This window comes from Halomonas marinisediminis (assembly GCF_004347715.1).
In the GTDB taxonomy this organism is placed as follows: domain Bacteria; phylum Pseudomonadota; class Gammaproteobacteria; order Pseudomonadales; family Halomonadaceae; genus Halomonas; species Halomonas icarae.
On sequence record NZ_SLTR01000020.1, the window covers coordinates 1 to 57,671 of the forward strand.

The window sequence follows — 57,671 nt, forward strand, 5'->3', positions numbered from 1 at the left end:
ACCTGACTGTCTATGGAGTGATCATACACTCAAAATCAGGTGGCCAGATTCACTATGCCACTACAAGCCATGGCCGGTGATGGTGGGCCTGGTACTTTGGGTCTTTCTGGGATCACCACAGCTAAGGTGAAGTGGCCTCCTTGGCTGCGGTACTGCCCCAACTGCCTGGCCGAGATGCATGCCCAGCATGGGGAATACTATTGGCGCCGCGTGTGGCAAGTCATAGGGGCAAATGCCTGTCTCGAGCATTTGTGCCGCTTGCTGGATTCCTGCGTGCCCTTCCGCCGCAGGTCGCGGTATGACTTCCAGGCCGCATCTCCCTGGAACTGCCCGCACAGGGAGCCACCGGCTCCGGCGGACGCAAGCGATCTGCTGATTGCCAGAGGCGTTCACCAGTTGCTGTCGTCAGCCGATGCCCCGTCGCCAACTTTTCGTCAATGGAGTCGCTTCTATCACAGACTGGCTATAGAACAAGGAGCGACAACGGGGCACCACGTCCGGGTAGACATGCTTTGGCAACGGGTGCTGTTCAGCCATTCCAGTCACTGGTTGGCTTCTAATGGGTTGTTGGTCTCGGAAGCGCCCTGCTGGTTCGTTGCCATGTTCCGCCAGCATCGCAAGTCCTTCAGTTTCCTCCAGCATCTCACCGTCTGGACCTGCTTCAGGCAGGGGCAGGATGCCGAATCTCTTTTGGTGGAAGCGGGCCGATTGCCTGATGAAGAAAAGGTGAACGATGGGGCGGCTCCGGTCACTGGTCACACTGATTGGCAGCTTTTTCAGCAGAGGGAAAAGTGGCTCAAGGCGCTGGGCAAGGCTGGGGGAACGAAACGGGCGAGAGAACAAGGTGGTCAAGCCCTCTATTTCTGGCTTTACCGCCATGATCGTCAGTGGCTGATGGTTACGAATGCCGGCAGGAAAGTCGAGCATGGCAACCATCGTCAGATCGACTGGGCCAGGCGAGACCGACAGTTGGCCAAGCGTTTGATCCGTATCGAGGGAGAGAGTAGAGAGAACCTGTCTGACCCCCGGCAAAGCCAGGCTTGGTTCCTTAGTCAGCTCCCCCATTCCGCATCGGTGGAGAAGAACCTCCACCGGCTGCCACTCTGCAGGGCCTTCCTGGTTAAGTATGCGGAGAGTTTAGGTGAGTACCAGGTGAGAAGACTGACCAAGGTACTCATCAACGACGCCTTGGCAGGCAGGGCACGGAAGAAATGGGAATTGGAGCGCCTGTGCGGCTTGCAGACGTCGCGCACGACCGAACTGGCTAGGCGCTTTCTACAGAGTCTGGATAAAACATTGTGAAGAAGATTCTTTTCAAGGACATACCGACCGATGCGAAGCTACTGGCCATGGGTAACCACTTTCGGCGCAGCGGTGACCGACAGCAGTGGCGGGTGGCGGCCTATTTCAGGGACCATCAAGGCAAGGAACTGACTCGCAACCTTGCCGTCGAGGCACTGTGTGTAATGGGACTGGGTCGCCAGTTCGTGCAGCTTGAGGGCGAACCTTACAGAAGTGGCGGGTTTAAGCAGGAATTCTCCCTGCCACCAGTGGCTTCTTGGCAGGAACGCTGCTTGGGAGATTGCTCTCGTCTCTCGAAGCGATTGGCCGTAAGGCGGGAAGTGGCCGAACAGAAATGTTTCGTCTTCGATACCGGGGGTATCACCGTCTGGCTTCCCAAGTTCGAGCTAGCCCGGAAGTTATTCTTCCATGCTGGATTCCTTGTCAGGGCAGCGTACCACCCCAGTGGCTTGGATATCATCTTCAACGTCAAACAGGATGACGAAGAGGCTGTCCACATACATACGCCTGCAAAGACCGGTGCTCCGGTCAGCACCTTGAAGAAGAAGGCTTACCGCGACCTGTTGGCTTGGCTCCTGCTCAATGAAGACGTGCGCCAATCTTTCGATTCCATCTGGACGCTTCTTAACCGTGACCTACGAGAACGTAATGGCTACCAACGCTGGCAGTTCGATTTTAGGCCCCCCAATACTCTGGATGGTGTGAAGGTTATCGCTAGGGGCCCCTATGACAGTGATGACAGGGAAATGCTTATCTGGGAGATATCTGGCTTACAGGGTTTGGGTGCAGGCACCAACGAGCATGACATTTACTTCCACCACCCGAGCCTGAAGTTGCCGGTCAGGGGGACTGGTGAAGGTCGAGGAGGCTCTGGAGCACAAGGTGCCGACGACATAGAGGTGGATACGGAGCAGGAACCGGATGAGGCCAAGGATAGGCAAACGATAGAACTACCGATGGAGGATATCGTCTTCTCTAACTCCGCTACTACGAAGCTTGCTTACAATGGCAAAAAGGCTGGCATTCTAGGGCAGGAAGATCAGGGTGAACTAGAAGGCTCCAATAACCCCAAGGTTTTGGGCATCGGCGATGACGTCATCGGTGGTAGCATCGCTCCGGGGGAATATCAGCAACTCGAAGCGGAAGAGAGGCAGTACTCAAACCGTTTTGTGATGCTCAAACAGATCATAAGACAGATAGCCGGGGAATCAGATGGAAAGCTGAGTCTTCTGGAGCTAAAAGTACAGCCGTTACCCCAGATTCCGCGTTGTAGCTACCATAAAATGGAAGATGAGAAGCTACGGTGTTATTTGACAGCGAGATTCAGGTTGGAAGATGGGCGAGAGCGCTATATTCTGGAAGTTGATACCTCGGATAATAAGAAAAAGATGTCCACGCGAATAGTGGGTTTTAAGAGTGGGGTAGAAATAAATAATCGTATCGAGAAAATTATCAAAGGAGTTGTAAAAAGTTCGTTGAGATGGCCAAGTAGTATGAATAGAAGCTGTGAGGTGTTGTACTCAGTGCATCATCCAAAAGAAAGCGATGATAATGTCCATGAGGCTAGAATGGTTGGGTGGAAATTGAGGGTTAAGTCTTATTTAATATGAAATATTTTTGTAACTATTCAGCTTACGCTGCCTGAGCCGAGGCTTCTTGCTGCATAAAGGATGGCACATCACCGGCAAACAGTTGCTCCAGTGCGGTATGCGCCGCCACCCCTTGCTTGACGGCGGTCGAGAGGAAGCTACGCATCCGGCAGAAGATCTCGGCCCCCTCCCAGGCGCGGAAACAGCCCGAGATCTTCTGCTGGACCTTGGTCATCCGCAGGTCACGCTCTCCCTGATTGTTGGTGAAGGGAGCAGCGGGATCGTCGAGGAAGCGCAACACGTCGTCTTCATATGCCTGGAGGCGCTCCAGCAGGTTGCGTGACTTGGTGCGCTTGGCCCGACCTCGCGTCCCGGGCGGAGGCTTGGCCGGTGGCGGGCATTCGGCCTCTCCCTCCGCCAGGCAATCTCGATAACGCTGTCGCCAGGCTCGGGCCTCATCGGCTGAGAGGCAGCCGTCGGCCGCCTCCACGGCGCGACGCATCTCCAACAGCAGGTCATGCAGGGCCTTGGCCCATGCCTGGCCCTCGTTCTCCCAGGCCGCCGTCAGCTCCCGAAGGTGGTGCGCATTACACAACGCGTGCCGGCAATCCGGGTAGCGGTAGTAGGGCTTCCAGTGATCATGCACCAGCACGCCGTGCACGAAGGGCAGCACCCCGATGGCGTCCATCGCCTCCTGGCCGCGCTTGGGATGCGGGGCCCCCGAGTTCGACAGATAGAAGCGTAAACCACTGATTAGCCTAGAAACGCCTTTTCAAAATTGGCACTACAAGCGTGATGCGGTAGGCGCCGGCAGGCCAATCGCTTCGAAAAGGTCGCGTTGTTCAGGCTTCAATTTGGTCAGGCCGCTCGCCGTCTCGCGACGGTGAAGCAGGACCTGGTGGAACTGAATCTTGCGGGCAATTTCCCCCGAGTTCGACAGATAGAAGCGTAAACCACTGATTAGCCTAGAAACGCCTTTTCAAAATTGGCACTACAAGCGTGATGCGGTAGGCGCCGGCAGGCCAATCGCTTCGAAAAGGTCGCGTTGTTCAGGCTTCAATTTGGTCAGGCCGCTCGCCGTCTCGCGACGGTGAAGCAGGACCTGGTGGAACTGAATCTTGCGGGCAATTTCCAGTGCCCGCGTCGGCGAAAGCTTGTGATCACTGGCTTTCAGTCGCATACGCAGCACGCGGTAAAGCACCAAGGCAAGGAAGCAGATCAGCGCATGCGCACGGATGCGATCCGGCAACCGGTGGTAAACCGGCGCGATCTCGATATCGCTCTTCAGCACTCGGAAGCCGCGTTCGATGTCAGCCAGGGCCCGGTAGCGCTCGACGATTTGCTCTGGCTCATGATCAGCCATATTGGTGACCAGCAGCAGCTTGCCATCCAGCATCCTGGCGCGATCGAGCGCTCGCTGATCCAGCACGTAGTTAAACGTCTCGGCCGTCAGGTCGACCTTCAGGATATGCCCGAGGTGAGCATCAGTGACTGCCTTGTAGAACCTGGCCGTCACGCCGGCATCAGAGAGCTTTCTGCCGCGATAGCGACGCCCGGCATCCTGGTTATCCAGCTTCTCGAACCACTGGCGAGCATCAGCTTGCAGTGCCTCGAGCTTTTGATCGCGCGCCGCCGTCTGCACCTTGGCGACCTCCGGCCGGTGCGCCACGATCAACCGGTGACCCTGCCATGCCATCTCGCCATAGGCTTCGGTGTCGGCGTCCTGGCAGTGGGTCTGATGAAACACCTTCAGCAGATCATCAAACTCGCTGTAGCGGCGACCAGGAACCGCCAGGATGAACTCGAGGGGGCGTCCCTCGACACGCACGGCTGACAAGGCCTCCAGGTTATCGAGGGAGAGCAGCCCACGGTCGGCCACCAGCACGACACGGCGGACGTTGAAGCGCTTGACCACGGTCTCGATGGTCGGCAGCAGCGTCTTGGTTTCCGCGACGTTGCCATCGAATACCTCATGGTGGAGGGGCAGGCCTTCCGCCGTCTGCACGACGCCCAGCATGAACCCGGCTTATTCATGAGGTCGGTCTGAAAACGAAGATAGCGGATGGTATTCTCTTGAAAATTCAGTGTGTTCCGCCAAGAACCTGAACCAAGAGAGCCATCCGCTATGGGTGAAAGCCTATCCACCTGGACGCCCTCGTGCAACGGCGCTGTGCGTGTCGAGCTGAGCGGCCAGCGCACCACCAGCGACAGCGGCGCTTTGCTGCTGCGTGAAGCCCTCGACAACAGCGGCGTGGTCGAGGCGCTGGAAGACAATCTGGTCGACCTCCGCAACCCGCTACGCATCCACCACTCGCTGGCCAGTCAGTTGCGGACCTTGGTGCTGCAACGGGCGATGGGCTGGATCGATCTTAGCGATACCGACACGCTGCGCCGCGACCCGCTCTGGCAGTTGGCCTGCAGTGATGCGCGTGGGATGACGCCCCTGGCCCAGGACCGGCCGTCTCAAGCCACGCTGTCGCGGCTGCTGACCTGCCTCGGGCGCAACGACAATATCGATACCTTGCATGAAGGCCTGTTGCGGCTGGTGGTCTGGCGCCTGACCTCGCTGCAGAACGGTGAATGGCCCAAGCAGCTGACGCTGGACATCGACGGCCTGCCGATCGAGGTCCATGGCCACCAGGGCGGCTCGGCATTTCATGGGCTTTACGGTGCCCGCATCTACTCGCCGCTGGTTGCCTCGCTGGCTGAAACCGGCGACATGGTGGGCGGCCTGCTGCGCGAGGGCAACGCTGGCCCGGCCGAGAACGCTGATACCTGGATCCCGCATCTGGTGCGGCGACTCAACGAGAGCACCGGCGCTCAGGTACGGGTGCGCATCGACGCCGGTTTCACCGACAACGATACGCTGGAGGCGCTGGAAGAGCGCGATATCGAGTATCTGGGCCGGCTGCGCAGTCACAAGGGCTTGCAGAAGCTGGCGGCACCGCTCCTGAAGCGGCCACCTGGCCGGCCACCCGAGCAGCCTCGGGAGTGGTGCCACGACCTGGAGTACCAAGCGGGTACCTGGCCGGCACCGCGTCGCGTGGTGTTGGTGGTTCAAGAGCGCCCCGATGACCTGCTGCTGCATGCCTTCTTCCTGGTCACCAACCTCGGCAAGTTCGACTGGCCGCCGGAGAAGGTCCTGGCGCTCTATCGCAAGCGCGGCAGCGCCGAGGCCCACATGGGCGAGGTGAAGTCGGCGCTCGACGTGCACCTCTCGTCGACGGATCGTGGTGCCTCCACCGTTCAGGACGTGATGGCCCGCAACGAGGTGAGCCTGCTGCTGAGCCTCTACGCCTACCAGATTCTGCATGGCCTGCGCTGCCTGCTGGAGCGGCAGACTCGGCACGCCTGGAGCCTGAGCCGGATGCGCGAGCAGGTGCTCAAGGTGGCCGCCACACTGAGGCTGCACGCTCGGCGAATCACCGTTCATCTCGGTGCCGCGGCCGACAAGTGGTGGCCGACGCTGCTGAAGGGGCTGCCGAAGCTGACCGCACTGAGCTGACGCTCCTGCGAGACCACCACAGCATCAGTAAGCGAGCGACCGGAGCGGCGGTCGGCGATCACGGCTGCTTGGACGGCCGCAATTGATTCCAAAGAGCTATAAGAAAGCGGGAAAGGGGCCGCACTCTGGCATTACTCAACGACCATTCGCGCTGAAGAAGCCAATCTTGATGAGCGATGCCGCCAGCCAGCACTTTCAGAACGCCCGATCAGCTCCCTCGTGAATGAGGCGGGTTGAGCTGCTGCCGAACCCGCTCCAGGGCCGCGTCGACGTTGATATCGCTGATGGTCATGTCACCGCATGGATGTGCCGAAGGGTCAGGCCCACTATGCCAGAAAAATCAGCTGGTTGGCGATAGGCTATTCGCAGCCACCTGAATAGTTACATATTTTTAAGCAATAGCTAATTAATAGGTTGATGTGATTTATATTTATTAGAGTGCCAGTTTCAGCAGTCGATCATGAACCGGTCTGCTTCAGTTGTTCGAAGTGAGGAAGTCAAGTGCATTCCGTTTTCAGGAAAAAGAGGGAAATAGCCGTCACGACTGTCTTTCTCCCATGTGTATGGCGTCGTGGACTCCTGCGTCAATTCATAGGTGTTCACTGTTCCCATGTAATGCTAGCTTCTGCAGATGCACCCATAGTACCGACAAAGGCTTAGTCTGGGAAAACATCGTGGCTTAAGAGTACCTTGCGTAACCCTCTCCATCATGAGAAGAGCATCAATGAATGCCCATTAAGTTTACATTAGATACTCTCAGGGTAGCGCTGAGGATCTATGCGAGCTCGGGTTAGGGATAAATATTGTCACCTTACTTTATATTCACATACGGCGGATACTTAATTCTTAGATTCATAGCGCTCTTAATAGCGAGACACCATCAAGTACACAAATGGCCAATATGTGAGTACTTCCCTTAAGGTACAGGTTTCTGGCAGATCACGATATCGAGATACAGCAGTTCTCGAGAAGTTGAATGATCGCCCGGGACCCGACAGATACCGATGGTGCTGCACGTATTGGTTGAATTCAGTAAACTGTACCTCATCGCAGGCAAAGCGAAAATGCAGCAGCGGCAAGTCAAGCAACCGGCATAATAAATAGATGAAGGAAAATGGCTAAAAGAGATAGATATTGGTTGCCACATTAATGGGTTAACATAAAAGATTTTTTTTCTATCCAAGGTGCAACATTGGTAATCTGAGGGTAGACTTCTGCATAGAACATAGTTTGGATCATTTCAGATATTGATTCAGGTAAACTGCCCATCTCACCTTGGCGTGCGATCAGATGGATACTGCGAAAATGGCGGCTATTGTCCAAGGGAAGCAAGACAATTCCCTCTAGGCGATGCAGAACTTGTAGTAGGCACAAGGCACTAAGTATACCCCACCCATGCCCCCCCTGGACAAAGCGCATCAAAGTGTGGGTATCGTCTGTCTCAAACTTGACCTTAGTTTCTAAGTTTGCGCGGCGGAGAATAACCTCAGTGTAGATACCAATATCGCTGGAACGTCCGTATTTTATCAATGGACTTGAGGCCGCTAATACACTGGGCTCAGGTAATGTCGACATCTCCAGTTCCTTGGGGATAGCTATTAGCATCGGGTCGCGCAGTAAAGGATAGCGTTCGAGGTGTTCAATGCCATCAAAGGGATCATTGGAGATCACGATATCCGTCTCGCGATTTAGGAAGTCATGGCGCAGCTGGTTCGCTAGGCCGCTGCGCATGGTTAGGCTCTCTACTCGTTGCTGCAATTTAGCAAACAGTTGACTGCCAAATACCTCGGACAGCGAAGTCACCATTCCCAAACGACAGCGACCGAGTCCTTTCTCAGCGGCGTCCCGTACCATCGCGTTTAGGCGGCGCAGCTCGCCGAGGATGGCATCGGCATTCTGGCGTAGAACGGTGCCAGCTACCGTAAGCTTAACGGGGCGTGTTCTGCGTACCACCAGCTGGGTGCCAAGGCGGTCCTCCAACTGGCGTAGCCCCTGAGAAATAGCTGGCTGCGTGATGCCGAGGCGTGCAGCAGCGTCATTGAGAGAGTTTGACTCTGCAATAGTGACGAAGAGGCGCAATAGACTGGTGTCGAGAAGCTGGTCTTGGTTCATAGATAGTAAAAGATCATGCAGTGCAACAGTGTCGGCCAGATGGATGTGTTGAGACAATCTACGCCTTGAATTATGCACCTTAGTCAATCGAAAGAACAGTAGGGCGGCGCGCCATGAGGTCTTAGCCCTGCATTTTCCATGATGCTGCAAAATATCCATTAGACTTTAGTTGTAAAAATAAGAATATAAATAAGTACTACTTATTAATATTTATAAAAATTGCTTATTTAGCGAATCTGTGTAGAAAAAATTATATCAAGGGTTAGTCTTAGGGTGGTTGCAGGGCCCGCCCAGCGTTTCCCCAACCGCTAGGCGAGGCGGCTTATGACTTACAAGGGTGTCAGATGATTTTTCCTGAATATGACAATCGCTGTGGTTGGTATGAATTGCTTGGGTCGGTTACTGACTATCCTGCACTAGAAGGCAACCATAATTTCGAAACGATCGTCATCGGTGGTGGGTTAACCGGAGCTGCAGCGGCCAGGCGTATGGCTGAAAATTGTCCTCAGGAAAGAGTTTTGTTATTGGAGGCTCTGAAAGTAGGCCAGGGGGCCTCAGGCCGCAATTCCGGTTTCGCTATTTACCAGCCACACAAGCATGAGCTTGAGATGGCGTCTCAGGCCCATGTTCAAAAACTCATTGGGCTTAACCAAGCGGCGATTGATTATCTAGAGACACAGGTCCGTACTTATGGCATCGACTGTCAGTGGTCGCAGGTGGGAAAGTATCAAGCAGCTGTGAGTGCACGTGGACTAAAGTTTCTCAAACATTTCGAGTCATTGCTAAAGCGATCAGGTGAAAATTATCAGCGCCTCGAGAACGTTGAGCTACGCGACATTATTGGCACTGATTTCTATAAAGCTGCCATTTACACACCACGTGGAATTTTACTGCAACCGGCTGCATTGATGCGTGGGCTCGCAGACCACATGCCAGACAATGTAACCATCTCAGAGCACTCACCGGTGACAAGCCTCGAACGCCAAGCGAAAGGATTCCGCGTGGAAACATCGACTGCCTCGATAACCTGTGACCGAATTCTTCTGGCAACCAACGCTTTTACTGCAGAGTTCGGCTTCATGCGAAATCAGATCTTACCAGTTATGACCTTTGCCAGTATGAGCGAACCATTAGATGAAAACCAGGCAGGCCGTTTCGGTGGAAAATTCGACTGGGGTATCACGCCGGCAGACCATGCCGGTACAACAGTTCGAATGACACAGGATCGTCGACTAATTATTCGCAACTCTCATCGTTACGCCCATGATTATAACACGCCAACCCGTATGCTTCCTAAGATCAAGGAAAATCACCTTAAGGCTCATCTAGAACGTTATCCCCAATTGGATGACCTTGAGTATCCATATACATGGGGGGGCACTAGTAGCCTCTCTGGCAATTTTGAGACATTCTTCGGCCAGTTAGAGGAAGGTATCTACAGCGCTGGATGCGATCAATGTGTAGGTATCTGTCGTGGAACAATTTCCGGGATGATGATGGCAGATATGGCCGCTGGCCGTGAATCTAGCTTGCTGGAAGATATTATAAAAGTTTCAGGAAGCCCCACAAGGCTTCCGCCTCGTCCGCTACTACGAATTGGAGTTCCTTTAAGGATGAAAATGGCACGCTGGGCTAGCCGAAAGGAGATTTAGCGAAGTATGGTATTAAGCTGAAACTATAACGAAGACCAAGATTTGGTTGTGTTAACAATTTTTATAAAGACAAGGCTAAGGAGCTAACAATGCATATTAAATATACCTTTGCAGCACTGTCCATGCTCACTTTTTACTCAGGAGTCGCATTTTCTGAGCCCGTAGAGCTTCGAATGGCAACAGGCTCTGGTGGTCCAGGGTCATCCGTTGGAAACTCCCTTGATCAGTGGGCGGCTTTGATTGAAGAAAAGACAGCAGGCACACCTGACGAGATTAAGGTCGATGTCTTCTACCAAGATGAACTCGGAGATCAAAAAGAACTTTTTGATCTTTTAGTGGTTGGTGAAGTTGATATGATGATCAATTGGCCAATGACATCATATGATGAGCGAATGGGGATACGGAACGTTCCCTACATGATCTTCGACTGGGAGCAAGCATTTAACGCCTACAAATCAGGTGGCTGGCTAAACGAAATTTATAGCGAAGTTCATGCAGATCTGGGATTAAAATACTTCGGGGCTTACCCTGAAGGCTTCTCCGGCGTAGCGACCCGCGATAAATATGCTACCACAGTTGAAGAGGCTAAAGGAATTACGGTTCGTGTCCCCTCCAATTTTCCCAACCCGCTGACTATAGAGGCAATGGGATATACGCCAGTTGCGCTCGCTTGGGGTGAAGTTTACACGTCTTTGCAGACTGGCGTTGTCGATGGTGATAGTGGTAATGTTATATATTGGGATTACGAATACTTTCGTGATGTTCTAGACTATTATGTGCGCACGCGTCATACCTTCGTCTCCGGCATGTTATCTATGAATCAGAATAGCTGGGATTCTCTCAACGAGTTCCAAAAGAATGCCGTAGCTGATGCAGCTGCTGAGATTTCTTCCAAGCAATTCGAAAACGCTCGGGCCTTCGATCAGACCTATGTGGAAAAAGCGATTGAAAGCGGTATGGAATATATCGAGTTGACAGATGAAGAATTGCTCTCTTTGGCTCGAAAAACACGTGGCGAAGTCTGGCCTGAAATAGAGGATGCGTTTGGTAAGGAATTAGTAGATAAGATACGAGAGAACGCTCCATCTCTATGAGATAAAGGGCCACGTGTGCGTGGCCCTATTTATCTACTCATTCCCCAGGAGTCATGCGCTATGCCTTCTATTGTTACTGTTCCTCTTCAACTGATAAACCGCCTTCTAGACTTCATGGCCATTATCACCAGTGTTGTTCTAGTTAGTATGGTTTTCTTTATGGTGATCGCACGCTATGTTTTTGAGTGGTCGATCATTGGGCTAGATGAAATTGCATTGCTGGCGGCTATGTGGCTATACATGTCTGGAGCAATTATCGCCAGCAGAAACAATGAGCATCTGGTTGTAGATTTCTTACCGCAAAGAATTAATTCGAAAAAGCTCTTGATGCTACATCAACGATTTATCGCCTTAATCATGGTGGCAGCTTCAGGTTTCTTTTGCTATCTAGCTTGGGACCTGCTGCAGTTTTCGCTACGCCTACCTCAGCATACGGCAGGATTAAAACTCCCTGAATTATTACCAAAAAGCGCTTTAATGGTGGCCAGCGTTGCTTGCCTTCTCTACTCATTGCGGGACTTGATTACTGGAAATCCTTGTCACAATATCCGAGCGGAGGAATAAAGATGGCTTTTTTTTCAGTTTTCCTTTTGATTTTTCTTATGGTAATAGGCGTGCCAGTTGCTTGGTCATTTGCCGTTGTCCTCGGGTATCTTGTCATTGTTTTTGATGTGAATACTACCACACTCCTTTTACAAGGATTTCGCTCTCTTGATCATATAATCCTTTTAGCTCTTCCCCTGTTTGTACTCGCAGGTTATCTCATGAAAAGCGGCGGGATCGCTAGCCGTCTGATTAACTTCATTGAGCTTTTGGTAAGGGGGCGGCGAGGAGGAATGGGAGCCTCGATGGTATTAGCTTCGGGTGTTTTCGGCGCTATATCCGGTACTGCGACTGCGGCTGTGGCCTCGATAGGAACCATTATGGTGGAGCCATTAGCGAACCGGGGATATCCGCGCGGCTATTCAAGTGCTCTGCTGGGAATGTCGTCGTTGCTCGGTATTTTGATTCCACCTTCTATCACGCTGATACTTTTCGGAGTCATCACGCGTCAATCGATTACTGCGCTCTTTGCGGCCACCATAGGCCCCGGCCTGCTCCTGCTCCTAGGCTTGATCTTGTTCAACCGCTTCTGTGCTGGCCGCTGGTTTGAGGAAAAAACTAGCGCTATTAAACAGTCTGAGCATCAACCGTTTAAACCTGCGTGGAAGATAACATTCTCGGCGCTGCCGGCATTATCCATGCCTGTTATTATTCTCGGCGGTATATACGGTGGCTTATTTACTCCCACTGAGGCTGCTGGCGTTGCGGTAGTTGTAGCCATCATTATTGGCTTCTTCATCTACCGAGACATGACCCTCGGACGGCTTAAAGAGAGCCTAAAGGCTTCCGCAGAAACCACCGGAACAATTATTCTGATACTTTTGTTCTCTTTTATGATTGGCCGCATCTTAGTCGCAGAGCGGGTGCCGCAAGAGCTGACAGAGATAATGACCACCCTCGTTAGTAATCCTATTTTAATCCTGCTTCTGATCAATGTTTTTTTGATCTTTGCCGGCGCCATTATGGATGACCTTTCGGTGACTGTTGTCATCGCACCACTGTTCATGCCGCTAATTCAATCTATCGGAGTTGATCCGATCCACTTCGGAGCGATCGTTGCCTGCTCTGTCGTTATTGGTGCCAACAGTCCGCCTGTAGCGCCGATACTATTCATGGCCTGCCGTATCGGTAAAGTTTCGATCCATAAGGCGATTTACCCGGCGTTGTGCCTGATTGCCTTTGTAGGTATACCGGTGATGGTGGTTACGACCTTTTGGCCATCTTTGTCTTTGGCTATCCCCCGTCTATTAGGGGCGATTTGATACACTTACTTACGATGGCGGCCATTCTGAGGCTCGCCATCGTTACAAGGTGCTGATATGCCTGCAAAGCTGGTGTGTTACTCGGAGCTTAATTTGCCACATTGTGTAGGCCCGCGTTGCTTCTCTGCAGCTCCAACGCTGCAGAGAAGGCCTTTTTACTCATCACATTCCATCGAGTTAGAAGCGCTCGAAGATGGGCTACCTGGTTTGAGGCAGAGCTTCGAGGCGTTGCGCACATGATTGCTCGGCTCGCTGGTGATACGTCGCTGACTAGGCATTACCGGGACTTCCTCTACGCCCTGCGCGAAGCCGGCTTCGCCGGTGACATCGCGCCGGATTACGCCAACCGCACGGTGCTCGCCACCGACAACTCCATCTATCAGCGCCTGCCCCAGGCGGTGCTCTATCCGCGCGATGCCGAGGACCTCGAGCGCATCGCCCGGCTCGCCGGCCGCGAGGCGCACCGTGATGTGGCGCTCGCCCCGCGCGGCGGTGGCACCGGCACCAACGGCCAGTCGCTGACCGATGGCCTGATGGTCGACGTCAGCCGCTACATGAGCCGTATTCTCGACATCGACGTCGAGAATCGCCGCGTGCGCGTGCAGGCCGGCGTGGTAAAGGATCAGCTCAACGCGGCCCTGAAGCCCCACGGCCTGTTCTTCGCCCCCGAACTGTCGACCTCCAACCGCGCCACCATCGGCGGCATGATCTCCACCGACGCCAGCGGACAGGGCAGCTGCGAATACGGCAAGACCCGCGATCACGTGCTCGAACTCGACACGGTGCTGCTCGGTGGCGAGCGACTGACCAGCCACCCCCTGACCGAAGAGGCATTGGCCGCGCTGTGCGAGCGCGACGACATCGTCGGCGAGATCCACCGCACGGCCAGCGAGATCATCGACACCCAGCGCGCGCAGATCGACGCGTGCTTCCCCAAGCTCAACCGCTGCCTGACCGGTTACGACCTGGCCCACCTGAGAACGCCGGACGGCCGCTTCGACCTCAACAGCGTGCTGTGCGGCGCCGAAGGGTCGCTGGGCCTGCTCTGCGAAGCCACGCTCAACGTCCTGCCATTGCCGAAACACTCCACCCTGGTCAACGTGCGCTACGCCAGCTTCATGGATGCCCTGCGCGATGCCAAGGCGCTGATGGGCCTGGATGACAGCCAGCCGCAGGCGCTTCGCCCCACGTCCATCGAGACCGTGGACGACAAGGTGCTGATGCTGGCCATGGAGGATTTCGTCTGGGACAGCGTGGCGGAATTCTTTCCCACCGGTGACGCCCGGGCCACGCCATCGGATGGCGGCAGCGATGCCGAGTCCCTCACGACGACCCGTACGTCGGCCGCGCCGACGATACGCGGCATCAACCTGATCGAGTTCAATGCCGATACCCCGGACGCGCTTGCGGCCAACGTCGCGGCCTTTACCCGGCACCTGAAGGCCGACACGAGCGTGGAGCGGCTCGGCTACACCTTGACCGAGGGCCGCACCCAGATCGCCAAGGTGTATGCCATGCGCAAGCGTGCGGTGGGCCTGCTCGGCAATGCCAAGGGCGAAAAACGCCCGATTCCCTTCGTCGAGGATACCGCGGTGCCCCCCGAGCACCTCGCCGACTACATCGCCGAGTTCCGCGCCGTACTGGATGCCCGAGGCCTGGACTATGGCATGTTCGGGCATGTCGACGCCGGCGTGCTGCACGTGCGCCCGGCCATCGACATGAAGGACCCGGCGCAGGAGGCGCTGGTCCGCGAGATCTCCGACGAGGTCGCTGCGCTGACCCACAAGTACCACGGCCTGTTGTGGGGCGAGCACGGCAAGGGAATCCGCTCCGAATACGCCCCGAAATTCTTCGGCGAACTCTATCCGACGCTGCAGCGTCTCAAGGGCGCGTTCGATCCGCATAACCAGCTCAACCCGGGCAAGATCGCCACGCCGCTCCCTAACCAGCCCGAAGATACTGGAAAGGCGTCCTCGGCTTCGGCCGACGAGAGGGCCTCGGGGGCAGGCCCCCGCGAAGGTCATTGGCCAGGGACGGCATCCGCTGAAACGGCCGAGCGTGACGACGACGAGCAGCCGGTCAAGTGGGTCGATTCCGGCCTGCTGACCATCGACGGCGTGACCACGCGCGGCCAGCTCGATCGCCAGATCGACGAGCGTGTGTGGCAGGCGCACGAAGCCGCGGTCTATTGCAACGGCAACGGCGCCTGCTACAACTACGACCCGGACGATGCGATGTGTCCGTCGTGGAAAGCCACGCGCCAGCGCATCCATTCGCCCAAGGGCCGGGCCAGCCTGATGCGCGAATGGTTGCGCCTGCAGGGCAACGCCGATATCGACGTGGTCGAGGAGTCGCGCAAGAAGAAGGCCGAGGGCGCCTGGGGCTTCGTCCGCGACCTGCCGCTGCGGCTGTGGAACTCCGCCATGCAGCGGCGCGGCAAGGAGGATTTCTCCCACGAGGTCTACGATGCCATGGCCGGCTGCCTGGCGTGCAAGTCATGCGCCGGCCAGTGTCCGGTCAAGGTCAACGTGCCCGAGTTCCGTTCGCAGTTCCTCGAGGTCTACCACGGGCGTTACCAGCGCCCGCTGCGCGACTACCTGATCGGCGGGCTGGAATTCATGATTCCGCACCTGGCGCCGGTCGCGCCGCTGTACAATGCAGCACTGCGCAACCGGCTGGTCGACCGCTTGATGGCCCGTGGTATCGGCATGGTCGATAGCCCCACGATCTCCCGCGCCAGCCTTCACAAACAACTCAAGGCCTGGGGCATCGCCGAGGCCACGCCGACCAGCCTGGGCCTGCTTACCGAGCAACAGAAGGCGCGCAGTGTGGTGCTGGTGCAGGACGCCTTCACCAGCTATTTCGAATCCAAGCTGGTGATGGATATCGTCGAGTTGCTTTCCCGGCTCGATATCCGCGTGTTCGTCGCCCCCTTCGCCGCCAACGGCAAGCCACTCAACGTGCAGGGCTTCCTCGGCGCCTTCGAGCGCACTGCCGAGAAACAGGCGCGGCGCTTGCGCACCCTGGCCGAGTTCGGCGTGCCGCTGGTGGGGATCGATCCGGCGATGACCCTGACCTACCGCCAGGAATACGCCAAGGCCCTGGGCCCGGAGGCAACCCCCGAGGTGCTGCTATTGCAGGAGTGGCTGGTCTCGCTGGGCCAGCATCTCGTCTCGAGCGGCCTCGCCCTCGACGACCCCGGCTTCCGGCTGCTCTCGCACTGCACCGAGAAGACCACCGCACCCGGCTCGCCCAAGGCCTGGCAGCAGGTATTCGCCGCCTTCGGCCTGGAACTCGAGCTGGTCGCCACCGGCTGCTGCGGCATGTCAGGGACGTATGGCCACGAGGCGCGCAACCGAGAGACCTCCGAGGCGATCTACGATCTCTCGTGGCGCGCGCCGGTCGAGGACCCGGCCAATGCCGGCACGTTGCTGGCCACCGGCTACTCGTGTCGCAGCCAGGCCAAGCGGCTCTCGGACACGCCCCTGGTGCATCCGCTGCAGGGTCTGCTCAATGCCCTGCTCGCCACCACAGGTCATTGAGCACCATGAACAAACCAAGGAGGAATGCCATGAGTCACTCCACTTTTGTTTCACCTAACGAGATCCGCGACCGTTTCTCGAAGGCCATGTCGGCGATGTACCAGGCCGAAGTTCCGCAGTACGAGACGCTGCTCGAACTGGTCGATCAGGTAAACCGGGAAACGCTCGAACGTGACCCGGCATTGGCCAAGCGGCTTTCGAACTTCGATGAGCTGAACCGCCTGGGCGTGGAGCGCCATGGCGCCATTCGGGTGGGGACGGCCGATGAGCTGGCCATGTTGCGTCGGCTATTCGCCGTGATGGGCATGGTCCCGGTCGGGTACTACGACTTGTCGGAGGCCGGCGTGCCCGTGCATTCCACGGCCTTCCGTCCGGTCGATGACGACGCCCTGGCCTACAACCCATTCCGGGTGTTCACCTCGCTGTTGCGCCTCGAACTGATCGAGAGCGCTACGCTGCGCGAGCGAGCCGCGAAGATCCTTGCCGGGCGCGACATCTTTACCCCTGGGGCACGTGAGTTGATCGCCCGGTGCGAGTCGCAGGACGGACTCAGCGACGAGGATGCCGATCGTTTCGTGAGCGAGGCGCTGGAGACCTTTCGCTGGCACCAAGATGCGACGGTGGACTTGGACACCTACGAAGCGCTACAGGCCGAGCATCGGCTGATTGCCGATGTGGTCTGCTTTCGGGGGCCGCATATCAACCACCTGACGCCGCGCACCCTGGACATCGATGAAGCCCAGCGCCGCATGCCGCAGGCAGGCATGAACCCCAAGGACGTGATCGAGGGGCCGCCGTGCCGCGACTGCCCGATCCTGTTGCGCCAGACCAGCTTCAAGGCGCTGGAAGAATCGATCCGCTTTGCGGGAGAGCGCCAAGGCACGCACACCGCCCGCTTCGGTGAGATCGAGCAGCGTGGGGTGGCGCTGACCGCGAAAGGCCGCGAACTCTACGACCGCTTGCTCGGCGAGTCGCGTCGTCGAACGGCGGGGCTAGCCAATAACGACCATCAGCGAGTCCTGGCCGAGGTCTTCACCGACTTCCCCGATACGGAAGCGGAGCTGCGCCGCCAGAAGCTGGCGTTCTTCGAGTATCGGCTGACCGAGGCCGGCCGCCAGTCGGGCAAGGCGGGGGACACGGATATCGAGGCACTGATCGAGCAGGGCCTCGTGGAGGCGCGTCCGATCACCTATGAAGATTTTCTTCCGGTCAGTGCGGCAGGCATCTTTCAGTCGAATCTCGGCGGCGGTCAGAGCGATGCCTATGAAGGCAACGCGAACCGGGACGCCTTCGAGGCCGCGCTGCAAAGCAAGGTGCTAGACGAGCTCGAGCTCTACGCCGCGCGTGAGAGCGCGTCCTGCCAGGCGGCCCTGCAGGCATTGCAAGGCTAGCCTGGCCAACCTGTCGTTAGCGATAGCCTCTGTACAAGGGCTGCATGACATCGAAAAAGAGGAGATACCCACCGGTAGGCTCCTCTTTTCTCCACCGAGCCGGGAAAGATTACTGATCCATTGATCGCGACATAAAGCAGTATATTCAAACCCTATCTGAGCCTGACCAGGAATTAATGTGAACAACTTCCCCATACGTGCCCTCAAGTTCGACCATCGCGATACCACCTTCCGCCACCGCGGCGGCCCGCCCGGTCACGCCGAGATCGGCCGCACCGTGGATGCGTCGCTGAGTGCGACCATGGGCGCCGGCTTCGCCCGCTGGGAGGGCGCCGAGGTGGCCTGGACGCTGCTCTACGACGAGGTGATCTTCGTCATCGAGGGCGAACTCACGGTCACCGCCGCCGGCGAGACCCACCGCATCACGCCCGGCCAGATGCTGTGGATCCCCGAGGGCACCGAGCTGGTCTACGGCGGCCAAGCACTGTTCGGCTATGCCCTCTACCCCGGCAACTGGAAGGCGCTGCATGGGATGGAGTGAGGCTGCTGAAACATGGTTGTCTCAATGACCAAGTGCAACATCTGATCCATCAGGTACCGTATTGCCATAATTCATCGCTATCGCCACCTCACCGCTGAAGACCGAGCTGTCATCATGATGATGCGAGTCACCTATTCGATCTGGGCCATCGCCAGTCATCTGGGCCATGCTCCGAGCACAGTGTCGCGAGAGCTTTTGATCCTAGGAAAACTTTAAATGCTATGAAGATCAATCCCTTGCCACCGATGAATAGCCTTGTAGTCTTCGAGTCTGCGGCTCGTCATCTCAGCTTTACTTTGGCAGCTGAAGAACTTCATGTGACCCAGGGAGCAGTCAGTCGGCAGATTCGTAGCCTTGAACCCGGCTTATTCATGAGGTCGGTCTGAAAACGAAGATAGCGGATGGTATTCTCTTGAAAATTCAGTGTGTTCCGCCAAGAACCTGAACCAAGAGAGCCATCCGCTATGGGTGAAAGCCTATCCACCTGGACGCCCTCGTGCAACGGCGCTGTGCGTGTCGAGCTGAGCGGCCAGCGCACCACCAGCGACAGCGGCGCTTTGCTGCTGCGTGAAGCCCTCGACAACAGCGGCGTGGTCGAGGCGCTGGAAGACAATCTGGTCGACCTCCGCAACCCGCTACGCATCCACCACTCGCTGGCCAGTCAGTTGCGGACCTTGGTGCTGCAACGGGCGATGGGCTGGATCGATCTTAGCGATACCGACACGCTGCGCCGCGACCCGCTCTGGCAGTTGGCCTGCAGTGATGCGCGTGGGATGACGCCCCTGGCCCAGGACCGGCCGTCTCAAGCCACGCTGTCGCGGCTGCTGACCTGCCTCGGGCGCAACGACAATATCGATACCTTGCATGAAGGCCTGTTGCGGCTGGTGGTCTGGCGCCTGACCTCGCTGCAGAACGGTGAATGGCCCAAGCAGCTGACGCTGGACATCGACGGCCTGCCGATCGAGGTCCATGGCCACCAGGGCGGCTCGGCATTTCATGGGCTTTACGGTGCCCGCATCTACTCGCCGCTGGTTGCCTCGCTGGCTGAAACCGGCGACATGGTGGGCGGCCTGCTGCGCGAGGGCAACGCTGGCCCGGCCGAGAACGCTGATACCTGGATCCCGCATCTGGTGCGGCGACTCAACGAGAGCACCGGCGCTCAGGTACGGGTGCGCATCGACGCCGGTTTCACCGACAACGATACGCTGGAGGCGCTGGAAGAGCGCGATATCGAGTATCTGGGCCGGCTGCGCAGTCACAAGGGCTTGCAGAAGCTGGCGGCACCGCTCCTGAAGCGGCCACCTGGCCGGCCACCCGAGCAGCCTCGGGAGTGGTGCCACGACCTGGAGTACCAAGCGGGTACCTGGCCGGCACCGCGTCGCGTGGTGTTGGTGGTTCAAGAGCGCCCCGATGACCTGCTGCTGCATGCCTTCTTCCTGGTCACCAACCTCGGCAAGTTCGACTGGCCGCCGGAGAAGGTCCTGGCGCTCTATCGCAAGCGCGGCAGCGCCGAGGCCCACATGGGCGAGGTGAAGTCGGCGCTCGACGTGCACCTCTCGTCGACGGATCGTGGTGCCTCCACCGTTCAGGACGTGATGGCCCGCAACGAGGTGAGCCTGCTGCTGAGCCTCTACGCCTACCAGATTCTGCATGGCCTGCGCTGCCTGCTGGAGCGGCAGACTCGGCACGCCTGGAGCCTGAGCCGGATGCGCGAGCAGGTGCTCAAGGTGGCCGCCACACTGAGGCTGCACGCTCGGCGAATCACCGTTCATCTCGGTGCCGCGGCCGACAAGTGGTGGCCGACGCTGCTGAAGGGGCTGCCGAAGCTGACCGCACTGAGCTGACGCTCCTGCGAGACCACCACAGCATCAGTAAGCGAGCGACCGGAGCGGCGGTCGGCGATCACGGCTGCTTGGACGGCCGCAATTGATTCCAAAGAGCTATAAGAAAGCGGGAAAGGGGCCGCACTCTGGCATTACTCAACGACCATTCGCGCTGAAGAAGCCAATCTTGATGAGCGATGCCGCCAGCCAGCACTTTCAGAACGCCCGATCAACGCCCTCGTGAATGAGGCGGGGTCAAGGGTCAGCTACTTCCCTATCTGGCGCCGATCAATGCCGGTTTGCGTGCCTTGGTCGCGACCCTTACGGGATCGCCGACGCCGGTCAGCTATCCGGTGATGCCCGTGATGGTCAAGACACCAGCAGCCCCGGTTTGTGTCGTGGTACCGCCCGAGAATGTCGAGCCTCGGTGGCAAGTTGCCAAGACGGCCGATGGCATCGAAGCGGGATGCTATGACAATGCAGGGCAGTTGGTCGGCTTCGCCCTGGTGGGCAATACGGCCATGGCAAGCCGCAGCGAATGGATCAAAGCCTGCGGCCAAGCCAAGGCTGCCTGATACGACAGCAAACATGCGGCGCCGCCAGGCGCTGCCTTATTTCCCATACAGGTCGCACCCGGTGATGACATCGCGTCTGGTGCGGCGGGGATTTCGAATGTCAGATGCCATTCTCCCTCGTGACGATAAATGCAATAGCTGGTACTAATTACTTGAAGCACCGGCGCCGGCACGTCGCCTTAATAGCGTTGAGTATGCCGACTGGTTGGTGATTGGGGCCGGCTTCATTGGCCTGGCGCCAGCTCGGCGCCTCGCAGAGCTTCGTCCCGGTGATCGTGTCGTCCTGCTGGAGGCGCTGCGAGTTGGGCTGGGCGCCTCCGGAAGAAATACGGGGTTCGTGATTGATCTACCGCACAAGCGGAACTTGGAAGGTGACGACCTGGAGCGCAAGCAGAAGATGCTTTCGCTCAACTGTGCCGCGATCGATGACCTTGAGGCGCTGGTCACCCTTCATGGTGTCGATTGTGGCTGGTCCCGAGCCGGCAAGTACTAGGGGGCAGTGGGGGAACGCGGCCTCAACTTCCTGGAGCACCACGAGCGCCTGCTCAAGGATTTCGGTTATCCCTATCAGCGTCTGGAGCGAGATGCATTGGTTCTGTGCTTGGGAACACGCCACTACGCAGCAGCCATCTACACGGCCAACACGGCATTGATGCAACCAGGCGCCTTGGTAAGAGGGCTAGGGCAGATGCTTCCGGCCAATGCCGAACACTACGAGCATACGCCGGTAGTCAACTTGTCGCGTCACGGAGGAAAGTGGTGCGCTACGACCCCAGAGGGCGAGCTGCGTGCTACCAAACTCTTGTTGGGGTCCAATATTTATTTCAAGGAGTTCGGTTTCCTCAAACACAGGGTACTGCCGGTAATGACCTTCGCCAGCATGACCCGGGGGCCCTTACAGACGAGGAAATGCGCCTGTTTCCCGCAGCACCGCATCATTTCGGGTTGACGCCGGCGGATCACGCCGGCACGACGGTTCGCCTGACGCCTGACGCCTGACGCCTGACGCCTGACGCCTGACGCCTGACGCCGGATCGGCGGCTTATTGTCAGAAACCAGTATCGGTTCGTGCCCCGGTATCACGATGACCTTGCTGTACGCGTTCGAATTCGCCAAGGGCATCGTGACTCGTTCGAGGTCCGTTATCCCTCATTGACTCATGTGCCTTTCGAAGCCACTTGGGGAGGTGCCTGCGGATTATCGCGCAACTATACGGCCTTCTTCGATAAGGTCGGAGACGAGGCATGAATGTCAGGGGTACATCAGAGTGTTGGTGCTGCACGGGGGACCATCTCCGGCAAGCTTCTGGCGGAACTCGCCAGTGGCCAGGACTCCAGCCAGCTTTCCGACATGCTTGCCGTGTCCGGAACGCCTGCGCTCAATCCTCCCGAGCACGCGTCAGAAAATAGAAGAGGTGAAGCTGGCTGGTTCTTATGGTGTCTGCGCGGCAGACTGGGATGAAATTCTATTTTCACATAAAGCTGCTAAATGAATGACTTCCGTAGGAGTTAGGATGATACTTTAACAACCTGATTGGTCAAATAATGATCAATTCAGGTGACTCTATCGTATTATATAGGATGATACTTTATTTTCTACCCACAGCCGCTCCATATAGGGCTGCCCATGTGGGCCAATCCCGACTGGCGCGGCGGACTCTATCCTCCTCATGGCGGCGGCCTCGAGGAGTATGCCCGGGTCTTCACCTGCGTGGAGGGCAACACCACCTTCTACAGCGGCGCGCCACGCCCCGAGACGGTGGCGGCCTGGGCCCGTCAGGCACCCCCGGGCTTTCGTTTCTGCTTCAAGCTGCCTGCTGCCCTGACCCATGAGCGTCGTCTGGTGGATATCGAGGCCGAACTCGATGTCTTCCTCACGGCTCTCGAACCGCTGCACGATCGTCTGGGCCCGCTGATGATCCAACTTCCCCGGGATTTCGGTGGTGATGAACTGCCTCGTCTCGAGGCGCTTCTCGCACGCTGGCCGAGTGACATTCCCTGTGCGGTAGAGGTGCGTCACACTGATTTTTTCCACAAGGGGAGTGTCGAGCGACATTTCAATAGGATGTTGATAACTCGAGGTGTGGATCGGGTGATGCTCGATGTGCGCCCCCTCTTCGCCACCCCCGCCGGTGAGCATCCCGGCGTGCAGCAGGCGCAGCGCGAGAAGCCGAAACGTCCATTACACGTGCTTTCCACGGGAATCCGCCCCCTGGTGCGCTATATCGGCCACCATGACGCGGCCATCAATGAACATTACTTTGCAGCCTGGATAGAGCGCCTTTCCCTGTGGATAAAACAGGGGAAAACCCCTTATCTGATGGTGCATACACCGGATAACCGGCAGGCGCCCCAGCTGGCGCGACGCCTCCACGATCGCCTGGCAGAGCGATTGGCCCTGCCCCCCTTGCCGGCCTTCCCCGGCGAGGCCCAGGCTAGCCTGTTCGGGAGTTGATGCTTGCTCCCACCTGCGCCTAAAGAGCGAGTGCCAAACCACAGAAGACGCTGGCCATCGAGTGTTTGATCGGATAGTTTTATGGGCCGGAGCGCTCATACCCCGGATTCTGACTGGATATGGCGCCGAACCTGCGTCGATCTTGCGATGGTCCTGCGCTCCCGTGCTACTCGGTCAACGGCCACCCGCCGACGACCGTAAAGCGCAACGGCAGTGATCCTGCCCGGATCCTGTCATGCTCTGGACGGTGTCATGTAATCCATGACGCTCTGGACGTGGCAATGACAAGCACAAGCCGCCAACGCGCCGGATCGGCCGCTGGCGACACGTACATACAGGGTGAAACATGTCCAAACTCTCCCATGCACAGTGGTCATCGAAGATGGCCTTTATCCTGGCAGCCACCGGTTCGGCGGTGGGGCTGGGCAATATCTGGCGCTTCTCCTATATGGTAGGGGATAGCGGGGGCGCGGCCTTCGTGCTCATCTATCTGGCCTGCGTGGCCCTGGTCGGTCTGCCGATCCTGGTCGCCGAATGGCTGATCGGCCGCCGTGGCCAGAAGAACCCGATCAACTCGATGCTCGACCTGGCGCGTCAGAGCGGTCGTCTGCCAGCCTGGGCACTGGTCGGGGTCAGTGGCGTTCTGGGTGCCTTCCTGATTCTTTCCTTCTACAGCGTGATCGGCGGCTGGTCGCTCTTCTATACCCTGGGTTCGGTCACCGGAAAGTTCACGGGCATGGACTCCGAGGGCGTCGGCGCCATCTTCAGTGGTCTGCTGGGTAACGCCACTGCCTTGACCCTGTGGCATACCGCCTTCATGGCGCTGGTGATCTTTATCGTGGCTCGCGGCGTGACCAAGGGCCTGGAAGGTGCCGTCAAGACCCTGATGCCGGCACTGGTTATCCTGATGGTGGTGCTGGTGATCTATGGCATGACCACCGGTCACTTCGGTGAGGCCATGGCCTTCATGTTCAGCCCCGACTGGAGTGCGATCAACGGTGAGGTAGTGCTGGCCGCCATGGGACAGGCCTTCTTCACCCTGTCGCTGGGCATGGGCATCATGCTGGCCTATGGCTCCTATCTGGGTGAGGACGTCAGCCTGATCAGCACGGCACGCACGGTGATCATTCTGGATACCGCCATCGCGCTGCTGGCCGGCATGGCGATCTTCCCCATCGTCTTCGCCAACGGCCTGAGCCCGGGCGAGGGGCCGGGGCTGATCTTCGTCACCCTGCCGCTGGCCTTCGGCAACATGGCATGGGGTTCCCTCCTTGGCCTGGCGTTCTTCCTGCTGCTGACCTTCGCCGCCCTGACCTCGGCGATCTCGCTGCTGGAGCCCACGGTGGAACTGCTCGAGGAGCGTACGAAACTGTCTCGTGTCGCGGCCACCCTGGTGGCCGGTGTGGCGGTCTGGGTGCTGGGTATTGCGGCGCTGATGTCGTTCAACGTCTGGGACGAGTTCCTGATCCTGGGGCTGAACGTCTTCGACTTCCTGGACACCCTTACCAGCAAGTTCATGTTGCCGCTGACCGGCCTGGGCGCGATCCTGTTCGTGGCCTGGCGTCTCGACCGCGACAGTGTGATCAACGAGCTGGGGCTCTCGGCCGGTCAGGCCCAGGTGTGGCAGGTGGTGTCTCGTGTGGTGGCACCGATCGGGGTGGTCGTGGTGTTCGTCTACGGCCTGGTCTAGGCTCGCCGACCATCACGGTACCGGCTTCAAGCCCTGACGAGCCCCGCCCTGGCGGGGCTCGTTGCATATCGTGGTGTGACGTCAGTGCATGGCATCTTCGGTGAGCTCGGCTTCTGGCAACTCGGCGATCTCCCGAGCCAGCTGCTTGAACTCGCTGTGGAGCTCGATGCCACGCCGGGCGCGCAGGTGACGCTGGGCGGCGGTGCGGGTCCGCTCTTCGTGCTCATGGACTTCCATGCTCATGAAGATGTCGAGAAGTTCACTCTTCAGGGAGGTTAACCGTTCGGTCTTGTGCATGATCGACTCTCTCCTTGGACGCTACGCGACACTGCATTTATTACTATACATCACTTGACAGAATGATGACGGCGTGAGTCTTTTTCTTATGACGCTGCCTCAACGCTCCCCGAGCGGAGGCACACTGCACATTTGGCTCCGCCTTGGGGCATACTGTCGTTGGATACCATGAGTCAGATACCATGATCGTTCGTCATCGCATTGCGGTGGCCAGCCAAGGAGTTCCGTGTGAGTCGTGCCCTGTTCGATGAGATGAGACGCCGCATGGAGCACTTCCGCCGCTCCGAGCAGAAGGTGGCGCGCTTTGTGCTGCGCAACCCCGAGGAAGTGATCCATATGCGCATCGTCGACCTGGCAACCGAAGCCAAGGTCAGCGAACCGACGGTGGTGCGCTTCTGTCGGGCGCTGGGCTGCAATGGCTTCCAGGACTTCAAGCTCAAGTTGGCGCAGATGCTGGCGACCGGCAGTCAGTTCGCCCAGTTCTCGATGAACGACAGTGATTCGGTGGCGGAGTTTTCCCACAGCATCTTCGACTCCACCGTGGGCACCCTGCTGTCGGTGCGCGACCGCCTCGACAACGAGGCGCTGAGCAAGGCGATCAATGCCCTGGCCATGGCCAATCGGGTCGAGTTCTACGGCTTCGGGGCCTCCGGCGCGGTGGCCTTCGATGCCCAGCACAAGTTCTTCCGCCTGCAGATCTCCACCGCCGCCTATGCCGACCCGCATATGCAGAACATGTCGGCGGTGACCCTCAACGAGGGTGACGTGGTGGTGGCAATCTCCCAGACCGGCCGCACCCGGGCGCTGGTGGCCAGCGTGCGCCTGGCACGGGAGGCCGGTGCCACGGTGATCGGGCTGTGCCCCGATGGTTCGCCGCTGGCCGAGGAGGTGACCCTGCCGCTCTATATCGACGTTCATGAGGACACCGAGATCTACACACCCATGAGTTCGCGCATCGCCCATCTGGTGCTGGTCGATGTACTGGCCGTGGGCGTGGCCAAGACCCGCGGTCCCAAGCTCGCCGAGCAGCTTCGTGAAGTGAAGAAGAGCCTGACACCGCTGCGTTTTCCGGAGCAGGACGGCAAGCCCTAGGCCTGCGGCCAGCGACAAGCTTCAAGGCGCGAGCTACAAGGAACCCCCTTGTGGCTTGCAGCCCGGGACGAAGACTGACTTGCCCCTTGCCCCTTGCCCCTTGCCCCTTGCCCCTTGCCCCTTGCCCCTTGCCCCTTGCCCCTTGCGGCTATGCTAAGCTGTTCGCCCATTTTCCGAGCAGCGATGCCTTCCCATGGACGACGTCACGGCGATCCTCGACCACCTGAATGCCGCCCAGCGCGAGGCGGTCAGCGCCCCCCAGGGCAATATGCTGGTGCTGGCCGGGGCCGGCTCCGGCAAGACCCGGGTGCTGGTGCAACGCATCGCCTGGCTGATGCAGGCCGAGGGGCTCTCTCCCTATGCGGTGCTGGCCGTGACCTTTACCAACAAGGCGGCCCGCGAGATGCGCACGCGCCTGGAGGCGCTGGTAGGCACGTCACTGCGCCATGTCTGGGTCGGCACCTTCCACTCCATCGCCCATCGTCTGCTGCGCACCCACTGGCAGGATGCTCGCCTGCCCCAGCATTTCCAGATCATCGATAGCGATGACCAGCTGCGTCTGATCAAGCGACTGATCAGGGAGAACGACATCGATGACGAGCGCTTCCCGCCCCGTCAGGTGCAGTCGTTCATCTCCGGCTGCAAGGAGGAGGGGCTACGCCCCCATCAGGTCAATGTGCATGGCGATGCCTACCTGGGCCAGATGGTCGAGCTCTTTGATCGCTATCAGCTGACCTGCGAGCGTGGCGGCCTGGTGGACTTCGGCGAGCTGCTGCTGCGTAGCCTGGAGCTGCTGCGTGACAATCCGGCGCTACTGGCCCACTACCAGCAGCGCTTCGCCCATGTGCTGGTGGATGAGTTCCAGGATACCAATACCCTGCAATACGCCTGGCTCAAGCTGCTGACCGGCATGACCACACCGATGACCGTGGTGGGTGACGATGATCAATCGATCTACGGCTGGCGTGGCGCCCGTGTGGAGAATATTCGCCGCTTCGAGCGTGAGTTTCCGCAGACCAAGACGGTGCGCCTGGAGCAGAACTACCGCTCCACCAGTGCCATCCTCGAGGCCGCCAACGCCCTGATCAGTCACAATGCCGAGCGCATGGGCAAGACGCTATGGACCGCCGGCGAGCGCGGCGAGCCGATCTCGGTCTACAGCGGCTTCAATGATCTGGACGAGGCGCGCTTTATCGTCGACACGCTGCGCGAGCGGGTCGAGGAGGGTGTCAATCGCCGTGAGATCGCCATTCTCTACCGCTCCAATGCCCAGTCGCGGGTGATTGAAGAGACCCTGATTCGCCAGGGAGTCCCCTATCGTATCTATGGCGGTCATCGGTTCTACGAGCGTCTGGAAATCAAGAACGCCCTGGCCTACCTGCGACTTCTGCTCAACCGCGATGATGATGCCTCCCTGGAGAGGGTGATCAATGTGCCGGCCCGAGGCATCGGCACACGTACCGTGGAACTGCTGCGCCAGCGTGCTCGCGAGGGGAGCGTCTCGCTATGGCAGGCGCTCCATGATGGCCTGGTCGACGGCGCCCTCAAGGGGCGTGCCGGCACTGCCCTGCAGGCCTTCGCCGATCTGATCGACACTCTGGACAACGATGGCGCCGGCCTGGCGCTCCACGAGATCATCGACCATGTGATCGCGCGTACCGGGTTGCTCGAGCACCATCGCAATGAAAGGGGAGAGAAGGGGCAGGCGCGGGTCGAGAACCTCGAGGAGCTGGTCACCGCGGCCAGGGCCTTCACCCAGGGTGACGCCTTCGATGCACCGGAGGCCGGCGAGGGTGCCACGGCGCTGGAGGCCTTCCTCTCCGAGGCGGCGCTCAACGCCGGCGAGCATGAGGCCGACGAGTTCGAGGATAGCGTTCAGCTGATGACCCTGCACTCTGCCAAGGGTCTCGAGTTCCCGGTGGTGTTCATCGCCGGAGTGGAGGAGGGGCTCTTTCCCCACCGCATGTCGGCGGAGGAGCCAGGCCGCCTGGAGGAGGAGCGCCGCCTCTGTTATGTGGGCCTGACCCGCGCCATGCGCAAGCTCTATCTGACCCATGCCGAGATTCGCCGGCTGCATGGCAAGGAGACCTTCCAGCGCGCCTCGCGCTTCCTGCGCGAGATTCCCGAGGAGTATCTTGAGGAGGTGCGACTGCGCGGCCAGGTGTCGCGGCCGGTCACTGCCTCGCGGCCCACCGGGCTTCGCCAGAGCGGGGTCAACGGCGGCGATGACCTGCCCTCGCTCTCCCTCGGGCAGCGAGTCAGCCATCCGGTATTCGGGGAAGGGGTGATTCTCAATGCCGAGGGCGAGGGTCCCCGGGCGCGGGTACAGGTCAGCTTCGCTGGAGAGGGGGACAAGTGGCTGGTGTTGGGCTTCGCCAAACTGACGCCGCTGTGACCCTCAAGAGCGCATGACTTTCCGTTGACGTTCACTGCAGGCTTATGGCTTGTGAGTGTGTTCACGTCTGGAGCATACTGCCAGGCGGACACAGCCGCGCGACAGGCGCGGCACTCGCATAATAATCCGTACGGAGTGATGCCTGCATGCAACGTCGCAAGTTCTTGACCACCCTGGGTGCCGGCGCCGCCGGTGTGGTCGCTGCCCCCTTCGTCTCCACCGCCAAGGCCCAGGAGACCATCACCTGGAACATGGTCACCTCCTGGCCCAAGAACTTCCCGGCCCTGGGCACCGGTGCCAACGAGTTTGCCAAGCGCGTCGAAACGCTCTCGGGCGGGCGCATGCGCATTCGCGTGCATGGTGCCGGTGAGCTGGTGCCGGCGCTTGAAGTGTTCGATGCCGTGGCTGCCGGCACCGCCGAGATGGGACACTCCGCGGCCTACTACTGGCGCGGCAAGGTCGCGGCATCACAGTTCTTTACCGCCGTGCCCTTCGGCATGACGACCCAGGAGACCAACGCCTGGCTCTATTACGGCGGTGGCCAGGAACTGTGGGACGAGATCTACGCCAAGCACAACCTCAAGCCCTTTCCGGTGGGTAATACCACCACCCAGCCTGGTGGCTGGTTCAAGAAGGAGATCAACTCCCTGGAGGATCTGCAGGGGCTCAAGCTGCGTCTACCGGGCCTGGCCGGCGAGGCAATGAACCGTATCGGTGTCACCACCGTTACCATGCCGGGCTCGGAGATCTTCACCTCCATGCAGACCGGTGTGCTGGATGCCGCCGACTGGGTCAGCCCCTACAATGATCTGGCCTTCGGCCTTCACCAGGTAGCCGACTACTACTACACCTCGGCCTGGAACGAACCCAGTGCGATTCTCGAGGGTACCGTTAACCTGGATGCCTGGAATGCCCTGCCCGACGACCTCAAGGCGGTGGTGACCGAGGCGGCTCGGGCGTCCAATCTGGCGATGATCAGCGAGTTCACCTTCCGCAATGCCCAGGCTATGGATACCCTGGTCAACGAGCATGGTGTCAAGCTGCGTATCTTCCCCGAGGATGTGATGAAGGCGCTCTATGAAGCCTCCCAGGAGGTGATCGCCGAACAGGTCGAGAGTGACCCGGACTCGAAGAAGGTTCACGACTCCTATGTCGCCTTCCAGAAGCTGGTACGGGCGTCCAACGATGCCGGCGAGTTCGCCTATCTCAAGGCACGTGAGGCGGTGCAGCCCTGAGGGTATGATGCCTGGCGAGAGGGCCCGATAGGCCATGGCCTCTGGCGGATGCCACTGAACTGACGTGAATCGGCGATTATCTGCCAGGAGTTAGAGAAGGGAGCGGGGGCGCCGATGGTGCCCCCGCCTTGCATTGGTGTCAGGGCTCAGGTCTCGCGACGCACCGCGCGGATGCGGCCATTGTCATCCATGGCCACCATCACGAAGCGAGCCTCGGTCACCTTGTGGAGCTCATCGGGGTTGCGTTCATGGGGTTGGCGGATCCACACCTCGACGTCGATGCGGATGGAGCTATGGCCGATCTCCACCAGGCGGGTGAAGATATTGACCGTGGAGCCGACCCGCACCGGACACAGGAAGTCCATTGCCTCGATCGCCACGGTGGCGGTGCGACCGTTGGCCTCCCGGTCGGCCGCCAGCTCGGCGGCCTGATCCATATGAGCAACCAGCCAGCCCCCGGCGATATCGCCGTGGAGATTGGTGTCCTGGCGACTGGCCAGCAGCTTGAGAGTCAGCTCTCCCCGTGGGCGCGGGCTGTCATCGAGTTCTGTCATGGAGGTGTCATCATCCTGGCTTGTTATTGGGGGTGTGAGACCGGTCCCATGGTAAACCCGGTTTCGCTTGCCCTCCAGCCCCGCATGACCGGTGGCAGGGAGATGGTCGCGAGAAGGTGCTGCACAGATTGTTCGACGGGCTGCGGGGTGCGACTCCACAGTCGACCCTGAACGGTGGGATAGCATGAGCATAATACGTCAGAGAAAGAGGAGATTGCATGGTCTCGCTCGATGAGCGATGGGGGCAGTGCTGGATGGCTCTGCTGCTCGGCATGCTGCTGGCCTTGTTGGCGCCACGCTTGGCGGCGGATGAGATTATCGGACCGCTGAGTGCGGTGGGGTCGGATACCCTGGCGGGCCCCATGCTGCGCTGGGGGGAGCGGCTGGCCGAGCGCCATCCGGGGGTGCGCCTGCAGCTTCAGGCCAGTGGCTCGGCCAGCGCCCCGGCCGCGCTGACCGCTGGCACCGCGCGCCTGGGTGCGATGTCGCGGCCCATGAATGATCACGAACGCGAGGCCTTTATCGCCCGCCATGGCTACTCCCCCGTCGAACTGAAGGTCGCCCGCGATGCCCTGGTGGTCATCGTGCATCGCCACAATCCGCTGAAGCGCCTCGGTCATCGGGAGCTGGATGCCATCTTTTCGGAGTCGCGTCGCTGCGGTGCCGATCAGGGGATCGAACGCTGGTCCCAGCTGGGGGGCATGCTGCCGGCGGACCGTATCGTGCTGCATGGACGCAACGTCGCCTCGGGAACCCATGATCTGTTTCGCAGGCGAGCCCTGTGTGGTGGCGGTTTCCGGGTACGTCTCAACGAGCACCCCGGCTCGGCGGCGGTGGCAGCGGCGGTGGCGGCCGAGCCATCGTCCATCGGCTTCGTGGGCCTCAATCACCTGACCGCCGGCGTCAGGGCGCTTCAGCTCCATGACGCCCAGGGCCGGGTCGTCTCACCCGCGCCTCGGGCCGTACGCCGCGGCGACTATCCCCTGTGGCGTTACCTCTATCTCTACGTGAACCTGCCCCCCGGCAGTGCGCTGACGGGGCCGGAGCATGCCTTCCTCGAGCTGGTGCTCTCCCCGCAGGGCCAGGCGGTGGTCGAGGAGTTGGGCTTCGTCACCCTGACCGAGGAGCGGCTGATGCAGCAGCGCGACTGGCTGGCTTCACTGCCGATGGCCGAGTAGCGCTGTCACGCGACTGTCATCGTTCTGTCGTAAAGTGGTGTTCCTGCTTCTATCATCCGCGCCTGATGAGTGGCCATGATCGACTCTCGCCCACCTCACTCGCTGCACCTGCGTCGTCGCCGCCTTCGCGACCGCCTGGCGACCCTGCTGATCACCGCGGGGGGCATCGGCGTGCTGGTATCGGTACTGGCCATCGGGGTGTTTCTGGCGCTGGAGGTGATACCGCTCTTTCTGGGGGCGGATGCTATTGATACCGATGCGCTGTGGCGCCCTCAGCCGGTGGAGGGGGCCGCCGAGCCCCGGCATCGCTGGCGGCCCGACCCCCTGGGGGAGGCCAGTCCGGCGCATTACGGCATGCTGCCGCTTGCCTGGGGCACCCTCAAGGCCGCGCTGTGGGCACTGCTGTTTGCGGTGCCCCTGGCGCTGGGCGCCGCGGTGCATTCGGCGCTCTACATGCCGCGTCGCCTGCGGGCCCGGCTGAAGCCTACCCTGGAGCTGATGGAGGCCATGCCCGGGGTGGTGGTCGGTTTCGTTGCCGGCCTGCTGCTGGCGCCCTGGGTAGAGCGGCATTTAACCGCCACCTTGCTGCTGGTGGTCACCTTGCCCCTCGGGGTCGTGCTGGCTGGAGGCGTCAGGGGGCTGTTGCCGTCGCCACTGAGGAGGCGGCTGCCCCTTGGCTGGGCGGGAGTGTGGCTGATGCCCTGGCTGCTGATGGTGGGGGCCATCACCCTGTGGCTGGCGCCCTGGCTCGAGGCCGCGCTGGTGGGGGGAGATCTGCGTGGCTGGCTCGCCGCCACCCTGGGCCTCGACTATGCGGCGCGCAATGCCATGATCGTCGGTGTGGCCATGGGCTTTGCCGTGATCCCCGGCATCTATGCGCTGGCCGAGGATGCCCTGAACGGGGTGCCCGACAGCCTCGCCGAGGGTGCCCAGGCACTGGGTGCCACCCGCTGGCAGACGCTCTGGCGGGTGGTGCTGCCCGCGGCCTCACCGGGCATCCTGAGCGCGGTGATGATCGGCGCCGGCCGGGCGGTGGGCGAAACCATGATCGTGCTGATGGCCAGCGGCAACACCGCCCTGATGACCCTGAGCCCCCTGGAGGGGCTGCGCTCGCTGTCGGCGACCATTGCCATCGAGCTGCCTGAGGCCGCCGTCGGCGGTACCCACTATCGGTTGCTGTTCCTGGCGGCGCTGGTGTTGTTTCTCTTCACCTTCCTGGTCAATACCCTGGCCGAGGTGATGCGTACTCGCCTGCGGCGCCGCTATCAGCGCCGGGAGGGGGGAGCATGAGAGGGTCGTGGCGACGCTATGGTGAAGGCCCCTGGCCCTGGCTGGCCGCCGGCAGTGTGGCGCTGTCGCTGCTGATGCTGCTGGCACTGCTGTTGCTTCTGGCCACGCGTGGGCTGGGCCATTTCTGGCCCGCCGAGGTGGCCGTGGTGACGCCTCACGCCGGCTCGCCCTTCGCCGGCATCGCGGTGCGTGAGGAGACGATCCCCGGCGACACCCGGCGCGAGCGCCTCTACTTCACCGCCAACCGGGATCTGGAGGGTGGCCGCTGGCGCTGGGTCGAGCTGGGGGAGATCGCCAGGATCGACTACCCAGCCGAGCTGGTGATGATGGAGCGCAGCCGCTGGGGCGATCTTGTCGGTCGGTTGGTGGCGCTCGAAGGGGAGGAAGAGAGCCATGTCGGCGAGGCTGCCTGGCCCGCCCTGCAGGCGCGACTGAGGGTGCTGGAGAGGCTGCGCGACGAGCGCGACCGCCTGCGTGACGAGGTGGTGATGCCTCTGGTTCGCCGCCTCGAGACCGTCGACAGCGACGAGGCCCGCGCGGCGCTGGTCGCGGCCAATGGGCGAATCCGTGAGCTTCAGGCGGCCATGGGCGGCGCTACCCTGATAGTGGAGAGCGTCGACGGGCGGCGTGTCGAGCAGCCTCTGGAGGAGGTGCTGCGTGCCTGGCGGCCCAACGCCATGACGCTGCCCGATAGACTGGTTGCCTGGGGAGAGGGCGTGTGGCGCTTTCTCTCCGAGGGGCCACGCGCCGCCAACAGCGCCGGAGGGGTGTGGCCGGCGATCTTCGGTACCATGTTGATGGTGCTGCTGATGTCGCTGGTGGTGACCCCCTTCGGTGTGCTGGCCGCCATCTATCTCAATGAGGTGGCCCATCAGGGAGCGCTGACTCGCATCGTGCGCATCGGCGTGCGTAACCTGGCGGGGGTTCCCTCCATCGTCTTCGGGGTGTTCGGGCTGGGGCTGTTCGTCCATGGCATCGGCGGGAGCCTGGACGAGTGGTTCTTCAGCGAACGACTGCCATCCCCTACCTTCGGCACCGGCGGCCTGCTGTGGGCCTCCCTGACCCTGGCACTGCTGACCCTGCCGGTGGTGATCGTGGCCACCGAGGAGGGGCTGGCTCGGGTGCCCGACCATCAGCGGGAGGGAGCCCTGGCGCTGGGCGCCACCCGCATGGAGATGCTGACCCGAGTGGTGCTGCCGATGACGCTGCCCGCCATGCTGACCGGCATGATCCTGGCCGTGGCCAGGGCCGCCGGCGAGGTGGCGCCCCTGATGCTGGTGGGGGTCGCCAAGCTGGCCTCCCGGGTGCCGGTGGACGGTGACTTCCCCTTTCTGCATCTTGAACGCAAGTTCATGCATCTTGGCTACCATATCTACGATACCGCCCTCCATGGCGATGATGTCCAGGCCGCCATGCCGCTGGCCTTCGCCACGGCACTGCTGCTGGTGCTGGTGATCCTGCTGCTTAACCTGACTGCAATATTTCTGCGCCATCATCTGAGGCTGCGTCATGAGGTGCCGTCGCGCGTCTAGCGGTGGCCCCGAGGAGAATCTGTCTGGTGTCCGTTTTCATGTCGTCATCCGCCGCAAGAGGGCCGATCATCGACTTCGCCGCCTCCGAAAGCTGCCTGGAGATTACCGGGTTGAGCCTTGCGTATGGCGACAAGCCGGCGCTACGCGATCTCACCCTGCGAGTGCCGCGCCAGCGGGTGACGGCCTTTATCGGCCCATCCGGGTGCGGCAAGTCGACCCTGCTGCGTGCCTTCAACCGACTCCACGATCTCAACGAGGAGGTGGTGCGGTGCGGCGAGATTCGCCTCGAAGGGCAGGATATCCACGCCCCCGAAGTGGAGGTAGCGGAGTTGCGGCGCCGGGTGGGCATGGTCTTCCAGGCGCCCAATCCCTTCCCCATGTCGATCTATGACAACGTGGCCTTCGGTCTGCGCCTGCAGGGGGGGCTGCGCAGGCGCCAGATGGACGATAGCGTCGAGTGGGCACTGCGCTCCGCGGCCCTCTGGGAGGAGGTCAAGGATCGCCTACGGGCCTCGGCCTGGGCACTTTCGGGGGGGCAGCAACAGCGCCTGGTGATCGCCCGCACCCTGGCGGTTCAGCCCGAGGTGCTGCTGCTCGATGAACCGGCCTCTGCCCTGGATCCCATCTCGACGCTGAAGATCGAGGAGCTGATCGGCAACCTGAAGTCGCGCCTCAGCCTGGTGCTGGTCACCCACAACATGCAGCAGGCGGCACGGGTCTCCGATTTCACCGCCTTTCTCGAGCAGGGCGAGCTGGTGGAGTACGGTCCCACCCAGACGCTGTTCACCCATCCGCGCCTCGCGCGCACCGAGAACTACATCACCGGGCGCATGACCTGAAGGGTCCGGCCCCAAGGAGAGTCCCATGGACATCAGCAGCGATATCCACAGCCAGCACATTTCCCGTCAGTTCAATCAGGAGCTCGAGGAGCTCAAGACCCAGCTGATGGCGATGGGGGGGCTGGTCGAGAAACAGGTCCAGGATGCCGTGGCGGCCCTGCTCGAGGGGGATTCCGCACTGGGCCGTCGGGTGATCGACAATGATCGCACGGTCAACGATATGCAGATCAGGATCGATGCGGAGTGCACTCAGGTCCTGGCGCGACGACAGCCCACCGCGTCCGACCTGCGTCTGGTGCTGGCGGTGATCCGCGCCGCCTCCGATCTGGAGCGCATCGGCGACGAGGCGAGCAAGATAGCCCGCAACTCCTGTGAGTTGATCGAGGGCGATAACGGCAGCCGCGGCTTCGTGGAGGTACGCATGATCAGTGAGCATGTGCGACGCATGGTGCGCGATGCGCTGACCTCCTTCGCCAGGCTCGATACCGAGCTGGCGCTCAAGCTGGTCCACGAGGATGAGCAGGTCGACAGCGAGTACCAGAGCGCCATGCGCTCGCTGATGACCTTCATGATGGAGGATGCACGCTCGATCTCGTCGGTGCTCAGTCTGATGTGGATCCTGCGTGCCCTGGAGCGCATCGGCGACCATGCCAACAACCTCGCCGAGTATGTGGTCTATCTGGTCAACGGCATGGATATCCGCCATACCGCGCCAGATGACCTGAATGCCGAGGCCATTGTCCGCAGGGGTTGACCATCGCCGGTGTTTCGTCGTCAATAACGCAGCCCCTTGATCTCGACCGCTGCAAGAGACGCTGAAATGCTTGATGCCTTCACGGCCCTGGCCCGTGGTACCCGCCTGGTCTACGGTGCCGGCCTGCGCCGCTATGTGTTTGCCCCTATCGCCGTGAACCTGCTGGTCTACGTCGCCATGCTGTGGTTCGTGCTGGCCAATTTCGGCAGCTGGCTGGACCACTGGATGAGCCTGGTACCGGGCTGGCTCGCCTGGCTGGAGTGGTTGATCTGGCCGCTGTTCGTGGTCAGCCTGGTGCTGGTGGTGTTCTTCACCTTTACCCTGGTGACCCACCTTGTCGCCGCGCCCTTCTACGGCTTTCTGGCCGAAAGGGTGGAGATCGAGGCCACCGGCCGGCAGCCGCTGGATGACCGGGGCCTGACGAGAACCGCACTGGATGCCCTGGGCCGCGAGCTGGTCAAGCTGGTCTATATTCTGCCGCGCATGGCGGCGCTCTTCGTGCTCAGCTGGATTCCCGTGGTCAATCTGGTGGCCCCGCTGCTCTGGGCGCTGTTCTCGGCGTGGATGATGGCAATCACCTATCTCGACTACCCCATGGACAACAACAAGGTCAGCTTCGCCGAGATGCGACGTCGCCTCAGGGCGCGCTGGTGGCCGACCATGACCTATGGGGGCGGGGTGACCCTGATCACCTGGATCCCGCTGGCCAACCTCTTCCTGCTACCCGGGGCGGTGGCCGCCGCGGTGCTGATGTGGGACGGCCACTATCGTGACCTGCCCGCCGACCTGCCGACCCGTCGCTGAGGTTGCGTCAGGTCGCACTCGTTTCTCCCTCCAACCGGGTGGCGGGGAAGCAGCAGCGAAAGGTGGTGCCCTGGCGCGGCCGGGAGTCGATCTCCAGGCGGGCGTCGTGGCGCAGCAGCACGTGCTTGACGATGGCCAGGCCGAGGCCGGTTCCGCCGGTCGCCGTGCTGCGCCCCTTGTCGACACGGTAGAATCGCTCGGTAAGGCGCGGAACATGCACCGGATCGATGCCCTCGCCGTCGTCGACCACCTCCAGGTAGGCGCCATGGTCGGGCCCGGGGCGCCAGCTCAGGGCGATATGGCTGCCTTCGGGGGTGTAGCGCACGGCGTTGAAGGCCAGGTTGGAGAGGGCGCTGCGAATCTCCTGTTCACTGCCTAACAGGGCGCGAGGCTCCTTGAGCTCTACCCGGATGGTGTGGCGACCGCCGGATAGTGCCTCGGCATCCCGCTTTACGCCCTCCAGCAATCTGACCATGTCCAGCGGGGCATGGTCGCTTCCGCTGCGGTCGATCTCCAGCCGCGACAGCAGCAACAGGTCCTGGACCAGGTTCTGCATGCGGGTGGTCTGCTCCTGCATCTGGCCGAGCCCCCTGGCGAATCGTGGGGGCAGCTGGTCGGCGAAGCTGGCGTAGGTCTCCAGGTAGCCGGCCAGCACGGTGAGAGGGGTGCGCAGCTCATGGGAGACATTGGCCACGAAGTCGCGGCGCATCTCCTCGAGGCGATGCAGGCGTGTGATGTCGCGGGCCATCAGCAGCCGCTCGCCGTCGCCATAGAGGGTGATCTGAAACTGCAGGACGGTCCGCTCGTCGATGGGGGAGGGCAGGGTCAGGGGGTCGCGATAGTCGCGAGCATGGAAGTATTCGACGAAGCGCGGGTCGCGCAGCAGGTTGGTGATATGGTGGCCACGATCATGAGACGCTTGCAGCCCCAGCAGCCGTGACGCCGCGCTGTTCCACCACTCCATGTCGCCGTGGCGGTCGAGCATGACCACACTGTCGCGCATGGCCTCGGAGGACTCCTGAATTCGCCCCAGGGTACTGCGCAACCGCTCCTGGGCGATACGCTGGACCTTCTGGTAGCGGTAGAGGCGGTCCATCAGGTCACCCCATAGCCCGGCGGCCGAGGGCGGCTCGGCCTGGCTGTCATGGGTCAGCCAGTGGTGAAGACGACGCAGCTGATAGAGATGGTAGACAAGGCTCAGTGCAAGCCCCAGGGCCAGGCCGGCCCACTGCTCGCCCAGCGGCCAGCCGACTGCCAGACCGAGGCCGGCGAGCAGAAGCAGGCGCCCTAGCTCGTGCTTCCAGAGCCTCACGTCAGCCCTTGGCGGAGAACCGGTAGCCGGTGCCACGCACCGTCTGTACCAGGTGCTGGTGACGCTCGCCTAGCGCCTTGCGCAGGCGACGGATATGCACGTCGACGGTGCGCTCCTCCACGTAGACATTGCCGCCCCACACCTGATCGAGCAGCTGGCTGCGGGTGTAGGCGCGTTCCTGATGGGTCATGAAGAACTGCAGCAGGCGGTACTCGGTAGGACCCACGCCCAGTTCCTGCCCGTCGGCGCTGACCCGATGGCTGACCGGATCGAGCCGCAGGCCATCCACCTCCACTGCCTCCTCGACACCATGGGGCGTTGCCCGGCGCAGCACGGCCTTGAGACGCGCCACCAGCTCCCGAGGGGAGAAGGGCTTGGTGATATAGTCATCGGCGCCGGCCTCGAGCCCCTGGATCTTGTTGTCCTCCTCGCCCTTGGCGGTGAGCATGATGATCGGCAGTTCGGCGGTGGTCTCGTCGCGCTTGAGGCGCCTTGCCAGCTCGATGCCGCTGGTGCCGGGCATCATCCAGTCGAGCAGCAGGAGGTCGGGCTGGTGGTCGACGACCATGGCATGGGCGGTCTGGGCGTTGTCCGCCTCGAGCACGCGATAGTCGGCCATCTCCAGCGCCATGGCGATCATCTCGCGGATAGGCGCTTCATCATCGACGATCAGTACGGTCTTGGCGGTCATCCTGAAGCCTCGGGTCAATGACGGGTCGATGTCGAGTAGATCACGATATTATGACACTGACATGACAGGCGGGCCCGTACCGGAGGCCCGGCTACTGGATGCCTGGCCACAGGCTCAGGGCGATGCCCGCGAACACCAGCAGACCCGACCAGTAGTTGTTGAGGAAGGCCCGGAAGCAGGACTCGCGCTCGCGCTCGCGGATCAGCCAGTGCTGCCAGACGAAGGTGGCCGCCATGGCGAGCAGTCCCAGCCAGAAGAAGCCGCCCAGGGCGAGCCGTGTGCCGGCCCAGGCCAGCAGCAGCAGCGTGACGATCTGCAGCAGGCCGATCATGAAGCGGTCGGCACTGCCGAACAGCACCGCGGTGGACTTGATGCCGACCTTCAGGTCGTCGTCGCGATCGACCATGGCGTACTGGGTGTCGTAGGCGATGGTCCACATCACGTTGGCGGCGAACAGCAGCCACGCCTCGACGGGCACATGGCCCAGCACCGCGCCGTATGCCATGGGGATCGCCCAGGAGAATGCCGCTCCCAGAAACAGCTGCGGCAGATGGGTGTAGCGCTTCATGAAGGGGTAGATGAAGGCCAGTATCACTCCACCGATGGAGAGCAGCACCGTGAACAGGTTGGTGAACAGCACCAGCACGAAGGCGCCCGCCACCAGCATCAGAAACAGCGCCTGGGCCTCTCCCTCGCCGATGCGCCCGGTGGCCAGGGGGCGGTCGAGGGTGCGCTTGACGTAGCCGTCCACATGGCGATCGGCGTAGTCATTGATCACGCAGCCGGCGGCACGCATCAGATAGACGCCGGCGATGAAGATCAGCAGCAGGCGACGGCTGGGCAATCCCTCGGCGGCGGTCCACAGCGCCCACAGGGTAGGCCACATCAGTAGCCAGGTGCCGATGGGACGATCGAGACGTGTCAGGCGCAGGAAGTCGGGGAGTCGGGCCAGGCCCGTGGGGCGCATCAAAGAGCGGTCCATCTCTACCTCGTGGCGGGTGGGAACACCAAAGCCTAGCGCGAAGGCAGGCCGAGGTCATCCGCCATGGCGTCGAGGAACCACTCCTGCACCAGCACGCGGAAACCGCCGTGGTGAAATACCGAACGGCGCCCCCAGGGCCCGTGTGCCTCATGGAAGCCTGCCGGGTCACGGGTGACCTCGATCTCGCCGCGCTCGAGGTCGGGCTGGCGGAACAGCCAGCTGCCCAGAGAGCGCTCGCCGAGATGCGCCAGGTCGTGGGCGGGCAGGCCTTCGAGCGGGGCCACCGAGCGTGCCACTACCCAGGGCGTTTCGCCCAGGCATAGGGCGACCTCGCGCTGCCAGGCCTGGCGGCCCGTGGGCAGGCCCAACGCCTGTGCCTCGTCGCGCCGCAGCGCACCGGTGCGCTGGTCGATCAGGTGTACCCGAAAGGGGCGCGGACGACCCGCTTCGGTGAGGCGCAGGGTCAAGGAGTCCCGCGAGCCTACCCACCGTCGCCAGGCCGGACTCATGGCGGGGCGGATGGCGGCCAGGGGTAACCAGCGCACGGGGCCATGCTTGGCGTGGGATCGGGAATCGGACACCGCGGACTCTCTGTCCATCCATGGGGACGGGTAGTGTACCATGCACAACCACCACCCATCCTCGACGAGGAGACCCATGAGTGCCCCCCTGACCATTCTCGGTAGCGGCATGGCGGGCCTTGGCCTGCTGCGCCAGCTGCGTGCCCTGGACAAGGAGCGGTCGGTGACCCTGATCACTGCCGACAGCGGTGATGACTACTCCAAGCCGCTGCTCTCCACCGGCTTCACCAAGGGGCTGCCACCCGAGCGGCTGGCGGCTCGTGATGCCCTGGCGGTGGCCGAATCGCTGAATGCAGTGGTGCGCATCCAGACTCGCGTTGACGCCATCGATACCGACTCCCGCACCCTGCATATCGGGGAGGAGCGGCTGACCTACGGCGAGCTCGTGCTGGCGACCGGAGCGGCGCCCACCACGCCCTTCGATATTCCAAAATCCCTGGCCGGTCGAGTGATGACGGTCAACGACCTGGATGATTATCGGGCCTTCCACGCCGCGATAGGCGCCCTCGGTCGCCCCGCCCGAGTGGCCATCATCGGTGCCGGCCTGGTGGGTTGCGAGTTCGCCAACGACCTGCTGGCGGGCGGCCACCGGGTGACCCTGATCGCGCCGGAAGCCGCACCACTGCCGCGGCTGCTCCCCGAGCCGCTGGGCCGGGTGCTGGGTGAGGCGTTTCGAGAGTCGGGCATGGGACTGTCCTTAAGCACCGGCGTCGCCGGGCTGGGGGACCAGGGCAGCGATGTCATCGTTGATCTCGACAGCGGTGGGTCGGTGGTGGCCGATCTGGTGCTGCTGGCGACGGGGCTGCGGCCCCGCACGGCCCTGGCCGAGAGGGCGGGGCTCGAGGTCAGCCCCGCGGGGATTCAGACCGATCGCCAGATGGCGACATCGGCGCCGGGTGTGTTTGCCCTGGGGGATGTGGCCTGCGTTGAGGGTGTCAATGCCATGTATGTGCAGCCGCTGCAGGCCGGCGCCAAGGCGTTGGCGAAGACGCTTGCCGGCACGCCTACGTCGGTGCGTTATGGCCCCTGGCCGGTGCTGGTCAAGACGCCGTTGCTGCCGGTGGTATCGCTGCCGCCCCCGTATCCTCCGGCACGTTGGCGCATCGAGGGTAACGCTTGGGACTTGACCGCACTGGCCGAGGCCGAGGACGGACGTTTGATCGGATTTGCGTTGACAGGAAGCTGCGTGCGTCGGAAAGTCGAGCTGGCGCGGGCTGCGCCGGCGTTGCTAGGCTAGGTCGGCGTTAGTAGCCCCAGGGCTGCCCTAGTCTGTCTTTCGACGCCGCTCGCTTTTCGCCCGTTGAGACAGCCAGGTGAACGGCGAGCGTCGTCTGCCATGACAATAGACCTCCCGACCGAGGTGTCGGGATCCAGTGTCAATACCAGGAGGGTTGTATGCGTAAGCCAGAACTCGCAGCGGCGATAGCCGAACGTGCCGATCTATCCAAGGACAAGGCGAGCCAGGTGCTCAATGTCATTCTCGACGAGATCACCGGGAGTGTCTCCCAGGGGCAGGATGTCACCCTGATCGGCTTCGGTACCTTTGTCGTGCGCGAGCGTGCCGCGCGCACCGGCAAGAACCCCCAAACCGGTCAGCCGTTGAACATTCCGGCCAGCAAGACCGTGGCCTTCAAGCCGGGCAAGGGCCTCAAGGACGCCGTGGCCAAGTAATTCCAGGATAAACAACTCCAGGAAGTGCAACTCCAGGAAGTGCAACTCCGGGAAAGTGCCCCCGAACGCCTGGCTCCTTTCTGGTGCCAGGCGTTTTCCCCCATATTTTCCAGGGATCCGGTGGTGATGATATGAAGCTGAAACTGATGCTCTGGGTGCTGGGGTGGCTACTCAAGCGCGCCTTGCGTCGCAAGGCGCGCTTCCGCGAGCTCCTCAACGAGATGGGCCATCTCGACTGGGGGGTGGCCACCGAGGATCTCGCCATTGCTCGCCACTACCGCATGTCGCCTCGTGGTATCGAGCATGGTCGCGGCCTGCCGGTGGATCTCGACCTGGAGCTGCGCTTCGAGGATGCCACCACCGCGCTTGAGGTGCTGCGCAAGCCGAGCCAGCAGGTCTTTCTCGACGGCATGATGGAGGGCCGTGTGCGCCTGGTGGGTGATGCCAACGACCTGCAGCGCCTGCAGAAGTTGCTGCGCCACCTCTGACACCTCTCACCATGTCTCCGTCACTGGTCCTGCGGCGCTTCTGGACCCTAGAGCCCGCCGCCTACAGCCTGCGGGTGTTTATTGCCCTGGGTGGCATCACCCTGTTGTGCTGGTGGCGCGGCGATATGGCCAGCCTGATTCCGCTGTTCCTGGGGGCCATCGCCTGTGCCCTGGCCGAGACCGATGACGACTGGCCCGGGCGGCTGGCCGCCCTGCTGGTCACCCTGGTCTGCTTCGCGCTGGCCTCGCTGGCGATGGAGCTGCTCTTCGTCCATCCCTGGCTCCTCGTCATGAGCCTGGGTGTGGCCGCCTTCGGCATGACCATGTTCGGCGCCGTCGGTCAGCGCTACGCCACCATCGCCAACGCCACCCTGATTCTGGCCATCTACACCCTGATCAGCCTCGAGCAACGCGGCAGCCCGGTGCTGGATGAATTGTGGCGGGAACCGTCGTTGCTGGTGGTCGGTGCCGCCTGGTATGGAGTGATCTCGGTCGTTTGGTGTGCGTTCTTCTCGCGTCAGCCGCTGCAGCTTGCCCTGGCACGGCTCTACCGTGAGCTGGCCCGTTACCTCGGCCTCAAGGCGGCGCTGTTCGAGCCCTTGCGCGAACTGGATGTGGAGAGCCGGCGCCTGGCCCTGGCGCATCAGAATGGCGTTGTGGTGGAGGCCCTCAACGACGCCAAGGAGCGCCTCTTCCGTCGCCTGGAGGGGCAGCGCGAATCGCCGCGCCTGGCCCGTTATCTGGGGCTCTACATGATCGCCCAGGAGATCCATGAGCGGGCCAGCTCCTCCCACTCCCCCTATGCCGAGCTGGCCGAGGCATTCTTTCATCACGATGTGCTGTTTCGAATGCAGCGGGTACTCTCCCGACAGGGCGAGGCGTGCCGGACCCTGGCCCGGGGGCTGCTGCTCAAGCGCAGCTTCGATCTGGCCCCGAGCGAGCAGGCGCTGGTCGATCTCGACGCCTCCCTGGTACATCTGCGCGGGGAGCTGACCGACGAGCGCAAGGCGCTGCTGCCCGCCCTGGAGGCCGTGGCCGATAACCTGGCGACCCTGGCACGAGCCCTGGCCAGGGCCCGTCACCCGGAGCTCGGGGGGAGCGGTGACAAGGTGCTCCACGACCGCACTCCTCAGGGTCTGGGGGAGGTCATCGAGCGCCTGCAGGCGCAGCTGACCCCAGGCTCACCGGTCTTTCGTCACGCCGTACGGTTAGCTACCACCCTGGTAGCCGGCTTCGGCCTGTTGCATCTGATCCATCCCACCCAGGGCTACTGGATACTGTTGACCAGTCTGTTTGTCTGTCGCCCCAGCTTCGGGGCCACCCGGCGCTTTCTGTGGCAGCGCATCCTGGGAACGGTGCTGGGGCTGGTGGCGGGGTGGGCGCTGATCACGCTGTTTCCGGCGCCGGCGCTCCAGGCGGGAATCGCGGTAGTCGCCGGGGTCGCCTTCTTTGCCCTGCGCGGTCGTCACTACACCCTGGCCACGGCGGCCATCACTCTGATGGTGCTGAGCTGTTTCAATCAGGTGGGCGACGGCTTCGGGCTGATCTGGCCCCGTCTGGTGGATACCCTGCTGGGCGCGGGTATTGCCGGGCTGGCGGTTCTGACCATACTTCCCGACTGGCAGGGCAGACGACTGCATCGCCAGGCCGCCGCCGCCGTGGCCTCGGAACGGGACTACCTGGCGGCACTGGTGGCGCAGTACGCCGAGGGCAAGCGTGACGACCTGACCTATCGACTGGCGCGGCGTAATGCGCATAACGCCGATGCGGAGCTCGCCGCCATGTTGGCCAATATGCAGCAGGAGCCGGGCCCCTTTCGACGTGATGCCGAGCGGGGAGTGCCTTTCCAGCTGCATGCCCATACCCTGCTCAACTACCTGTCCGCCCTGGGTGCCCATCGCGGCGAGAGCCAGGGAGTCACCCCGGCGGAGAGTGCCCTGGCCGAGGCGATTCTCACCGAGCTGGATGGGCTGGCCCTGGCGCTGGAGCGGCGCGAGCCGATCCCCCCGGGGGAGGCACTCGAGGCAGCCAAAGGGGAACCGGGCTCCTTGCTGGGCGCGCAGCTGATGCTGATCGCTCGACAGCTGACACCGTTGCGGGAAGCGGGAGCCGCGCTTTTCGCGGAGCGGTAGTAAGAGCTCCGCTTCGCCGAGGCCGGTAAGCTGTAAGCTATAAGTTTTAAGAACCCCCCTTGCCGCTAGGCTTGGGGGTCGACATGCTGGCTTACGGCGTTACACCTGCCCGTAGCGCCCAGCCTCCTCACCCAGCCAGCGCCGGATCAGCGGCTGGCTGGCCTCGGGGTGGCTGGCCATCAGCGCCTCGGCCAGCGGCGCGACTCGGTCGAGGAGGTCGGCGTCGCGCTCCAGGTCGGCGATCTTCATCTGGGCCAGCCCCGTCTGGCGGGTGCCCAGCACCTCGCCGGGACCGCGCAGCTCCAGATCCTTCTCGGCGATGCGAAAGCCGTCGCTGGTCTCGCGCATTACCGCCAGACGCTCCTTGGAGTGGGCCGACAGCGGCGGATGGTAGAGCAGCACGCAGAAGCTCTGGGTGGCACCGCGGCCGACTCGGCCACGCAGCTGGTGCAGCTGTGAGAGGCCCAGGCGCTCGGGGTTCTCGATGATCATCAGGCTGGCGTTGGGTACATCGACCCCCACCTCGATTACCGTAGTGGCGACCAGTAGATCCAGCTCCCCGGCCTTGAAGGCTTCCATCACCGTAGCCTTCTCGGGGGCCTTCATGCGGCCGTGTACCAGGCCGATGGCGAGTTCCGGCAGCGCCTCCACCAGCTCGTCCCGGGTCGCCTCGGCGGCCTGGCACTCCAGTACCTCCGACTCCTCGATCAGGGTGCAGACCCAGTAGGCCTGACGCCCTTCGGCGCAGGCATGACGAATGCGCTCGACGACCTCGGGACGTCGCTCATCGGGCATCGCCACGGTTCTGACCGGAGTACGGCCCGGGGGCAGCTCGTCGATCACCGAGGCATCCAGGTCGGCATAGGCACTCATCGCCAGGGTGCGCGGGATCGGCGTGGCGGTCATGACCAGCTGATGTGGGGTAAGGCCACCAGCCTCGCCCTTCTCACGCAGCGCCAGGCGCTGATGGACGCCGAAGCGGTGCTGCTCGTCGACGATCGCCAGGCCCAGGCGCTGAAAGTGCACATCGCCCTGGAACAGCGCATGGGTGCCCACCACCATCTGGGCGCGGCCGTCCTGGATCGCCGCCTTGGTGTCGAGGCGTGCCTTGCCCTTGAGCTTGCCGGCCAGCCAGGCGACGTCGATGCCCAGTGGGGTAAACCAGGCCCGAAAGGCGCGATAGTGCTGCTCTGCCAGGATCTCGGTGGGTGCCATCATCGCCGCCTGACACCCTCCGGCGATGGCGGCCAGGGCCGCCATGGCGGCCACCACGGTCTTGCCGGAACCCACATCGCCCTGCACCAGCCGCAGCATGGGCACGTCCCGGGCCAGGTCGGCACCGATCTCGTCGAGCACGCGGCGCTGGGCAGCGGTCAGAGAAAAGGGCAGCTGAGTCAGGAAGCGGGCCTGCAGCCCACGGCCCGAGGGCAGGGGGGGGGCACCATCCTCCTGGATGCGCAGGCGCACCGTCTGCAGGCTGAGGCGGTGAGCGAGCAGCTCCTCCAGTGCCAACCGACGAGTTGCCGGGTGGTGGCCGCCGGCCAGCTGTTCGGGGTCGATCTCCGGCGGTGGCTGGTGCAGCACATGCAGACAGCGATGCAGCTCGGGCAGCCGGAAGCGTTGGCGCAGATCCGCGGTGATCCAGTCGGGCAGCGCCTCGGGTGCGTCATCGAGCCGCTCCAGGGCCTGCTCGATCAAGGCGCGCAGGCGGGTCTGGTGCAACCCCTCGGTAGTGGGGTAGATCGGGGTGAGGTGGTCTTCCACCGGCGGCGCATCGGCCTTGAGCAGGCGATACTCGGGGTGGTAGAGCTCGAGTCCGGTGGCACCGGCACGCGCCTCACCGAAGCCGCGCACCCGGCTACCGGGCTGGAACTGCTGCTGCTGCGCCGGCGAGAAGTGGAAGAAGCGCAGGCTGAGCAGGCCGCTACCGTCGCGCAGGCGCACCAGCAGGCTGCGGCGCCGGCCCCGCACGACCTCGGCGGCAATCACCTCGCCCTCGACCACCGCTTCATGGCCGGCGCGCAGGGTGCCGATGGGGGTTATGTGGGTGCGGTCCTGATAGCGCAGCGGCAGGTGGAAGAGCAGGTCGGCCACGCTGTCGATGCGCAGTCGGGACAGCTTCAGAGCCAGCGCCTCGCCGACTCCCTTGAGCGAAGTGACGGGTGCGTCGAGGGGCGAGTTTTCGGCGCTCATGTCTTGGCGGTGTCGGCCTGGCGGCAGCGAGCGACGGCCTCGGTGATGGCGTCGATCGCCCTGGGCCTGGGGAAGCTGGCGCGCCAGGCGATGGCGACGGTTCGCCCCGGGGCAGGGGCCGCGAACGGTATGCTCTCGAGCAGGCCGCTCTCATAGTGGACGGTACCAATGGCCGAGTGGGGCAGCACCGTGATGCCGAGCTTGGAAGCGACCATATGGCGAATGGTTTCCAGCGACCCCCCCTCGGCGGTCAGCGTATTGCTGGGGCTTGCGAGCTTCTGGCTGATGGCCGGGCAGGCCTCGAGAATCTGGTCACGGAAGCAGTGGCCCTCGCCGAGCAGCAGCAGGCGCTCATTGAGCAGCTCCTCCTTGTGCACGCTGTCCCGGCGGGCCCAGGCGTGGTCCGCCGGGACCAGCACCTCGAACTCCTCTTCATAGAGTGCCTTGGTCAGTACATCGGTCTCGGTAAAGGGCAGTGCCACGATGATGGCATCCAGCTCCCCGCTGCGCAGCTTGCGGCGCAGGCTACCGGTGAAGCCCTCCTCGATATACAGCGGCATCTGGGGGGCGCTGCGGGCAAGCTCCGGTACCAGATGAGGAAGGAGGTAGGGGCCGATGGTGTAGATGGCGCCGATGCGCAACGGGCTTGCCAGCTGGTCGCGGCCTGCGGTGGCGAGCTCCTTGATCACGCTGGTCTGTTCCAGCACCCGCTGGGCCTGTTCGACGATCCTCTCGCCGAGCGGTGTGACCTGCACCGTGGACTTGGAGCGCTCGAAGAGCGGGATGCCGAGCTCCTCTTCGAGCTTCTTCACCGCCACCGACAGGGTCGGTTGGGAGACGAAACAGCGCTCGGCGGCACGACCAAAGTGGCGCTCCTGGGCCAGTGTCACGATATAGCGGAGTTCTGTTAGAGTCATGAGGGTTGCCTAGCGGGCATCCTTGTGGATTTCCAATAGGACCTTTCTATCAGGGGGCGAGGCAAAGGTGAAGACAACGACATTGATTCTGGGCTGCGGGGACATCGGCACGGCACTGGGCCAGCGCCTGCAGGCGCAAGGTCTGCACGCGATTGGCGTACGCCGCCGAGTCGAATCGCTGAAGGAGGCGGGCCTGGAGGCGGCGTCCGCCGACCTCGCCGATCCCGCCAGCCTGGCTGGCCTGCCGGACGCGGATATCCTGGTCTATGTAGCCAGCGCCGACCGCTTCGAGGAGGCCGCCTATCGTGCCGCTTACCCCGAGGGGCTACGGGCCACCCTGGCGGAGTTCGGTGCACGCGAGAAGGTGCCGCGGCATGTTTTCTTTATCTCTTCCACCAGCGTCTACGCCCAGCGCGATGGCGAGAGCGTGGATGAGACCAGCCCCACTGAGCCCACCGGTTTCTCCGGCCAGCTGATGTGCGAGGCCGAGCGGGCACTCCTCGCGCACGACCTGCCCGGCACGGTGGTGCGTTTCTCGGGGATCTATGGGCCTGGCCGCGACCGTCTGATTCGCCAGGTCAGCGAGGGGCGCATCGCCCCGGCGAGCCCCGCCATGTATACCAATCGTATTCATCGCGATGACTGTGCCGGTGTGCTGGCACACCTGGTCGGTCGGGTACTCGCCGGCGAAGCTGTCGATGAACTTTATCTGGCGACCGACAGTGAGCCGGCTCCCCTCCACGATGTCATGGCCTGGCTGGCGAAACAGCTCAAGGTGGAGGCTACCGAGACCATCCAGTCGCCGCTGCGTCGCCGTGCCAGCAAGCGCTGCAGCAACACCCGGCTACTGGAGAGTGGCTATACGTTTCAGTATCCCAGCTTCCGCGAGGGCTATGCTCAGGTGCTCAGGGAGGGAGGTTTCCTGCCCGAGAAGGCCTGAGGGCGGGCCCTTCCGGCTCTCTCAGGCCGAGTGGGCCAGGGCCTCGTAGCGCGCCCCATCCTGCTCGGTGTAGGAGCGCAGCAGCGTCAGGCGTTGCCACCGCCAGTCGAGCGCGACCGGCGTCTGCGCCCCGAGGGATTCGATGGCCGTCCACGCGGCTCGTCGCAGCAGGGTAACGTGGGGGACGAAGCGCGCCGGGCGTACGCCCAGTCCCAGGGCTTGCAGACCGTCCCAGAGGCCCGCCTGCAGCGCGCCGAGCGCCGGATCGGGCGTTCTTCCCCCGACCCATACGATGCCAGGCCGCCGGAAGCTGCCCCAGCGATCCAGTTGCCAGACGCCCCCTATCGGGGTCTGGCCACTCACCCACTCGACAAGCGCCGGAAGGCGGGCCTCGTCGACCTCGCCGAGAAACGCCAGCGTCAGGTGCAGGCTCGCGTCCGGCACCCGCCGACCGCCACAGTGTGTCTGGGCCAGATCAGCCAGCGTAGCGAGCCGCTCGCGCAGATCGTCGGGCGGCTCCAGGGCAAGGAACAGTCTCAAGTCGATTGTCCAGCACTTTAGAAAAGGATGGAGTCGCGTTACGAGCGATGAGAGGCTGGTCGCCGCCGGAGCGCAGCTCCCGGAGTGTAGTCTGCTACATGAGGAGAGCGAGCACCGCCGGCGGCCAGGATCTCGAGCGCAGTAGCGAATCCGCCTTTTCTGTTAGTCGCCGATGACCATTACCCCTTCCGCCTCGAACTGCGCGCCCTTGGGCAGCGCCTTGACGCCGATGGCGGCGCGCGCCGGATAGGGCTTCTCGAAGAACTCCTCCATCATGGCGTTGACGACCGCAAACTGCCCCAGGTCGACCAGGTAGAGGTTGAGCTTGACGATATCCTGGAGGGAGCCGGCGGCCTCCTCGCAGACGGCGCGCAGGTTGGTGAAGACCTGGCGGGCCTGAGCCTCGAAGTCGTCGGAGACCAGCTCCATGGTCGCCGGATCGAGGGGGATCTGACCGGAGAGGTAGACGGTGTTGCCGGCCTTGATGGCCTGGGAGTAGGGGCCGATAGCGGCGGGAGCTTTCTCGGTGTTGATCACGGCCTTGTTGCTCATGCTGTACTCCTTCATGGATGGATTGTTGTCGATCAAAAATGGCCCGCTCGCCCCTGGGGACGCAACCGGGCCGTTTGGGAAGGGTTCAGTTGCCGAGACGGCTGATGCGCTCGACGTGTGAAAGGTTACGTAGTCGCTTGATGATGCGCGCCAGATGGATACGGTCACGCACCGCCAGGGTCAGGTTGAGCGTGGCCAGGCGGGCGTCGCGCTCCTCGATGCCAATGCGTTCAACATTGGCATCCGCATCGGTGACGATCCCGGCGAGTTCGGCGACCAGCCCGCGATGGTTCTGCACCTCGAGACGCAGTGCCACCGGAAAATCCTCATCGATGGTCTCGTCCCACTCCAGGGGAAAGAGCTTCTCTGGGTCGGTCTTGAGCTCGGCCAGGTTTCGACACTCGACGCGGTGCACCACGATGCCCTTGCCGACTGAAATGTGACCCATCACCGGATCGCCGGGCAGCGGATGGCAGCAGCGAGCGAACTTGATGATCATGCCCTCGGCGCCGCTGATCAAGATAGGCCCATGCTGGCGTGTGCGCTGAGCACTATCGTGAAGGGTTGACGCGCCATGTTGAAGGTCCATCAGGCGTCGCGCGATGACATGGGCCACTCGCGAGCCAAGACCGATCGACTCCAGCAAAGCGTCCTCATTCTTCAGCCCCAGCTCTCCCCGCAGACCAGGCAGCAGGCCTTCGGGCAGTTCTTCCAGGCTGGTTTCGAACTCGCCGAGGGCCTTGTTGAGCAGGCGGCGGCCAAGCTGTACCGCCTCGGTGTGCTGCTGGTGCTTCAGGGCGTGACGAATTGCCGAACGAGCCTTGGCGGTAATCACGAAGTTGAGCCAGCTGAGGTTGGGGCGCGCCCCGGGGGCCGTGATGATCTCCAGGGTCTGGCCGCTCTCCAGGCGGGTCGAGAGCGGGGCCAGGTGACGATCGATGCGACAGGCAATCGTGCTGTTGCCGATATCGGTGTGCACGCTGTAGGCAAAGTCGATCACCGTGGCGCCCTGTGGGAGCTCCATGATATCGCCCTTGGGCGTGAACACGTAGATATCGTCGGGGAACAGGTCGTTCTTGACGTGCTCGATAAACTCCAGCGAATCTCCGGCGTGGCGCTGCATCTCGAGCAGCCCCTTGATCCAGGACCGTGCCCGAGCATGACTGCCTTCGGCGATGGGATGGTCGGTTTGACCCGCCTTGTAGAGCCAGTGGGCGGCGACACCGTTGTTGGCCATGGCCTCCATCTCGCGGGTGCGAATCTGCACCTCGATGGGCATCCCGCCGGCGCCGAACAGGGTGGTATGCAGGCTCTGGTAGCCGTTGGCCTTGGGGATGGCGATATAGTCCTTGAAGCGCCCGGGCACCGGCTTGTAGAGGTTGTGCACCAAGCCGAGGATGCGATAACAGCTGTCGACATCCTCGGTGAGGATGCGGAAGCCGAAGACGTCCATGATCTCGTTGAACGACTTGCGCTGATCGCGCATCTTGCGATAGATCGACAGCAGGTGCTTCTGACGTCCGACCACCGTGCTGGGCAGCCCCCCATCGTCGAGGCTCTGCTGAAGGGTACTCTGTATCTGGCGAATCGCCGAACGGCGGTGTCCCCGGGCGCTGGAGACGGCGCGCTTGATGCGCTCGGCGCGCATCGGGTGCAGGGCGTGAAAGGAGAGATCCTCGAGTTCCACGCGGATGGTGTTGATGCCCAGTCGGTTGGCGATACGAGCGTAGATCTCCAGGGTCTCGCGGGCGATGCGCCGTTTCTTCTCGGGACGCAGGGCACCGAGGGTTCGCATGTTGTGCAGGCGGTCGGCGAGCTTGACGATGATCACCCGGATATCCCGGGACATCGCCAGCACCATCTTCTGGAAGTTCTCCGCCTGGGCCACCGCCTTGTCTTCGAAGGCGATCTGGGTCAGCTTGGAGACGCCATCCACCAGCTCGGCAACCGGGGCACCGAACTGCTGGGCCAGGGCCTCCTTGTCGACGCCGGTATCCTCGATCACATCATGCAGCATGGCCGCCATCAGGCTCTGATGATCCATATGCATGTTGGCGAGGATGTTGGCGACCGCCAGCGGGTGGGTAACGTAGGCTTCGCCGGAGCGTCGACGCTGGCCATCGTGGGCCTGCTCGGCATAGTAGAAGGCGCGCTTGACCTGTTGGATCTCGCTCTGGGGAAGATAGCCGCCGAGACGATCGGCCAGGTCATCGATGGTGAACATGCGTCGCGCCTGACTCCTGGGTGAGTGTCCGAAAGGGGAGGACGGCGCCTTGGCACCGTCGGGGGATCACTCCTCGGTGAAGCTACCGTACTGTGGCTGGGGCGGACGCACCAGGGCCTCGATGGGCTCGTCGAGCACGCTGGAGTCGACCAGGCCGGCGGCGATCTCGCGCAGGGCCATGACGGTAGGCTTGTCGTTGTCCCACGGCAGCTGGGCGTCGCGGGAGCCGCGGGCCAGCTGGCGGGCGCGGTGGGTGGAGATCATCACCAGCTTAAAGCGGTTTTCGACGTTTTCCAGACAATCTTCGACTGTGACTCGCGCCATGGGTGCCTTCCTGAAGAGCTGACGGGACCCCCGACATCAAACACGCGGTGGGCGCGTGGACGGGTGTCCGCTATGGGTAGACCCAATAGGTTACTCGACGCCCGGCAGCGCTGACAAGCGCCACAGACGCGGCCCCAGGGCTATTGCAGATGGCTGCAGCGCTCAAGACTGTTCCGGCGACAGGCCTTCGAGGGGGCGCTACGAGTACTTCCTTGTAAGCTACCTCGGCCATCCTTGGTCCTCGGACCCCCTCTCCGACCTGTCCCCGGCGTCTTTCACTATCAACCTGATAACTGCGATAGCCACGCACGCGGCCTTCAGGCAAGAAGCGCCTGCAGCAGGGGGGCATGGGTGGCGCCGGCGCGCTGGCGGGTCAGGCGATGAGACACCACCAGGGCGCGCAGTTCGGCCAGGGCGGTGGTGAAGTCGTCATTGATCACCAGGTAGTCATACTCGTCGTGGTGGGACATCTCGCTCACCGCGTCACGCATGCGCCGTTCGATCACCGCGTGTTCATCGGTGCCCCGTCCGGAGAGTCGACGCTCCAGCTCTTCCCGTGAGGGAGGCAGGATAAATACCGATACCGCCTCGGGGAGCTGCTGGCGGACCTGGCGGGCACCTTGCCAGTCGATCTCCAGGATCACGTCCTGGCCTGCGGCCAATGCCGCCTGTACCGCGGGCCGCGAGGTGCCGTAGTAGTTGTCGAACACCCGAGCGTATTCGAAGAACTCGCCACGCTCGATCATCGCCTCGAACTCGGTCACCTCGACGAAGTGGTAGTTGACTCCATCCACCTCGCCTTCGCGCCGGGCCCGTGTGGTGTGTGAGATCGATACCTGGATACCGTCGAGACTTTCGACCAGTTCGCGCACCAGGCTGGTCTTGCCAGCGCCGGAAGGAGCGGAAACAACGAACAGCGTACCTTGCGACATGCGCATCTCCGGGTTGGATAGGTGGTCCGGGGACCGGGATGAGGCCGATAGTGGAAGGGGGCGAAGTATCGCATACCCATGTGAGGCCTGCATCCGGCTAGCCGGAGGGGGCGGGACGCCGCCGCTCCAGCTGGCGCCCCAGGACGAAGATCATCAGGCCGCCCAACGCCAGGCCGGCACCCACCAGCCCGGTGGCCGACCAGGCGGCGCCGGTCTTGACGGTGATGCCGCCCAGCCAGGCCCCGAGGGCGTTGGCGCCGTTGAAGGCGGCATGATTCATGGAGGCAGCCATGGTCTGCGCCTCACCGGCCACATCCATCAGCCGCGACTGCAGCGCCGGCCCCAGGGCGATGCCGGTCCCCACCAGGCCAACGAACAGCAGCCCCGTCACCAGATGGTTGGCGGCGACATAGAACCCCAGCTGTATCGTCAGGCTCCACAGCAGGATGCAAGGGATTGCGCCGACGGGGTGGCGGTCGGCAAGCCTGGCACCGACCAGGTTGCCGATGATGCCGCCAATACCGAAGATGGCCAGCACCCAGGGGCCCAGGGCTTCGGGCATGCCCGCCTGATCGCGCAGGGTCGGCACCACGTAGCTGAATACCGCGAACATCCCGCCGAAGCCGATGGCGGCGACGGCCAGGGTAGCGAGGACCCGCTGACTGACCAGGGCGCCGAGTTCGCGGCGTGGACTCGCGTTACGATCGCCGGGCTGGACCGGAACGAACAGCCAAATCATCAGCATGGTGGCCAGGGCCACACCGCCCACGGCGTGGAAGGCGAAGCGCCACCCCAGCCACTGGCCGGCCCAGGTGGCCAAGGGAGCGCCAATCACGATGGCAACGCTCAACCCCAACATCACCCGGCCGATGGCGCGAGCGCGTTGATCGACGGGTACCGCCGCCGCCGCAACCAGGGCGGCCACGCCAAAGAAGGCACCGTGGGGCAGTCCGGCGACAAAGCGCAGGGCGACGAAGGGCCAGAAGGTGGTGGTCAGGGCGCTGGCCACGTTGCCCAGGGCAAATACCAGCATCAGGAGGATCAGCAGCGTGCGACGAGGCACGCGTGCGGCCAGTGCCGAGATCAGCGGCGCGCCCACCACCACGCCCAGGGCATAGGCGGAGATGGCGTAGCCGACATCGGCGGTGGCCACCTCGAGGTTGGCGGCCACCCGCTCCATCAGGCCCATGATCACGAATTCGCTGGTACCGATGCCGAAGCCGCCGAGGGCCAGGGCGAGCTCGGCCAGGCGCGGATGGCGAGCCGCGGCGGGTGAAGATGCGGACATGATGTCTCCATGATGGGTAGGGCGCCCCCCACTGGGTGGCAGGGAGGGCAGGTCTTGCTATTCGATGTTCTGCACCTGCTCGCGGATCTGCTCGATCAGCACCTTGAGCTCCACGGCGCAGCGGGTGGTATTGGCCACCACCGACTTCGACGACAGGGTATTGGCCTCGCGGTTGAGCTCCTGCATCAGGAAGTCGAGGCGGCGGCCCACCGGGCCCTTCTGGTCGAGCTGGCGCTTCACCTCGGCGACATGGGTCGCCAGACGATCGAGCTCCTCGTCGACGTCGGCCTTCTGGGCCAGCAGGGTAAGCTCCGCCTCCAGGCGCTGGGGGTCGAGCTCGGCCATTACCGTCTCCAGGCGCTCGAGCAGCTGGGAACGCTGGCGCTCGAGGATCCGAGGCATCAGTCCACGCACCTCGGCTACCTGAGACTCGATGCCGGTGAGCCGTTCGCGGATCAGCTCGGCGAGTTTCTCCCCCTCCCGGGCGCGGCCGGCGAGCAGGTCGTCCAGGGCGCGCTCGAACAGTGCCAGGGCGGCGCTCTTGACCGTTTCCGGATCGGGGCCGCGGTTCTCCAGCACCCCGGGGTAGTCGAGCAGGGCCAGGGCGTCGGGCGGAGTGGCCTCCGTCACCACCTGGCGCACCTCGCCCAGGGCGCGGCCGAGCTCGGCGAGCCGTGTCGGGTTGATGGCGAGCCCGGCGCCGTCACCGGCGGCCTCGAAGCGCAGGCTGACCTCGACCTTGCCCCGCGCCAGGCGGGCACGCAGCGCATCGCGGAAGGCGGGCTCCAGGTCGCGAAGGCTCTCCGGCAGGCGGAAGTGGGGTTCGAGATAGCGCTGGTTCACCGAACGCAGTTCGAGCTGCAGGCTGCCCCAGGCGGCGGTGTGCTCCTGACGGGCGAAGGCGGTCATGCTGTGCACCATGGTGGGCTCCCGGGGTGACTGGTGTGAGATGAAGGGTGAGAAGAGCGGGTCATGCCTCGTGAACAGGCCGCAGTGTACCCGATTCGCCGGCAGCGTCGGGCCAAGCGTGTAGAATGTCGCCAGCCGAAACAATCCAACGTCTCCTCAACCCCTATCGATCACGAGGTATCATGGCCAACGACTTTCGACGCCCCAGCGGGCGCGCGCCCGAGCAGCCCCGCGAGATCCGCCTGACCCGCGACTACACCCGTCATGCCGAGGGCTCGGTGCTGGTGGAGTTCGGCGATACCAAGGTGCTGTGCAACGCCAGCGTCGAGCCCGGCGTGCCGCGCTGGCTGCGCGGCAAGGGCCAGGGCTGGGTCACCGCCGAGTACGGCATGCTGCCCCGGGCCACCCATACCCGCGGTGGACGCGAGGCGACCCGCGGCAAGCAGGGCGGCCGCACCCTGGAGATCCAGCGGCTGATCGGTCGTTCGCTGCGTGCCGCGGTCAATCTCAAGAAGCTGGGCGAATTCACCATCACCGTGGACTGCGACGTGATCCAGGCCGATGGCGGCACGCGTACCGCTTCCATCACCGGCGGCTGCGTGGCGCTGGTGGATGCGATTCGTTACCTGCAACGCAACAAGCTGATCAAGGGAGACCCCTTCAAGCAACTGGTCAGCTCGGTGTCGGTGGGCATCTTCAAGGGCGTGCCGGTGGTGGACCTGGACTACCCCGAGGATAGCGGTGCCGATACCGACATGAATGTGGTGATGACCGAAGGGGGCAGCCTGATCGAGGTACAGGGCACCGCCGAGAAGGATAGCTTCAGTCGCGCCGAGCTCAATGCCATGCTCGAGCTGGCCGAGAATGCCGGCGTGCAGCTGTTCGACCACCAGCGTGAGTCGCTGGGCATTCCGCGCTGATCCTGCAGGCCTCCTGCTAATGCAGAGTGCCGGCCATCACTGGCCGGCACTCTGCGTTCCGACAGACCGGAACGGCGACGGAGGGAGGCGCCTAGAGCGGCAGGTCGTACTCGACGATCAGCGGCGCGTACTCCGAGAAGGTGGCGTCGTAGTCGATCCAGGCATCCACCACATGGCGGCGGAAGTTGGGTCCCACCACCTGATAGTCGATGCGCCAGCCCTCCTGGCGAGAGCGCGGCACCTCCTGGTCGGGCTTGGGCCACCAGGTGTACTCACCGGCGTCACGGTTGATCTCACGGAAGGTGTCGATAAAGCCGGTGGGGCCGAACACCTGATCCATCCAGGCACGCTCCTCGGGGGTAAAGCCGGGCGTGCTCTGGTTATCGGCCCAGTTCTCCAGGTCGATGGTCTTGTGGGCGATGTGCCAGGTGCCACAGATGATGTACTCGCGGCGCTTGCGAGCCATCTTGCTGAGGTACTCCTGATACTGTGCCATGAAGGTCTGCTTGGCGGCCGGGTCGCTGCCGTCGGGCATCAAAAAACTGGCGATGCTGAAACGGTCATAGTCGGCCTGCAGGAAGCGTGCCTCATGGTCGCACTGGGGAAAGCCCAGTCCGTACATGATCGCCTTGGGAATCTTGCGGCAGTAGAGCCCGACTCCGGAGAAGCCGTCCTGCTCGGCGTCGAGGAAGTAGCCCTCGTAGCCTTCCGGATAGAGGATACTGTCATCCAGCTCGAAGCTCTTGGCCTTGAGGTTCTGAACGCAGACGACATCGGCGTCCTGGTTGGCCAGCCAGTCGAGAAACCCGCGACCGACCGCTTCGCGGATGCCGTTGACGTTGATGGTTGCTATTTTCATACGTGGTCCCTTTTCCGTCGCGCGTGTATGATACCCGACGTTTCGACGTATGGGTAAATGGCCAAGGCCAATAAATGTGATAGGAGGCCCCGTGGCGGATCAGCAGCTGCA

48 protein-coding genes and 5 pseudogenes (1 of these 53 running past the window's edge) are annotated in these 57,671 nt (G+C 62.3%); 34 read left to right on the forward strand and 19 right to left on the reverse strand.

Translation table 11 applies throughout. The features are described from left to right. Positions 1-69 precede the first annotated feature (69 nt). The 3 genes and pseudogenes from E0702_RS20160 to E0702_RS13310 all read left to right on the forward strand — a co-directional run. A pseudogene (locus tag E0702_RS20160) lies at positions 70-249 on the forward strand (TniQ family protein); the annotation flags it as partial. Between the two features lie 258 nt (positions 250-507). Then, positions 508-1,302, forward strand: coding sequence for a TnsD family Tn7-like transposition protein (locus E0702_RS19955; RefSeq protein WP_240721753.1), 795 nt, complete (start codon positions 508-510; stop codon positions 1,300-1,302). After that, positions 1,299-2,912, forward strand: a complete 1,614-nt coding sequence (locus tag E0702_RS13310; RefSeq protein ID WP_132044637.1) for a Tn7-like element transposition protein TnsE — start codon at positions 1,299-1,301, stop codon at positions 2,910-2,912. The genes E0702_RS19955 and E0702_RS13310 overlap by 4 nt, the downstream gene beginning before the upstream one ends. Before the next feature lie 22 nt (positions 2,913-2,934). On the opposite strand, the pseudogene E0702_RS13315 reads toward E0702_RS13310, so the two are convergent. Then, positions 2,935-3,609 (reverse strand): annotated as a pseudogene (locus E0702_RS13315) (IS66 family transposase); the annotation flags it as partial. 273 nt (positions 3,610-3,882) lie between these two features. Beyond that, a pseudogene (locus tag E0702_RS13320) lies at positions 3,883-4,911 on the reverse strand (IS1634 family transposase); the annotation flags it as partial. Positions 4,912-5,016: 105 nt separating this feature from the next. On the opposite strand from E0702_RS13320, the gene E0702_RS13325 reads away from it, so the two are divergent. Next, positions 5,017-6,396 carry an IS1380 family transposase gene (locus E0702_RS13325; protein ID WP_439952335.1) on the forward strand — a complete coding sequence of 460 codons (1,380 nt, stop codon included), beginning with the start codon at positions 5,017-5,019 and terminating at the stop codon, positions 6,394-6,396. 1,146 nt (positions 6,397-7,542) lie between these two features. On the opposite strand, the gene E0702_RS13330 is transcribed toward E0702_RS13325, so the two are convergent. Beyond that, positions 7,543-8,565, reverse strand: a complete 1,023-nt coding sequence (locus tag E0702_RS13330) for a LysR family transcriptional regulator (protein WP_240721754.1) — start codon at positions 8,563-8,565, stop codon at positions 7,543-7,545. 287 nt (positions 8,566-8,852) lie between these two features. On the opposite strand from E0702_RS13330, the gene E0702_RS13335 reads away from it, so the two are divergent. From E0702_RS13335 to E0702_RS13405, 14 genes and pseudogenes are all read left to right on the forward strand, one after another. Then, entirely contained in the window at positions 8,853-10,160 is a 1,308-nt protein-coding gene (locus tag E0702_RS13335) for an NAD(P)/FAD-dependent oxidoreductase (protein WP_132044643.1), read from the forward strand. An 89-nt stretch (positions 10,161-10,249) separates the two neighbouring features. Next, positions 10,250-11,254, forward strand: a complete 1,005-nt coding sequence (dctP, locus tag E0702_RS13340) for a TRAP transporter substrate-binding protein DctP (RefSeq protein WP_240721755.1) — start codon at positions 10,250-10,252, stop codon at positions 11,252-11,254. A 60-nt stretch (positions 11,255-11,314) separates the two neighbouring features. Next, entirely contained in the window at positions 11,315-11,818 is a 504-nt protein-coding gene (locus tag E0702_RS13345; RefSeq protein WP_132044645.1) for a TRAP transporter small permease, read from the forward strand. 2 nt (positions 11,819-11,820) lie between these two features. Beyond that, a complete protein-coding gene (locus E0702_RS13350; protein ID WP_132044647.1) occupies positions 11,821-13,119 on the forward strand; it encodes a TRAP transporter large permease in 1,299 nt (432 codons plus the stop codon). Positions 13,120-13,355: 236 nt separating this feature from the next. Next, positions 13,356-16,661, forward strand: a complete 3,306-nt coding sequence (locus tag E0702_RS13355; protein ID WP_132044649.1) for an FAD-binding and (Fe-S)-binding domain-containing protein — start codon at positions 13,356-13,358, stop codon at positions 16,659-16,661. A gap of 29 nt (positions 16,662-16,690) precedes the next feature. Next, complete coding sequence (gene hglS / locus E0702_RS13360) at positions 16,691-18,052, forward strand: 2-oxoadipate dioxygenase/decarboxylase HglS (protein ID WP_132044651.1); 1,362 nt, start codon at positions 16,691-16,693, stop codon at positions 18,050-18,052. 178 nt (positions 18,053-18,230) lie between these two features. Beyond that, positions 18,231-18,593 (forward strand): cupin domain-containing protein, encoded by a 363-nt coding sequence (locus tag E0702_RS13365; RefSeq protein WP_132044653.1) that lies wholly within the window; start codon positions 18,231-18,233, stop codon positions 18,591-18,593. A 66-nt stretch (positions 18,594-18,659) separates the two neighbouring features. Then, positions 18,660-18,788 (forward strand): annotated as a pseudogene (locus E0702_RS19960) (helix-turn-helix domain-containing protein); the annotation flags it as partial. 50 nt (positions 18,789-18,838) lie between these two features. Further along, the gene (locus tag E0702_RS13375; RefSeq protein ID WP_439952336.1) at positions 18,839-18,979 is read left to right on the forward strand and encodes a LysR family transcriptional regulator; all 141 of its coding nucleotides are present in this window, start codon (positions 18,839-18,841) and stop codon (positions 18,977-18,979) included. 78 nt (positions 18,980-19,057) lie between these two features. After that, complete coding sequence (locus E0702_RS13380; RefSeq protein WP_439952335.1) at positions 19,058-20,437, forward strand: IS1380 family transposase; 1,380 nt, start codon at positions 19,058-19,060, stop codon at positions 20,435-20,437. Positions 20,438-20,724: 287 nt separating this feature from the next. Then, the gene (locus E0702_RS13385) at positions 20,725-20,991 is read left to right on the forward strand and encodes a hypothetical protein (protein WP_306766916.1); all 267 of its coding nucleotides are present in this window, start codon (positions 20,725-20,727) and stop codon (positions 20,989-20,991) included. 208 nt (positions 20,992-21,199) lie between these two features. Beyond that, positions 21,200-21,940 (forward strand): annotated as a pseudogene (locus E0702_RS20090) (NAD(P)/FAD-dependent oxidoreductase). Positions 21,941-22,617: 677 nt separating this feature from the next. Continuing rightward, complete coding sequence (locus E0702_RS13400) at positions 22,618-23,445, forward strand: DUF72 domain-containing protein (RefSeq protein ID WP_132044659.1); 828 nt, start codon at positions 22,618-22,620, stop codon at positions 23,443-23,445. A 346-nt stretch (positions 23,446-23,791) separates the two neighbouring features. Beyond that, positions 23,792-25,135 carry a sodium-dependent transporter gene (locus tag E0702_RS13405; protein ID WP_132044661.1) on the forward strand — a complete coding sequence of 448 codons (1,344 nt, stop codon included), beginning with the start codon at positions 23,792-23,794 and terminating at the stop codon, positions 25,133-25,135. Positions 25,136-25,216: 81 nt separating this feature from the next. Here the strand turns inward: E0702_RS13405 and E0702_RS13410 are convergent, their stop codons facing one another. Next, positions 25,217-25,432, reverse strand: a complete 216-nt coding sequence (locus tag E0702_RS13410) for a PA3496 family putative envelope integrity protein (RefSeq protein ID WP_132044663.1) — start codon at positions 25,430-25,432, stop codon at positions 25,217-25,219. Positions 25,433-25,660: 228 nt separating this feature from the next. On the opposite strand from E0702_RS13410, the gene hexR reads away from it, so the two are divergent. The 3 genes from hexR (at position 25,661) to E0702_RS13425 (ending at position 30,154) form a co-directional block, all read left to right on the forward strand. Beyond that, complete coding sequence (gene hexR, locus E0702_RS13415; RefSeq protein ID WP_132044665.1) at positions 25,661-26,524, forward strand: transcriptional regulator HexR; 864 nt, start codon at positions 25,661-25,663, stop codon at positions 26,522-26,524. Positions 26,525-26,717: 193 nt separating this feature from the next. Further along, positions 26,718-28,919 (forward strand): DNA helicase II, encoded by a 2,202-nt coding sequence (gene uvrD, locus E0702_RS13420; RefSeq protein WP_132044667.1) that lies wholly within the window; start codon positions 26,718-26,720, stop codon positions 28,917-28,919. 146 nt (positions 28,920-29,065) lie between these two features. Then, on the forward strand, positions 29,066-30,154 hold the full coding sequence (locus E0702_RS13425) for a TRAP transporter substrate-binding protein (protein WP_132044669.1): 1,089 nt from the start codon (positions 29,066-29,068) through the stop codon (positions 30,152-30,154). A gap of 146 nt (positions 30,155-30,300) precedes the next feature. Here E0702_RS13425 and E0702_RS13430 read toward each other — a convergent pair whose 3' ends face one another. Beyond that, positions 30,301-30,708: an acyl-CoA thioesterase gene (locus tag E0702_RS13430; RefSeq protein ID WP_132044671.1), complete on the reverse strand. Its 408-nt coding sequence runs from the start codon at positions 30,706-30,708 to the stop codon at positions 30,301-30,303. A 218-nt stretch (positions 30,709-30,926) separates the two neighbouring features. On the opposite strand from E0702_RS13430, the gene E0702_RS13435 reads away from it, so the two are divergent. The 6 genes from E0702_RS13435 (at position 30,927) to cysZ (ending at position 37,105) form a co-directional block, all read left to right on the forward strand. Continuing rightward, positions 30,927-31,886 carry a PstS family phosphate ABC transporter substrate-binding protein gene (locus E0702_RS13435; protein ID WP_240721756.1) on the forward strand — a complete coding sequence of 320 codons (960 nt, stop codon included), beginning with the start codon at positions 30,927-30,929 and terminating at the stop codon, positions 31,884-31,886. Positions 31,887-31,961: 75 nt separating this feature from the next. Continuing rightward, positions 31,962-33,176: an ABC transporter permease subunit gene (locus E0702_RS13440; RefSeq protein WP_132044673.1), complete on the forward strand. Its 1,215-nt coding sequence runs from the start codon at positions 31,962-31,964 to the stop codon at positions 33,174-33,176. Further along, complete coding sequence (gene pstA, locus E0702_RS13445; RefSeq protein ID WP_132044675.1) at positions 33,173-34,708, forward strand: phosphate ABC transporter permease PstA; 1,536 nt, start codon at positions 33,173-33,175, stop codon at positions 34,706-34,708. The genes E0702_RS13440 and pstA overlap by 4 nt, the downstream gene beginning before the upstream one ends. Before the next feature lie 38 nt (positions 34,709-34,746). Then, positions 34,747-35,547 carry a phosphate ABC transporter ATP-binding protein PstB gene (gene pstB, locus E0702_RS13450; RefSeq protein ID WP_165927531.1) on the forward strand — a complete coding sequence of 267 codons (801 nt, stop codon included), beginning with the start codon at positions 34,747-34,749 and terminating at the stop codon, positions 35,545-35,547. Between the two features lie 25 nt (positions 35,548-35,572). Then, positions 35,573-36,301 (forward strand): phosphate signaling complex protein PhoU, encoded by a 729-nt coding sequence (gene phoU, locus E0702_RS13455; RefSeq protein WP_132044677.1) that lies wholly within the window; start codon positions 35,573-35,575, stop codon positions 36,299-36,301. A 66-nt stretch (positions 36,302-36,367) separates the two neighbouring features. Next, the gene (gene cysZ, locus E0702_RS13460; protein ID WP_132044679.1) at positions 36,368-37,105 is read left to right on the forward strand and encodes a sulfate transporter CysZ; all 738 of its coding nucleotides are present in this window, start codon (positions 36,368-36,370) and stop codon (positions 37,103-37,105) included. A 7-nt stretch (positions 37,106-37,112) separates the two neighbouring features. Here the strand turns inward: cysZ and phoR are convergent, their stop codons facing one another. From phoR to E0702_RS13480, 4 genes are all read right to left on the reverse strand, one after another. Beyond that, complete coding sequence (phoR, locus tag E0702_RS13465; protein ID WP_132044681.1) at positions 37,113-38,417, reverse strand: phosphate regulon sensor histidine kinase PhoR; 1,305 nt, start codon at positions 38,415-38,417, stop codon at positions 37,113-37,115. 1 nt (position 38,418) lies between these two features. After that, positions 38,419-39,108 (reverse strand): phosphate regulon transcriptional regulator PhoB, encoded by a 690-nt coding sequence (gene phoB, locus E0702_RS13470; RefSeq protein WP_132044683.1) that lies wholly within the window; start codon positions 39,106-39,108, stop codon positions 38,419-38,421. A gap of 91 nt (positions 39,109-39,199) precedes the next feature. Next, the gene (gene ubiA / locus E0702_RS13475) at positions 39,200-40,090 is read right to left on the reverse strand and encodes a 4-hydroxybenzoate octaprenyltransferase (RefSeq protein WP_132044685.1); all 891 of its coding nucleotides are present in this window, start codon (positions 40,088-40,090) and stop codon (positions 39,200-39,202) included. A 32-nt stretch (positions 40,091-40,122) separates the two neighbouring features. Next, positions 40,123-40,671 (reverse strand): chorismate--pyruvate lyase family protein, encoded by a 549-nt coding sequence (locus E0702_RS13480; RefSeq protein ID WP_240721757.1) that lies wholly within the window; start codon positions 40,669-40,671, stop codon positions 40,123-40,125. A gap of 76 nt (positions 40,672-40,747) precedes the next feature. Here E0702_RS13480 and E0702_RS13485 point away from each other — a divergent pair, with 76 nt between their 5' ends. The 4 genes from E0702_RS13485 (at position 40,748) to yccS (ending at position 44,962) form a co-directional block, all read left to right on the forward strand. Next, positions 40,748-41,908 (forward strand): FAD-dependent oxidoreductase, encoded by a 1,161-nt coding sequence (locus E0702_RS13485; protein WP_132044687.1) that lies wholly within the window; start codon positions 40,748-40,750, stop codon positions 41,906-41,908. Between the two features lie 158 nt (positions 41,909-42,066). Continuing rightward, on the forward strand, positions 42,067-42,342 hold the full coding sequence (locus tag E0702_RS13490; RefSeq protein ID WP_132044689.1) for an HU family DNA-binding protein: 276 nt from the start codon (positions 42,067-42,069) through the stop codon (positions 42,340-42,342). Positions 42,343-42,473: 131 nt separating this feature from the next. After that, positions 42,474-42,830 (forward strand): hypothetical protein, encoded by a 357-nt coding sequence (locus E0702_RS13495; protein ID WP_132044691.1) that lies wholly within the window; start codon positions 42,474-42,476, stop codon positions 42,828-42,830. An 11-nt stretch (positions 42,831-42,841) separates the two neighbouring features. Continuing rightward, positions 42,842-44,962 (forward strand): YccS family putative transporter, encoded by a 2,121-nt coding sequence (gene yccS / locus E0702_RS13500; protein WP_132044693.1) that lies wholly within the window; start codon positions 42,842-42,844, stop codon positions 44,960-44,962. Positions 44,963-45,061: 99 nt separating this feature from the next. On the opposite strand, the gene recG is transcribed toward yccS, so the two are convergent. Beyond that, positions 45,062-47,155 carry an ATP-dependent DNA helicase RecG gene (gene recG, locus E0702_RS13505; protein WP_132044695.1) on the reverse strand — a complete coding sequence of 698 codons (2,094 nt, stop codon included), beginning with the start codon at positions 47,153-47,155 and terminating at the stop codon, positions 45,062-45,064. Then, positions 47,152-48,072, reverse strand: coding sequence for a hydrogen peroxide-inducible genes activator (locus tag E0702_RS13510; protein ID WP_132044697.1), 921 nt, complete (start codon positions 48,070-48,072; stop codon positions 47,152-47,154). The genes recG and E0702_RS13510 overlap by 4 nt, the downstream gene beginning before the upstream one ends. A gap of 67 nt (positions 48,073-48,139) precedes the next feature. Here E0702_RS13510 and E0702_RS13515 point away from each other — a divergent pair, with 67 nt between their 5' ends. After that, positions 48,140-49,012: an SDR family oxidoreductase gene (locus E0702_RS13515; protein WP_132044699.1), complete on the forward strand. Its 873-nt coding sequence runs from the start codon at positions 48,140-48,142 to the stop codon at positions 49,010-49,012. A gap of 21 nt (positions 49,013-49,033) precedes the next feature. Here E0702_RS13515 and thpR read toward each other — a convergent pair whose 3' ends face one another. The 7 genes from thpR to E0702_RS13550 form a co-directional block, all read right to left on the reverse strand. After that, entirely contained in the window at positions 49,034-49,552 is a 519-nt protein-coding gene (gene thpR / locus E0702_RS13520; RefSeq protein WP_132044701.1) for an RNA 2',3'-cyclic phosphodiesterase, read from the reverse strand. Between the two features lie 162 nt (positions 49,553-49,714). Beyond that, positions 49,715-50,104, reverse strand: a complete 390-nt coding sequence (locus E0702_RS13525; protein WP_132044703.1) for a RidA family protein — start codon at positions 50,102-50,104, stop codon at positions 49,715-49,717. Positions 50,105-50,189: 85 nt separating this feature from the next. Next, positions 50,190-52,328 carry a RelA/SpoT family protein gene (locus tag E0702_RS13530; protein ID WP_132044705.1) on the reverse strand — a complete coding sequence of 713 codons (2,139 nt, stop codon included), beginning with the start codon at positions 52,326-52,328 and terminating at the stop codon, positions 50,190-50,192. 66 nt (positions 52,329-52,394) lie between these two features. Further along, positions 52,395-52,652 (reverse strand): DNA-directed RNA polymerase subunit omega, encoded by a 258-nt coding sequence (rpoZ, locus tag E0702_RS13535; protein ID WP_132044707.1) that lies wholly within the window; start codon positions 52,650-52,652, stop codon positions 52,395-52,397. A 317-nt stretch (positions 52,653-52,969) separates the two neighbouring features. Next, entirely contained in the window at positions 52,970-53,584 is a 615-nt protein-coding gene (gmk, locus tag E0702_RS13540) for a guanylate kinase (protein WP_132044709.1), read from the reverse strand. A gap of 97 nt (positions 53,585-53,681) precedes the next feature. Beyond that, positions 53,682-54,872 (reverse strand): MFS transporter, encoded by a 1,191-nt coding sequence (locus tag E0702_RS13545; RefSeq protein ID WP_132044711.1) that lies wholly within the window; start codon positions 54,870-54,872, stop codon positions 53,682-53,684. A gap of 57 nt (positions 54,873-54,929) precedes the next feature. Then, positions 54,930-55,793 carry a YicC/YloC family endoribonuclease gene (locus E0702_RS13550; RefSeq protein WP_132044713.1) on the reverse strand — a complete coding sequence of 288 codons (864 nt, stop codon included), beginning with the start codon at positions 55,791-55,793 and terminating at the stop codon, positions 54,930-54,932. 170 nt (positions 55,794-55,963) lie between these two features. Here E0702_RS13550 and rph point away from each other — a divergent pair, with 170 nt between their 5' ends. After that, positions 55,964-56,701, forward strand: coding sequence for a ribonuclease PH (gene rph / locus E0702_RS13555; protein ID WP_132044715.1), 738 nt, complete (start codon positions 55,964-55,966; stop codon positions 56,699-56,701). Between the two features lie 91 nt (positions 56,702-56,792). Here rph and E0702_RS13560 read toward each other — a convergent pair whose 3' ends face one another. Continuing rightward, the gene (locus E0702_RS13560; RefSeq protein ID WP_132044717.1) at positions 56,793-57,560 is read right to left on the reverse strand and encodes an exodeoxyribonuclease III; all 768 of its coding nucleotides are present in this window, start codon (positions 57,558-57,560) and stop codon (positions 56,793-56,795) included. A 49-nt stretch (positions 57,561-57,609) separates the two neighbouring features. Here E0702_RS13560 and pyrE point away from each other — a divergent pair, with 49 nt between their 5' ends. Next, positions 57,610-57,671, forward strand: the 5' end (the start) of a protein-coding gene (pyrE, locus tag E0702_RS13565; RefSeq protein ID WP_132044719.1) for an orotate phosphoribosyltransferase. Its footprint extends 652 nt past the window's final position; the window shows 62 of its 714 coding nt (coding positions 1-62); the start codon lies at positions 57,610-57,612; its stop codon lies beyond the right edge, outside the window.

Coding starts and splice junctions, on each gene's coding strand:
- gmk (WP_132044709.1), bottom strand. CDS start 53,584: ATGTCGCAAGGTACGCTGTTCGTTGTTTCCGCTCCTTCCGGCGCTGGC.
- uvrD (WP_132044667.1), top strand. CDS start 26,718: ATGGACGACGTCACGGCGATCCTCGACCACCTGAATGCCGCCCAGCGC.
- E0702_RS13530 (WP_132044705.1), bottom strand. CDS start 52,328: ATGTTCACCATCGATGACCTGGCCGATCGTCTCGGCGGCTATCTTCCC.
- E0702_RS13430 (WP_132044671.1), bottom strand. CDS start 30,708: ATGACAGAACTCGATGACAGCCCGCGCCCACGGGGAGAGCTGACTCTC.
- E0702_RS13345 (WP_132044645.1), top strand. CDS start 11,315: ATGCCTTCTATTGTTACTGTTCCTCTTCAACTGATAAACCGCCTTCTA.
- E0702_RS13440 (WP_132044673.1), top strand. CDS start 31,962: ATGATCGACTCTCGCCCACCTCACTCGCTGCACCTGCGTCGTCGCCGC.
- ubiA (WP_132044685.1), bottom strand. CDS start 40,090: ATGGACCGCTCTTTGATGCGCCCCACGGGCCTGGCCCGACTCCCCGAC.
- E0702_RS13375 (WP_439952336.1), top strand. CDS start 18,839: ATGAATAGCCTTGTAGTCTTCGAGTCTGCGGCTCGTCATCTCAGCTTT.
- E0702_RS13380 (WP_439952335.1), top strand. CDS start 19,058: ATGGGTGAAAGCCTATCCACCTGGACGCCCTCGTGCAACGGCGCTGTG.
- pstB (WP_165927531.1), top strand. CDS start 34,747: ATGTCGTCATCCGCCGCAAGAGGGCCGATCATCGACTTCGCCGCCTCC.
- E0702_RS13410 (WP_132044663.1), bottom strand. CDS start 25,432: ATGCACAAGACCGAACGGTTAACCTCCCTGAAGAGTGAACTTCTCGAC.
- pstA (WP_132044675.1), top strand. CDS start 33,173: ATGAGAGGGTCGTGGCGACGCTATGGTGAAGGCCCCTGGCCCTGGCTG.
- E0702_RS13525 (WP_132044703.1), bottom strand. CDS start 50,104: ATGAGCAACAAGGCCGTGATCAACACCGAGAAAGCTCCCGCCGCTATC.
- E0702_RS13510 (WP_132044697.1), bottom strand. CDS start 48,072: ATGACTCTAACAGAACTCCGCTATATCGTGACACTGGCCCAGGAGCGC.
- E0702_RS13405 (WP_132044661.1), top strand. CDS start 23,792: ATGTCCAAACTCTCCCATGCACAGTGGTCATCGAAGATGGCCTTTATC.
- yccS (WP_132044693.1), top strand. CDS start 42,842: ATGTCTCCGTCACTGGTCCTGCGGCGCTTCTGGACCCTAGAGCCCGCC.
- E0702_RS13495 (WP_132044691.1), top strand. CDS start 42,474: ATGAAGCTGAAACTGATGCTCTGGGTGCTGGGGTGGCTACTCAAGCGC.
- E0702_RS13355 (WP_132044649.1), top strand. CDS start 13,356: ATGATTGCTCGGCTCGCTGGTGATACGTCGCTGACTAGGCATTACCGG.
- E0702_RS13490 (WP_132044689.1), top strand. CDS start 42,067: ATGCGTAAGCCAGAACTCGCAGCGGCGATAGCCGAACGTGCCGATCTA.
- E0702_RS13550 (WP_132044713.1), bottom strand. CDS start 55,793: ATGGTGCACAGCATGACCGCCTTCGCCCGTCAGGAGCACACCGCCGCC.
- E0702_RS13335 (WP_132044643.1), top strand. CDS start 8,853: ATGATTTTTCCTGAATATGACAATCGCTGTGGTTGGTATGAATTGCTT.
- E0702_RS13325 (WP_439952335.1), top strand. CDS start 5,017: ATGGGTGAAAGCCTATCCACCTGGACGCCCTCGTGCAACGGCGCTGTG.
- E0702_RS13425 (WP_132044669.1), top strand. CDS start 29,066: ATGCAACGTCGCAAGTTCTTGACCACCCTGGGTGCCGGCGCCGCCGGT.
- E0702_RS13400 (WP_132044659.1), top strand. CDS start 22,618: ATGTGGGCCAATCCCGACTGGCGCGGCGGACTCTATCCTCCTCATGGC.
- rph (WP_132044715.1), top strand. CDS start 55,964: ATGGCCAACGACTTTCGACGCCCCAGCGGGCGCGCGCCCGAGCAGCCC.
- E0702_RS13435 (WP_240721756.1), top strand. CDS start 30,927: ATGGTCTCGCTCGATGAGCGATGGGGGCAGTGCTGGATGGCTCTGCTG.
- rpoZ (WP_132044707.1), bottom strand. CDS start 52,652: ATGGCGCGAGTCACAGTCGAAGATTGTCTGGAAAACGTCGAAAACCGC.
- E0702_RS19955 (WP_240721753.1), top strand. CDS start 508: ATGCTTTGGCAACGGGTGCTGTTCAGCCATTCCAGTCACTGGTTGGCT.
- phoB (WP_132044683.1), bottom strand. CDS start 39,108: ATGACCGCCAAGACCGTACTGATCGTCGATGATGAAGCGCCTATCCGC.
- E0702_RS13560 (WP_132044717.1), bottom strand. CDS start 57,560: ATGAAAATAGCAACCATCAACGTCAACGGCATCCGCGAAGCGGTCGGT.
- dctP (WP_240721755.1), top strand. CDS start 10,250: ATGCATATTAAATATACCTTTGCAGCACTGTCCATGCTCACTTTTTAC.
- E0702_RS13545 (WP_132044711.1), bottom strand. CDS start 54,872: ATGTCCGCATCTTCACCCGCCGCGGCTCGCCATCCGCGCCTGGCCGAG.
- cysZ (WP_132044679.1), top strand. CDS start 36,368: ATGCTTGATGCCTTCACGGCCCTGGCCCGTGGTACCCGCCTGGTCTAC.
- phoU (WP_132044677.1), top strand. CDS start 35,573: ATGGACATCAGCAGCGATATCCACAGCCAGCACATTTCCCGTCAGTTC.
- hglS (WP_132044651.1), top strand. CDS start 16,691: ATGAGTCACTCCACTTTTGTTTCACCTAACGAGATCCGCGACCGTTTC.
- recG (WP_132044695.1), bottom strand. CDS start 47,155: ATGAGCGCCGAAAACTCGCCCCTCGACGCACCCGTCACTTCGCTCAAG.
- E0702_RS13485 (WP_132044687.1), top strand. CDS start 40,748: ATGAGTGCCCCCCTGACCATTCTCGGTAGCGGCATGGCGGGCCTTGGC.
- E0702_RS13350 (WP_132044647.1), top strand. CDS start 11,821: ATGGCTTTTTTTTCAGTTTTCCTTTTGATTTTTCTTATGGTAATAGGC.